Raw genomic sequence first — 57,671 nt, 5'->3', positions numbered from 1 at the left:
CACAGCAATTGCAGACGAGGATCGCGCTTCTGCGCTTTCGCGGAACGCGTCGCTTCGCCACTTTCACCGATATCGCCGATCCATCGCGCGAACTTCCTGTACAGACCGAGCCACAGCGCCCCCGCGTGCACAACCAACACGACCGCAAGCACAAGAACGATCCTGAGCAACGCAGAAATGCGCATTTCCAGCGACGTGAGACCGGTGATATCGGCACGTCCCCACCATGCGAGCGCGCCCAACAGCGCAGCGATCAGGAAAGCGCCCAGCGCGACGCCCCAAATGATAAGGAAACCAGACGATAGTGATGTGGAAGCTTTCGATTCAAGCGCTTTCAGGTTGTTGCCCGGCGTACTCGGTGTGGTCATGCAAAGGATTCGTGTTGACGTAGAGAATGGCAGACTGCAAGCGATCGACAATCAGGTGTGGGCCTGCCAAACGCGATTCGATCGCGGCTGCGATGGAAAGCCATGCGTTTGCTGCGCCTGCATTGCCCAATACGCGATCCAGACGGCCATGCGATTCGCGGGTGGCGATGCCGGTGAAAGAGGCTTGTTTGAGCGTATCGAGTAGCGTGCTGTCGTGATTGCGCTCGAGACGCGTGAGCCACGCACGTGTGATGGTCTGAGGTTCGGCCTTGCCCCATATCGTTGTGTTGCAAATGAGATCGCGCAGCGACTCGACGCCGGCCAGTTCCTCGACCGGGCGGTGTAAGGTCGCAAGCACACGTATCGGCTCGGGAAGTTGATAGAAGCCCGGACTCAGCAGCACCGCAACAGCCGCTTCGCTGCTGTTGGCGGGCGGATCGGCGTCATGCCAGGCGAAGGCCAGAATCAACAACGCGCGACGCTCGCGCGAGTCGAGCCAAGCGTCGGCCAGCATCAGATTGTGCGGTGCTGGTTCAGCCGCGCATTCGAGTGCGGGCGCGCCTGCGATGCGCAACGCATCGCGCGCTTGCTGTGTGCGCAGGTCCATTTCGTCGGGATGCGCCAGCACGCGCGCGAGCGGTGCGTATTGCGGACCATATTGCGCGAGCGCTTGCAGCGCCGGAATCAGCGGCGCGAGTGCATCGACGAGCTTCAGTACGACGGTGGCGATTTTAGGTACGGCTTCGCATGCTTGATCATGCTCTTCGTTCGCCTGGTCCTCATTGTCCTCGGGCTCGGGCTGCGGCTCTTCAGACCACGCTTCATCGTCGAAGCGGTTGTGAACGACGAGCCCCGCTCCGCTGCGTGGCATTTGCGATTTGAACAGCGGCGTCGTCATGGTGACGATTGCGCTCAACTTGGACGTCACGGATGGCACGCAGTAACCCACGCCCAATACCTGCAAGGGCTTTTGCGCGATGCGCAGACGCGCAGCGAGCTGCGCGGCGCGCGCTGTGTTGCAGTTGTGCGCGTAGTGCCACGTCGCTTCATATGCGATGCGCGCGAAGCACAACAGGCCGAGGAACACCGCGTGCGGGCCGCCGATCACGGCGACCCAGAACGCAGCGCCGCTCGCGGGCTCACTCGATGGCCATATCAGCAGGATAAGCGGCGCGCCCACCGCGCAACACGTAAGCCAGATACCGAGCCACGGCAGCAGGCGCGGGCCATGTGCCGGATACGGATAAGGCTCACCGATGTCGGACAGATCAACCGGCATGTTTTACGCGAAGTTCACGTTCTGCAAGGATGAGATAAGGCGACAGCCGCACGCGCAGCGATGATCCTGCATCGCGTAGGGCTTGCCGTCGCGATCGGGGAACCGTTCGTCGCCCTCGGCAATCGTGGTTTGACCGTGGAGGTCGCATTGGGCGCTGTCGTCGCGGCGCGCGAGTGCGCGGCCCATGAACGTGCTGAACGGCGAGCCGCTTGTGACTTCGCCGCCGTGCTCGAGTTTGTCGCCGTAGCGGATGGGGGATTTCATTTGCAAACCTTTTTATTTGCATGCCCATCTTGAGGACACGCATTACAGAAAGCTACCACTGACAACCCTTCTCAAGGCTAGGGGTGACGTTTGGATCAAGAATAAAGCTTGACTTTTTCCGTGTACCATAATTTGTATATACCATTGAATAAATGTTGGCTCCTTGACTTACCATTTCGTATTCACCGGTAATCTTTCCGCGATTAACTTCAAGCCACGTCGAGGTTAATTCGTCCGGCCTACCTGCACTCAACGTCTGTTCGTCAGCAGATTTCAGCACTAGCGGAATTACAGATTTCGAATTCTGGTATCGGACAAACCCGCTTGAAAATTTCGTTGACTGATCGAAGAACATGCGAAATTCGAAGTCTTCAATGCCGTTAATGTCTGATGAGAAGCAGTAAACATCTGCAAATGCATCGCAATGGGCTACCATGGGGATGAAAAGCGATAGAAGGGAAAGCACCTTCATCAGTTTTAATATCATAACTTATTTTTCATTCGGCTCGATCTGGAGGACCGAGGCCCCGTCTTTGCGTTTACGCAAATTAAACAGTTCCAACCCTGCCGTTCCTAGTCGATACGCAGTCATCTATACGCGTTTGAGCAACTAATATTTTGTCTCTTCCCACCTGATACTAAATAGCATTGCGATGGCTTATAAATGTGACTCGCTTGACTCCAAACATAGATTACGTGAGTTTCCGGATAGCCAGGTGATGCCTGCGTCGATGTTTTCCATCGTATCGGCTCTGCTGTCACACTACGTGGGCTCACCGGAGAGAGACTGGCAACAGGCGGTGACGTAAGTACGACGCACCAACTCCCACCAGCGCGTCCCTCAAAAATTGTCCGTGAGGAATTTGTACCCGAAGTACGATCACCCGTGAGAATTATCTGATCATTGCCATAAGTTACTTCTTGCTGGAAGATATTCTCATCTGCCTCATAGTCCACGCCGCGAACCGTTTTCATACCGTCTGAAATCGATTCAAAGCATGTGCCATAGTGCGATTCTTCCCGCGCGGCAGGAAGCTTAGGTTCGGCATTAGCGAGACCCGGCACGGAAATATATAGGGAGAGCAGGCTAAGGAATCTGCGGCACATAACCGATAGTTATTTGTGAAAGAACGGGACAGACGTCGGAGGAGACCCGCATCGGTGCCATCGGACTTCTTCTGCCCATCCGATACTGCATTCTGCGCCACGCGATACGCCATGACCTCGCCATCAGCAATCGCGCGCACCGGCTCTTTCTGGCCAAGTCCGCAATCAGGCACTAGGTGCATGCCGCAATGCCAGCGACGATCCGAGGCAATCGGAAAGACGCCGCTATAGGTCAGCTCGAACTTATCCACCACATCCATCATCGGATCGGTTTTCCACTTGTCAGCAGGCATGGTAAGGCCTTCGGCCGTAAGGAAGGGGGACAACGCATGATTCTTATCTACACTCTTTCAAGAGCAGCTTAAGTGTGGCTAGCTGTTGTTTTGCGAAATGTAAATCTAGCTCATCTTCCAACCAACCTGGTTGATCCGCTGCTTCCTTTTTCATACGTTCGGATGCTTGCGAAAATATACTCAGATAATCCTTCGCAACCGTTACGCATGAGGAACTGACATTATTTATCTGCAAAACAATTTTTTCGGAATTCCGATTCAATTCGGATACCCCCTCCTCGTAGCACTGATGCAAAATCATTCCGCATCCAGAACCACAGGTTAGCCTATCGTTACTTGTGCGAGCCATACATTGCGAAAAAGCATCGCCGCTACTGTTTGGGCTCGCTGAGAAAGCAGAAGCTGAGCAAGCAAGCAGAGCCGCAAAAAATAACGTGTCTTTAATTGTTTTTGGACGCGAGTCGCTCGTGACTTCGCCGCTGTGTTCGATTCTGTCGCCGTAGCGGATCGGGGATTTCATTGTGGGCTGAGCTTTTTAGACTTTGTTCGACACAGCACGGCTTCGTTTCTTTCGTAATACGTGCTAACCAATTCACGTCTGACGTTGTCAATTTGAAGGTTAACAAAGTCGTCCCCACAAGCGGGCCGAATTTCGACGAATCGATGTTGTTTCAATGAGAATAGAAACACCATTGAGATTGTGTCTTTACCCATTCCTTCGTCCAGATACCACACGGAAAAGCCCTTCGTCCCGTTAAAAGCATAGTCCGCTACAGCCAGATGCAGCGTGCTTTCGGTATCAAAAGTCAATACTTGATACCGTTCTTTTTTACCTACCTCCGAAATCTTAACTTTTACTGAGCTATCGACACGATAAATGGACGTCGTCACAGAAGGAGCCACACGAAAATTCTTGTACTGGTCCGCTGCGACAGTTGGTCCGGTCAGAAAAAACCATAGAACAAACATAAAAAGTTTTAATATTTTCAATTTAGTTCTCTATGCGAGTCAGATCCGGCTTTATTGCCGAGCGGTGAGCGGGCGTCAGCAACTCAGGGAAGAAGTCAGCCATCGCATCCCATAATTGGTTCAGCATAAACACTGTATAAGCCTGTCTTTCGTTGTAACCATTCGGGCCACCATTGACAAGTCGATTGACGAAACCTACGTTATCCGCTGAATAATCTCTATCAACTACGCGATTAATGTTTAATCCTAACGAGAAAGGTTTGGAAATCCAATAGAATCCGCCGGAGTCACAGGCAAGAGACGCGTCTTCTCCAATCGAATCTGGGTCGAATCGCGGAAACCAAGTTATCAACTGACCACGATCCGACGGATTGAAGTCATAGTGCTTTGAGGTCTCTGTAATTCTGGGCGACGCGTTCGGCAGACGTTCAATATAGGAGCCGACGTGGGGCGGAAGTGCCCGGAATTTCCCGTATTGGCTGTAATTACCAGCCCAAGTTAATTGCATGATGCCCCGCCCGTAAAACGGTCCATAAAATTTAGTTGCGGGGTTCGCCGCTGAATAGTTCCCAAAACCCCACTCATGTAGCAGTCTTCGCGTACCTCCCAAGTTTCGCCACTGTGCAGTTTCAAGCAAAACCTGAGAAAGAAACATCGCAATTCTCTTTGTGTCGAATCCAAGGTACTTCCGAATAGTTTGATTGAGAGCAACGACGTGATTCTCGATGCGAGATGATGCGACAGTTTGCTTAAGAGTAAATGTGTCGTTATCTGTCTTAATGGCGGAGATCGGAGAACCGCTTGACGTGTAAAATAAGTACCGTGGAAATGTACACGCGAGTTCTCGCTGACTCAACCACCCACACTTCCTAAAGTGCCGAATAAACGCAAGCGGATGGAAGAACCAAAGCTTGTTGTCCTCACCCGACTGCACCTGCACTTGCCCCATGAATTGCGACTGCTCCACAAACTCGATGAAACGCGTGTACCCGTCAGGATCGACATCCTTGGGCTTTCCAAAAAACCCCTCCGGCTCTTTTAAGCCGCCGTATCGAGCTTCATTGTTACTCGCGTCCCACTCGCTCTTCGCATGGCAAATAAAGCCCTTTAGCTTGGCACGCACCGCCGCCTGTCCCTGTACGTACGATTTCAGGCTTTCCTCTTTACTGAATTCCTGAAGCGTAGCCGCATCAGCCGACTGTAGATCGGTCACGCCGGTGATCCGGCATAGTTCGTCATATCCGCACAGACCAGCCTGATCAAAAGGCGTATTGCCGTCCTCGATCTTCTGCCAGTCCATAAAGAACGGGAAATCCGCATCCGACAGTTTCTTCACCGTCTGCTGATTCACATTGATATATCCGACCTTGCCCTGATCGAACGGCACAGCCAGCCACGTCGCCTGTGCTTCTGCCGACAGCGAGGGCGTATCCGTACTCAGAATCCGCCCGAAGCGCAGCATCTCGTAGCCATCGCTCGGACACGTTCCGTAAAGCTTCGTGGCACGTTCGTATAACTGATACTCGTATTCGTCGAACTTATCCTTGATCGGCTCATCCGGCGTAAGCGCGACCAGCGTACCATCGCCCCGATCGATCCACGCGCGCATGAACCGCTCGCCGCGACTGAAATACGTCTGGACATACAGCGTATTGCCATCGCCCAAGACGCCCTCATTCAGCGCCGGAAAAAATGGCTTTGGGGTGTGTCCTCCAGTGTTCAGGCTTGCCATTCCCGGAGGCACGCTGACGAATGCGGATTTCTCAGGGATGACGAAGTACGTATGCCCCCAATAGTCCTTTGACACTGGCGTCTCCGGGTGCGACTCTCCCAGTGCCACCTTATGACCATTCTGCTCAAACCACGCCGTGAAATCCGCCTCGGTCATGAAGATCTCGAAGTGCAGATGAGTCTCGTTGTGATACTTCCCGACATAGCCGAGCTGATCCTTGCGATACACCTTTTTGCTCCCGCCGGGTTGAACGCCTTCGGTCTCGGCGAGCAGCCACTTAGGCAGCGCGTTGGGTGAGCTGTTTTGCGGAGCCTGGCTTGGCTGCAGCTGCGGCACAAGCCCCTGCATGCCCACGATGTCGAGCAGGTGCATGTACAGCGAATAAAACGTGATCGTGCGACCTTCGCCCGTGTCGGTCGTATGTTTGAGTAGCACGAAGCCCGTATTGCTGTTCAGCGCATTGGTGCCATCGGACTTCTTCTGCCCATCCGATACTGCATTCTGCGCCACGCGATACGCCACGACCTCGCCATCAGCAATCGCGCGCACCGGCTCTTTCTGGCCAAGTCCGCAATCAGGCACCAGATGCATGCCGCAATGCCAGCGACGATCCGAGGCAATCGGAAAGACACCGCTATAGGTCAGCTCGAACTTATCCACCACATCCATCATCGGATCGGTTTTCCACTTCTCGGCGGGCACGGTGAGGCCTTCAGCCGGAAGGAACGGGGGGCTGATAATCATGTTTTAGCGAGATTGAATATAAGTTTCTGCGAGCTTGAAATCGCTCTTGGGTAAATTCGGCAGCGGCGGATTCAGGCTCTGCGGCCCCTCAAACGTGAACGACGCCGCCTTGATCTTGAAATCCCCCGGACAGACCAATTCGATGCTGCCGTTCTCGATCTTGATCGCCGCGCCGCCGCAGGCGAGGACGGCGCGGGTTTTGCCGTTGACGAGCACACCCGCGTTGGCGCTGGAGACGTGCAATTGCTGGTCGGCATAAAGGTTCAGCGTGCTGTCGTGAGCCTGAATATCCACCGGGCCTTTTGCGAACAGCTTCATGCCCAGCTTCTGCGCACACAGCGAAATCAATTCGCCCGCAGCGACCGTGAAGCGCCTCACCGCACTGATATCGACGTGCTTGCCCGCATTGACGATCACGTTGTCGCCCGCCGCCTGCTGCACCGAGCGCGGCGTCACGAAGGCCATGCCGCCCGGCGCGCTCGCGAGCAGGCCAGCGCTTTTGAGTTGATCGAGCGTGTCCATCAAGCTTGCCTGCGTATCACGATCAGCAGGCTTGGCCTTCGCCTGCGTCGTCGCCTGAACCAGCGACGTGACGCGCGTCAAAGCCGATTGCAGTTCCTTCAGCGCGGCGTTCATCTCCAGATGCGGCGCATTCGGACTCGACAACGCATCCGCAGAAAAGAACAGCCCCTTCGATCCGTGAATGGTCGCGTGGCCCTGCGTGTGAATTTCGACGCCTTCACCGCGAAGCTGCTTCTGGTTGTCCACCAGATAGCCCATGCTCACCGACGACTTCTGATAGATCGTCGCCAGCTTCACGCCTTCGCGGCCTTTGAAGTCCTCGAAGCGCACCTTGTTGGCGAGCAGCGCCGAGCGCCACACCGAACGCGAGTTCCAGCCCTCAAGCCCGTGAACGTGATTCGTGTGTGAATAGTCGAAGGCGGCGAATCCTATATAGGGCCTGTCGATATCAGAATTTGTGAAAAAAATTCTGACTTCCGTTTTGGGTAGCAAGGGCGCATGAAACCCGCCTTCGCGCGAGGCCGACGGCGTCATCAGCCGTAGCCGCATGCTGTTCGATCCCGACTTGCCCGCGCCACGATGGAAGTGAAACCTGACCAGATACCGGCCATGCGCGTCTAAATCCGCATAGGGGCTGCCCTCGGCGCTCGATTCGATCGTCGCGATGATCGAGCCGTTCATCCATTTCCAGTCGCGCTCGGGGACGTACTCGGGCCGCCATATCTTGTCCGCAGGCGTGGCTTCGAATTCGTTCAGAACCGGCTTGGAGAGCGAACCCGTCGTCTTGAGCTTGACGATCACCAGACCATAAGGCGCTTTCGGCAACTTGTGGTTGGTGGTCGTCAGCACCCAGCCCGGATACAGCCCGGCGATGTTCGTCGTGCCAGTGTGGATGACCTGCTTCGAAGCAATGTCCTGCGCACGAACTTTGGTGAGCGCCTGCGCCTCTTCCGGAGTATGGAAATGCTCGCTGCTCCGATCGATTTGGCCATGGAGCGTTTTGTCGCCTCGATCCACATACGCGATCGCGGACACCGGCGCATTGGGCGTCCGATAGTTGTGATCGCGCAACTCGACGCTTTCAGGCAGCAGCGTCTGGCTGCGCTTGATGCTCAGCAGCGCTTCGTGAAACTCGCCGTCCAGACCATTGGGACGGATGTAGGGCACGTCGATCGAACGCATGTAACCGTTCGCACGGTTATCCACCACGAGCGTATCGCGATGGGTTTTACTGTCGAGCGGAGCGTGCCTAAAGTACCAATACAGCCCATGCCGTAAGCACTGACGTCGGAAAAATTCAAGAACACTTTCCTCGTGCATCAGCAGTTGATCGTAGCGCTGATCGACGCCCTCAAAATTCAACTCGATATCATGCGGAAAGAGATGTTCACGATCGACCAATAGCTCGTAGAAAATGTCCTTGAGCGTCTTCTGTAAAAAGACGTTTGACGTCTTCGTCAGATCGAGTAAGGACACACGTGGCGCGATCTTCAGACGGAATTGCGCACCATCGTTGCTTGAACTCTGGTGCGTGAATTCACGGACTACGCCGTGCAAGGTCCGCGCGTGACGCGATGCGGTGTCGAGGTACTTCAGCGCCGCGCGCTCCTCGACGACGAAGGACACGTTCTTGCCGAGAAAGTGGACGCCATCGAGCGTCTGATCGTCGGAATAGATGAGGATATCGAGTTCGAACAACTCGTTCATCGCTTCCGTGATGGTGTATTCCAGCGGACGGACCGGGACCTTAAGTCCTGCGACAGTCAATGAGAGGTGCTGGGAAAGCCATGCGTTGCGATCTTTGATCGCCGTCAGAAAATCGGTTGCAGCCATGTCTTGCGTTGCCTCGTGTTCGAAAGGACGACGAAATTACTTTTTCGACCACGGGCCATTGTGACGCAATAAATTGCTGCCATTAGGCAATGAACTGAGCGGGATTCTGTAGGAACCGCTGAATATTCCGCAGATTCAAGAAGTTATATGCGTGTGTGCTGGAACGGTTCAGGTCAACATTCGGACTTGTCCGATGCGACATTCGATGCTTGGGCCACGCTTACCGATATTGGGCCGCACCACACCAGACCGGCGGCTTGCTGTTTGAACTCCGGGGAAAACGTACGTCGTTGCTTGCTCATCAGACACCTCTTCATGGCGACCATTCTCGCCTAAATCAGCGTCCGGATTCATTAGACCAATACACAGTGAAGTCAAAAACGCCGCATACCTAATAATTGATTAACCACAAGCGCGAACAATGGGAAGTGCTCAAAGGGTTTGTGGGAAATAGCGAGGAACCAGTTGTGCTTCAGAAGCCGGTTCCAAAGCTGCTTTCTTTGGTTACTTTCTTTGCAGCAGCAAAGAAAGTAACCCCTCCGCCGGGCAGGCGGCTACTGCAAAGAACCGCAAGAAACCAGAGCAACTTCCCCGAAGAAAAAAAGCGCCCCAACCAGATACAAAAATAAAGCCAGCCGAAACCCAAAAAAATCACTTACACAAAACCCGCGCATGATGCGCAACATGCTCCCCCACGAACGTGGAAATAAAAAAGTACCCATGATCGTACCCATCGTGCTTACGCAAGACGACCCCTCGATGCCCCGCCTCCCGAGCATTCCGCTCGAAAACATCCGGAAAAAGCTGCCCGTCGAGAAACTGATCCGCAAGTCCTTGATCGATCAAGATCCCGCCATCGAAACGCGAAGCCGCATCGCCGATAACGAGTTCGCTGGCATCGTATAGCTTCCACGCTTCGCGATTATCACCAAAATATCCGGAGAAAGCCTTAACGCCCCAGGGACACAAAGACGGCGCGGCAATTGGCGCAAACGCCGACACCGAGCGATAAAGATCAGGATTACGCAACGCGAGCACGAGCGCACCATGCCCACCCATCGAATGCCCGAAAATGCCAATCCGGTCCTCGCGCAACGGCAGCTCTCGCAAAACCAGCTCACGCAACTCCTGCGTCACATACGAATACATCCGATACCGCTCGGCCCATGGCGCCACCGTCGCATCGACATAAAAACCCGCGCCAACGCCAAAATCCCACGCATCGGATTCGCCCGGAATACCCGCTCCTCGCGGGCTCGTATCCGGCGAAATCAATGCAATGCCATGCTCGGCAGCGTAACGTTGCGCACCGCCCTTGATGGGAAACGTCTCTTCGGTACAAGTCAGGCCGGCAAGATAAAACAACGCCGGCACGCGCGAATGGGCAGCCTGCGCGGGCAGAAAAACCGAAAAGCGCATCGGCAGGCCAATCACGTCCGACTGATGCCGGTAAATACGCTGCACGCCATCGAAACAACGGTGTTCTTCGACGAGTTCGAGCATGGCTGCATCCTCTCTCAATAGATCACGACGGAACGAATGGACTCGCCCTTCTTCATCAGGTCGAAGCCTTCGTTAATACGTTCAAGCGGCAAATGGTGCGTAATCAGATCGTCGATATTGATCTTGCCTTCCATGTACCAATCGACGATCTTCGGCACATCCGTGCGTCCACGCGCGCCGCCGAATGCCGAGCCCTTCCACTCGCGCCCGGTCACGAGCTGGAACGGCCGCGTGCTGATCTCCTGCCCCGCCGCCGCCACGCCGATGATGAACGACTGTCCCCAGCCCTTGTGCGTGCATTCGAGCGCCTGACGCATCAGCTTCACATTGCCCACGCATTCGAAGGAATAGTCCGCGCCACCATCGGTGAGTTGCACGATATGGTCGACCACGTTCTCCACTTCGTTCGGGTTGATGAAGTGGGTCATGCCGAACTTCTTCGCAAGCTCCACGCGCCCCGGATTGATATCGACACCGATAATCTTGTCCGCGCCCACCATCTTCGCGCCCTGGATCACGTTCAGGCCGATGCCGCCCAGCCCGAACACGACGACGTTCGCGCCCGCTTCGACCTTCGCCGAATACACGACCGCGCCCACGCCCGTCGTCACGCCGCAGCCGATGTAGCAAATCTTGTCGAAAGGCGCGTCCTCACGCACCTTTGCGACGGCGATCTCCGGCACCACGATGTAGTTCGAAAACGTCGACGTGCCCATGTAGTGAAAGAGCGGCTTGCCGTCGATGGAAAAGCGCGAGGTCGCATCGGGCATCAAGCCCTTGCCCTGCGTCGCGCGAATTGCCTGACAGAGATTGGTCTTGCGCGAGAGGCAGAATTTGCACTGACGGCATTCCGGCGTATAGAGCGGAATGACGTGGTCGCCCTTCTTCAGCGTGCCGACGCCCGGCCCGACATCCACGATCACGCCTGCGCCTTCGTGGCCGAGAATCGCGGGGAACAGGCCCTCGGGGTCGGCGCCCGAGAGCGTGTAGTAGTCGGTGTGGCAAATGCCCGTCGCTTTCACTTCGATCAGCACTTCGCCCGCGCGCGGGCCTTCGAGATCGACTTCCTCGATGGTGAGCGGCTTGCCTGCTTCCCATGCGATTGCTGCTTTGGTCTTCATCGTTCAAGGCTCCTGATGTGGTTTGATAGGAATTAGCGGATCACGTTCAGCGCTTCGTAGCATGCGCCCATCGTGTGATAGTCGGTCTTGCCGGCGGGGCTTTTCTCGTCGTTGTACTGGCGGTTATCGCGCGTGAGGATGCGATACCACGCGCCGTACTTGTGATCGACGAAATGTGCCCAGCTATAGGTCCACAAACGGTCGTAATCGTTCCAGTAGCGCGTCGCGGCGGCGCTGTCGCCATCACGTTCGGCGCGATCCGCGAGCAAGGCCGCGGCCGCGAACGATTCCGCCTGCACCCAGAAGTACTTGTCCTCGTCGTAGAACTTGCCGTCGGGATCGAAGCCGTAGACCATGCCGCCGTGCTCGTCGTCCCATGACAGTTCCATCGCGCGATCGAAAAGCTCACGCGCACGCGCGACATGCCACGCTTCCGGACGATGCCGGTCGAGAATCATCAGCAGCTTCGCCCATTCGGTCTGATGTCCCGGCTGAAAACCCCAAGGCCTGAAGATGTTGCTGCGATCGCCCTTGTTGTAATCCCAGTCGACAGACCAGTCCGGCTTGTAGTGCTCCCACACGAGCCCGCCCGCAAGCGCTGCCTGACGGTTCACCATGTTGTCGGCGAGGAGCGCCGCGCGGTCGAGATAGCGCGCTTCGCCGGTCGCCTCGAAGGCGGCGAGAAACGCTTCGCACGTGTGCATGTTGGCGTTCTGGCCGCGATAGTCCGACACCTTCCAGTCGGCGCTCGCTTCGTCCTTGTACAAGCCGTGGGCGGCGTCCCAAAAGTGCGTCTCCATTAGTTGCCAGGTTTCGTCGAGATAGGCGCGTGCTTCGTCGAAACCCGCTTCGATCGCCTTCGCATACGCAAGCACGACGAACGCAAGGCCATAACAATGATTCGTCGCATCGGTGACGTCGCGGCCGGAGAGCGTCCACGCGTAGCCGCCCGTTTGCGGGTTGTAGTGAAACTCGCGCAGATAGTCGATGCCGTGCTTCACGCCGCCGCGATATTCGTCGAGGCCGAAGTGCTTGTGCGCCATCGCGTAGTTGAAGACGAAGCGCGTGCTCGACACGAGATGCCGCGACTTGCGGTCGTAGATCGTGCCGTTGTTCTTGTAGTAGTGATAGAACCCGCCGTTCGGATCGAGACAGTGCGGGTGATAGAAGATCATCGTGTGCAGCGCGTGATCGAGCAGGAATTCGCGCGAGCGGAAAGCGGGTTGCGACGGTGCGGATGCGGACATGGCTGATTTCGATGTGGTCAGGGGCAGCTCATATGAAGCGGTTCTTCATGAACCGGACGGCGCGAACTTCGGTCGAGCGCAAAGTTTAAGCGGTAAAAGAAAAACGCGGCGCGGGGTCGGCGTGGGTTCGCTCTAGACATGGCACTTTGCGTAGCCGATGCCCCGAGCGCCCACGCTCAAAACCAGTCATGCGCGCGCTGGTACAGATCGATGAAGCGCGCATACCGCGTATCGAGTGCGGGGTTCGTTTGCGGAATCGCGACCCGTGTCGCGGATGGCGCGAGCGCGTGAATCTCGTCGATACGAAAGTGCCCCGCCGCGATGCCGCCGAGCATCGCCGCACCGCGCGTTGCCGCGTTCGGGCAATCGACGGCGTGGAGTTCGGCTTGCAGGGAATCCGCGAGCAATTGACGCCAGCGTGCATCGATGGAACCGCCGCCCGCAAGCCGCAACGAAGTCAGCGGCGTGCCGTGCTGTCTGATGGCATCGAGTCCCGCACGCAATGCGAACGTCACGCCTTCGAAGGCGGCGCGCATCAACGTGCCGCGCGAATCGTTGAGACCGAGGCCGAGCCAGCCGCCGCGCGCTGCCGGGTTCATCCACGGCGAGCGCTCGCCGCTCAGGTACGGCAGGAACGTGACGGAGGCGCTCGGGTCGGCGGCGAAAGCGTCGTCGTAAGCGGCCGGCCACGATGCATAACCAAGCCAGCCGCGCACCGCTTCGAGCGCGACGCCCACGTTTTGCATGGCCGCCATGCGATACCACGCGCCGCTCGCCGCGCGATACGTATGCAGTCCGTGCACGGGTGCGGGCGCGGCGTCGCACATCACGATGATCTGACCGCCGGTGCCCGTGGTGAGAAGCGCGTCGCCGTCGGCGGTGAGGCCGCTGCCGAGCGCGGCGCATGGCGTATCGCCCGCGCCGACGGCGAGCGGAATGCCCGCGCGCAAGCCCAGTTCCGCCGCCGCTGCCGCCGACAACGTGCCCGCCGTTGCATGCGATGCCGCCAGCGGTGCGAACCACGCGCGCTGCAAACCCAGCTTGTCGATGAGCGCATCGTCCCATTCGCCCGATGGCGCGGCGAGCGCCGTGGCGCATGCATCCGATGCATCCGTCACGAACGCGCCGCCCAGACGCGCGCGCAGCCAGTCCTTCGGCTGCAATGCCCAGCGCATCTGCGTGACAAGCGTGCTTTCATGCGCGACGAGCCAGCGCAACAGCGGACCGGCCATGCCCGGCGCGACGGGGTTTTGCTGCGGCTCGGGCCACGCATCGAGCAGATGGCTCGCGCGCGTGTCCGGCCAGAGCATCGCGGGGCGCAACGCGCGGCCGTTGGCATCGGCGGGAACGACGCCATGCATCTGACCGGAAAAGCCGATCGCGCGCACCGCCTGACGTTCGTCGACGGGAAGATGCGCGGCGGCATCGGCGAGCGCGGCGTACCAGGTATCGACGGAAGTTTCGGCCCAGCCGGGATGCGCGCTCGTGACCGAATAAGCACGGCTCGTCATGGCGACCTCGTGGCCGCGTTCATCGATGATGGCCAGTTTCAGCGAACCCGTACCGAGATCGATGCCTAAGAAACGCATGGGATTTCGTGCTTCGGAAGGAGTAAGGGAAAACGCGTAAATCGCGGGTTAACCCCGCCAATACGCGACGAGCATGAAAAACGGACTATACGCGCGCCGCCATGAACATCATAACGAGCACACGAAGATGGCAGCCTTTCGTCACACGACGGTTCTGCTTCGATAACCGCCAAACCCCTTGTAGCAAGGACTTCCGCGAAACGCAAATGATCCGGGCGCGCTAAATATATATCGGCGTGCGAACGCGGCGTATAGCGTCCCATGGTCTTGTTCGCGCATTTTGATGCACTTACCGTGGAGGCCACACAAATGCCAAGGCATACAAGGAGAGAGACATGGCTTCGAACAAGGTGCATCCGGTGGACGAGCGTTTGCCGACAGGACAGTTACTGACACTTGGCATCCAGCACGTTCTCGTGATGTACGCGGGCGCGGTTGCGGTGCCGCTGATTCTCGGCGCCGCGATGAATCTGTCCAAGGATCAGATCGCGTTCCTCATCAGCGCCGATCTCTTTTCATGCGGCGTCGCCACGCTGATCCAGACGCTCGGTCTCTGGATCTTTGGCATCCGCTTGCCGGTCATCATGGGTTGTACTTTCGCCGCAGTCGGCCCGATGGTCGCCATCGGCACCAATCCTTCGCTCGGCATTCTCGATGTGTTCGGCTCGACCATCGCGGCCGGCGTGATCGGCATCGTGCTCGCGCCGATGATCGGCAAGCTCCTGCGTTTCTTCCCGCCAGTCGTGGTCGGCACGGTGATCGCGGTGATCGGCTTGTCGCTGATGGGCGTGGGCATCAACTGGGCGGCGGGCGGTGTGGGCAATCCCGACTACGGCAATCCCGTTTATCTGCTGCTGTCGCTCGTCGTGCTTTCGCTGATTCTGCTCATCAACAAGTTCGCGCGCGGCTTCATCGCCAATATTTCGGTGCTGCTCGGCATTGTCGCGGGCTTCGTGATCGCCGCCATGCTCGGCCGCGTCAACATGGACGGCGTCGCGCACGCCCCGTGGGTCGGCGTCGTGCTGCCGTTCCACTTCGGCTTGCCGCACTTCGACGCGCTGTCGGTGGCGACCATGGTCATTGTCATGTTCGTGACCTTCATCGAGTCGACCGGCATGTTTCTCGCGGTCGGCGATCTCGTCGATCGTCCGGTGGATCAGAAAGCGCTCGTGCGCGGCCTGCGTGTCGATGGCCTCGGCACGCTGATCGGCGGCGTCTTCAACTCGTTCCCGCATACGTCGTTCTCGCAAAACGTCGGGCTGATCGGCGTGACGGGCGTGAAGAGCCGCTTCGTCTGCGCGACCGGCGGCGTGATTCTCGTCGTGCTCGGCCTCTTTCCGAAGATGGCGCAAGTGGTCGCTTCGGTGCCGCCGTTCGTGCTTGGCGGCGCGGGCATCGTGATGTTCGGCATGGTCGCGGCGAACGGCATCAAGACGCTGTCGCGCGTGGACTTCTCGACGAACCATCACAACCTGTTCATCGTCGCGGTGAGCGTGGGTATGGGCATGGTGCCGGTGGTCGCACCGAAGTTCTTCACGCAACTGCCGCATGCGCTGGAGCCGATTCTTCACAGCGGCATCTTGCTGGCTTCGGTGTCGGCGGTGATTCTGAATATCGTGTTCAACGGCGTGCGCAAGGAGCGCGATGCGCGCCGCGAGATTCGCGAGGCCGCACACGAGTTCGACGGCGCGGCTCATGCGCGTGAAGCGCAGTAAGAGCAGATTCCTGTAGTGCTTGCGTTGAGCGCCGCGGTGTAAGCCGCGGCGCTTTTTTTACGTCGCGCAAGAACAGCAGGCGCTGTTTCGCACGATCTCAACCCGCCGATGCCGCAACCGGCGCATCTGCCTCGCGCGGCATGTCTCCCGTATGCTCGATCCATCCGCCGCCGAGCGCCTGATACAAGCTCACTAGTTTAGACAAACGCTCAGTGCGCGCCGTGATCAGCATCTGCTGTGTCGAATACAGATCCTGCTGCGCTTCGAGCACGCCGAGATAGCTATCGACGCCCTGCTTGTAGCGCAATGTCGAAAGATCGAGACGCCGCTGCTGTGCGCTCACTTCGCGCGTGAGCGCCGCGATTTGCTGATCGTAAGTGCCGCGGGCCGCGAGCCCATCGGCGACTTCGCGGAAGGCCGACTGAATGGCCCTCTCGTACTGCGCAATCTCGATCTTCTTCTGCACGTTCGCCAGATCGAGATTGGCCATGTTCTGACCGCCTTCGAAGATCGGCAGCGTGATGGTCGGCGCGAAACTCCATGCTGCCGAACCCGGCTTGAACAACCCGCCGAGCGACGGACTCAGCGTGCCGAAACTGCCGGTGAGCGAAATGCTCGGGAAGAACGCCGCGCGCGCCGCGCCGATGTTCGCGTTCGCCGCCAATAAATTCTGCTCGGCCTCCATGATGTCCGGACGGCGCGTCAGCAGATCCGACGGCACACCCGCCGGAATATCGGTCAACAGGTGCTGATCGTCGAGCGGCATGCCGCCCGCCATCTCGGCGGGCATCGGCTCGCCGAGCAACAGCACGAGCGCATTGACGGCTTGCGCGCGTGCGCGCTCCTGCGCCTGGAAATTGGCCGCCGCGCTTTCGACCACGGTCTGCGACTGACTCAGTTCCAGTTCCGATGCCGTACCGTTATCGAACTTGAGCTTGTTGATACCGTATGAATCGCGCGCGGTCTTGAGCGTCTGTTGCGTGACTTGAAGCAGGTCGTCAGCCTCCAGCACTTGCAGATACTGTGTCGCCACCTGGGACACGAGCGATAACTCCGCTGCCTTGCGTGCGTACGCCGTTGCAAGATACTTCGCGAGCGCCTGATTCCTGAGACTCTGCACGCGGCCGAACAGATCGATCTCCCATGCGCCGTTCAACCCGACCGAATACTGATTCGAGATCGTCTGATCGAGAAACGACAGATCTTTCGGCGTGCGCTGCTTCGACTGGCCCGCTTGCGCGCCGATAGTCGGAAACAGTTTCGAACGCACGACACGGTACTGCGCTTGCGCCGCCTGCACGTTGAGCACGGCGACGCGCAGATCGCGATTGTTCTTCAATGCGATATCGATAAGCTGCTGCAAACGCGCATCGACGAAGAAATTGCGCCAGCCAGTGTCGGCCGCGGACACGCCGTTTGCATTGTGCGCCCCCGGCGGTTGCGTCTCGTACACACCGCCTGTCGGAAAGCTCGCTGCGACTGGCGGCAAGGGGCGCTCGTATTTCGGCGCCATCGTACAGCCGGTCGCGATCACGGACACGGCTGCTGCAATCAAAGAAAATCTACGCATCTCAATGTCCCTGCTTGCCCGTGCCGTTGCCGTTGCTGTTGCTGTTGCCCTTTCCCTCGCCGTGCGAGGCATTGGCACGTTGCCGTTCGTAATGCGCGATCGCGGCGTCCGCGTCTTCCTTGTCGCCGCCGAAGCGCGCGCGCACGACGACGAAGAACATCGGGACCATGAAGATGGCGAGGAACGTCGCGGTCACCATGCCGCCGATCACACCGGTGCCAATGGCGTGCTGACTCGCCGAGCCCGCGCCATTGCTGATTGCGAGCGGCAAGGTACCGAGAATGAAGGCGAGCGAGGTCATCAGGATGGGACGCAGACGCAGACGCGCGGCTTCGAGCGCGGCCTCGATCGGTCCGATCTTTTCGGAGATCTGCAAGTCGCGCGCGAACTCGACGATCAGAATGGCGTTCTTCGCCGACAGGCCCACCGTGGTCAGAAGACCGACCTGGAAGTACACGTCGTTTTCGAGTCCACGCAAGGTGACGGCAAGCAACGCGCCGACCACGCCGAGCGGCACGACCATGATCACGGAGAACGGGATCGACCAGCTTTCATAGAGCGCCGCGAGACACAGGAACACCACGAGGATCGAAATGCCGTACAGAACCGGCGCCTGCGAACCGGATTGAATCTGCTGGAACGACAAACCCGTCCATTCGTAGCCAATGCCTGCCGGCAACTTCGCGGCGATGGCTTCGATGGCCTGCATGGCTTGGCCCGTGGAGCGGCCCGGCGCGGCCATGCCCTGAATTTCGACTGACGAATTGCCGTTGTAGCGTTCGAGCTTTGGCGAGCCGAAACTCCATCGGCCGGTCGCGAACGACGAAAACGGCACCATCGAACCGGCGTTGTTGCGCACGTACCAGCTATTGATGTTGTCGGGCGACATGCGGAACGGCGCGTCGCCTTGCAGATACACCTTCTTGATCCGGCTGTCGACATCAAGGAAGTTGTTGACGAACGAAGACGCCCAGGCGATCGAAAACGTCTGGTCGATATCGGAAGCCGACACGCCTTGCGCAAGCGCCTTCTCGCGGTCGATGTCGACCTTGAACTGCGGCGTGTCGTTCAAGCCGTTCGGGCGCACCTGCGCAAGCGACGGATCTTTCGCGGCCAGACCGAGCAGCATGCCGCGCGCTTCCATCAGCTTTTCGTGGCCCACGCCGCCGCGATCCTCCAGCTCGAAGTCGAAGCCCGACGCGGTGCCGAGTTCGGGAATCGACGGCGGATTCACCGGAAACACGAGCGCATTGCGATAGCCCGCAAACTGTCCGAAAGTTCGGCCGACGAGCGCCTGCACTTTTTCGTCCGCGCTCTGGCGCTTGGCGAAGTCCTTCATGCGCACGAACACGAGGCCGGAGTTCTGGCCACGGCCCGCGAAGCTGTAGCCGTTGACCGTGAAGACGGACTCGACGATCCCGCTTTCCTTCTTCAAAAGATAATTGGCCACGTCGTTCAGCGCGCGCTGGGTCATTTCCTGCGTGGAACCGGCGGGCGTGGACACGAGCACGAACATCGTGCCCTGATCTTCGTCGGGCAGGAACGCTTTCGGCAGCTTGGTGAACAGGAGGCCAACCACCGCGATGACCGCGAGGTATAACACGAGGAAGCGCCCCGAGCGCCGAATCACACGCGCAACGCCGACCTGATACTTGTCGCGGCCCTTGTTAAAGGTCCGATTGAACCAGCCGAAGAAACCCGTGGTCTTTTCCTCGTGACCTTGCGGCAAGGGCTTCAGGATGGTCGCGCACAAGGCCGGCGTGAGGATCATCGCGGTCAGCACGGAGAGCACCATTGCCGAGACGATGGTCAGCGAGAACTGGCGATAGATCGCCCCGACCGAGCCGCCCGAGAACGCCACCGGCACGAACACCGCCGACAGCACGAGCGCCACGCCCACCAGCGCGCCGGTGATCTGGCCCATGGCCTTGCGCGTGGCTTCCTTCGGCGAAAGCCCTTCCTCGCTCATCACGCGCTCGACGTTCTCGACGACCACGATCGCGTCGTCCACCAGCAAGCCGATGGCGAGCACGATGCCGAACATCGACAGCGTGTTGATGGAAAAACCCACCGCCGCCATCACGCCGAAAGTGCCGAGCAGCACCACCGGCACCGCGATGGTCGGAATGAGCGTGGCGCGGATGTTCTGCAAGAACAGATACATCACGAGGAACACCAGCACGATGGCCTCGATGAGCGTCTTCACCACGTCGGAGATCGACTGGCGCACGAACGGCGTCGTGTCGTACGGATACTTTACGACGAGACCGGGCGGGAAGTACTTCGACAGCTCCTGTACCTTCGCGCGCACCGCGTCCGCCGTCGCCAGCGCGTTCGCGCCCGTCGCCAGATTGATACCGAAGCCCGCCGCCGGAGAACCGTTGTACTGCGTCTCGAAGTTGTAGTTCTCGCCGCCGAGACCCACCTTCGCCACGTCCTTCACCCGCACCTGCGAGCCGTCCTGATTCACTTTCAGAAGCACGTTGCCGAACTGGTCGGGCGTGCGCAGCAAGGTGGCTTCGGTGATCGTGGCCTGCATCGATTGGCCGGGCACCGCGGGCGTGCCGCCTAGCTGGCCGCCCGAGACTTGCACGTTCTGCGCCTTGAGCGCGTTCTGCACGTCGACCGGTGTGAGCTGGAAGTTGCTGAGTTTGTTTGGATCTAGCCAGACGCGCATGGCGTACTGCGTGCCGAACAGGCTCACCGTGCCCACGCCGTTGACTCGGCTGATGGGGTCCTGCAAATGCGACGCGACGTAGTTGGAGAGATCGTTGCGGCTCATGCTGCCGTCTTCGGAGACGAACGCGAGCACGAGCAGGAAGCTGTTGCTCGACTTCGAAACCGACAACCCGAGTTGCTGCACGATCTGCGGCAAGTTCGGTGTCGCCAGTTGCAGCTTGTTTTGCACCTGCACCTGCGCGATGTCGGGGTTGGTGCCCGCCGCGAAGGTCAGCGTGATGGTGGCCGTGCCGAAGTCATCGGAGGTGGACGAAATGTAGAGCAGATGGTCGAGCCCGTTCATCTGCTGCTCGACCACCTGCGTGACTGTGTTCTCGACCGTCTGCGCCGATGCACCGGGATACGTCGCCGTAATCTGGATGCTGGGTGGCGCGACCGTCGGATATTGCGCGACCGGCAGCGTCGAGATCGACGCGAGGCCCGCGAGCATCAGGATGATGGCAAGCACCCACGCGAAAATCGGGCGATCGATAAAAAACTTGGCCATGTGGCGTACCCTCCGTCCCTACGCGCCAGCAACGGCTGAAGCAGCCTTCGCGGGAGCGGCGGCCTGATTGTCGGAAGAAGGCTGCGTGGAAGGCCCGGGCGACTGAACCGTCACCGCTTTCACCGGCATGCCGGGACGCACCTTCTCGATACCCTCGACGATCACCCGGTCGCCCGCCTTCACGCCGCTGTCGACGACCCAGTTCTGCCCGACCATGCCGGAGGTCACGAGCTCGCGTAGCGCGACCTTGCCGTCGGTATCGACGATCAGTGCGATCGGCGTGCCCTTCTGGTCATGCGTGACGCCCGTGACAGGCACGACCAGCGCCTGCGGATTCACGCCCTCTTCGATACGCGCTCGCACGAACATGCCGGGCAACAACACGCGATCCTTGTTCTCGAACACGGCGCGCACGGTTACCGAGCCGGTGGACGGGTCCACGGTTACATCGGAAAACTGCAGGCGGCCTTGTTCGGGATAGACGCGGCCGTCTTCGAGAATCAGCGAAACCTTCGCGGCGTTCGGACCCGACGCGGTAAGACGCCCTTCCTGAATCTGGCGGCGCAGCTTGAGCCCGTCGAGGCTGGATTGCGTGAGATCGACATACACCTGGTCGAGCTGCTGCACGGTTGCCATGAGCGTGGCCTGCGCCGCTTGCACGTAGGCGCCCGGCGTGACCTGCGAGATGCCGATCTGGCCGGTCACGGGCGAGGTGACATCGGTATAGCCGAGGTCGATTCGCGCGGTCTGCACGGAGGCGCGAGCCTGTGCCACGTCGGCGGCGGCCTGACCGGCCGACGCGACAGCGTTGTCATAGTCCTGCTTGCTCACCGCGTTCGCGGCGACCAATACCTTGTAGCGCTCGGCTTGCGCATTGGTCGATGCGAGATTCGCCTCGGCCTTCGCAAGCGACGCTTTCGCGCTGTCCAGCTTGGCGATGTACGGCGCCGGGTCGATCTTGTAGAGCCGCTGACCGGCCTTGACGAGACTGCCTTCGGTGAATTCACGGCGCAGCACGATGCCATCGACGCGCGCACGCACTTGTGCATCGATGAAAGCGCTGGTGCGGCCCGGCAGTTCGCTCGTGACGGGCACCGCGACCGGCGCAAGCATGACGACGCCGACTTCGGGCGCATGCGCCGGCATGTCCGGATGTTTTTCACCGCATGCGGCCGCTAGCGTGACGACCGACAAAGCGCAGATGAGGCGGTATGGAATCCGTTCGAAACGCATGGAGCGACGACCTCTGTGGTTACCGGGATAAATAGATGAATAGATACGCACGTCCTCGGTCGAGAACGGACGGAAAGAACGTCGATGCCAATCGTCTTTTCGGGATACCTAATCTTCCCCATTGCATGAAGCCTGTGACCAGGAAGCGCTTCGTCGATTGCAGCTGATTCACAGCAATCGCAACTGATTTGCGCGTCGATTAATGCCGATACGCACGCAGTTGCACAGGAAAGCTGACATGCCTTCAGCACGCAGGCACGTTGGAGGATGCCGATTATAGTTAGCGCGTCGCTCAGTAACGCTAAACAAAGGTAATAATTTGCTGAAATTTGGCACGACCTGTCATCGCGCGACGCGTTTTCCCGGTACATTCAGTGTCACGCCGCGACGTGGACCATGGACGAAAAAAAACCCGACACGAGGTCGGGCTCTTCACTGCATCATCCCACTATCAACCATCACGGACAGCTTGCGAAAGTGACTACCGAGCGCAACTTGCGAACCTCAACTCGCCGCATCGGATGCCGCCTTCGGCGGAGTAGCCGAGCCGAAATCCGTGGGAGTATCGGCCGGACGCGGGGCATCGCCGGAATGCTCGATCCATCCGCCGCCGAGATACTGATACAGATCGACGAGGTTGGTCAGGCGGTTCAAACGCGCGCTGATGAGCGTCTGCTGCGCGTCATACAACGAGGTCTGCGCGGTCAGAACAGCGAGATAGCTGTCCACGCCATTGCGATAGCGCAGGTCCGACAACTCCAGCCGCCGGCTCTGCGAACTCACGAAGCGTTGCAGGGAGCGAATCTGCTCGTCGTACGTGCCGCGCGCGGCGAGACCGTCGGCCACTTCGCGGAACGCCGTCTGAATGGCCTTCTCGTAGTTGGCAATCTCGATGCGCTTCTGCACGTTCGCCAGATCCAGATTGGCGACGTTCGTGCCGCCCTCGAAGATTGGCACGCTGATCTGCGGTGCGAACGACCACGCCGCCGAACCCGGCTTGAACAATCCGCCAAGCGTGGGCGAGAGCGTACCGAAACTGCCCGTCAACGAAATGCGCGGAAAGAACGCGGCCCGCGCCGCGCCGATGTTCGCATTGGCCGCAAGCAAGCTCTGCTCGGCCGCCGCGATATCGGGACGGCGCGTGAGGAGGTCGGAAGGCAGACCCGCCGGAATGTCGGCGAGCAAGTCCTGCGCATCCAGCGGCATGCCGCCCGGCAGATCGTCCGGCAACGGTTCGCCCACGAGAAGCACGAGACCGTTTTCCGCTTGCGCACGCAGACGCGCCTGCGACTGCAGATTCGCCTGCGCCTGTTGCACCACGCCCTCGGCCTGACGCAGATCGAGTTCCGAACCCGTACCGTTGTCGAACTGCAGCTTGGTGATGCGATACGACTCCTGCGCCGTCTTCAGCGTGTTCTGCGTGACGGTGAGCAGATCGTCGTAGGCGAGCATGGTCAGATACTGGTCCGCCACCGAAGACACCAGCGAGATTTCCGCCGCCTTGCGCGTTTCCGCGAGCGAGAAATACTGCGCGAGCGCCTGATCCTTCAGGCTGCGAATCCGTCCGAAGAAGTCGATTTCCCACGACGCATTCACGCCCACCGAATACGTGTTCGAGATGGTCTGATCGAAGAACGACAGGTTGCGCGGCGTGCGCTGCTTGCTTTGCGAGCCAACCGCATCGAGCGTCGGGAAAAGGCCCGCGCGCGTGATCTGATACTGCGCGCGCGCCGCATCGACGTTGAGCATCGACACGCGCAGATCGCGATTGTTCTTGAGCGCGAGTTCGACAATACGCTGCAGACGCGCATCGGCGAAGAAATCGCGCCAGCCGATATCCGGCGCGGTCTGCCCGCTCGCGCTGCGGCTCTTGTCTGCCGCGCGTTCGGCAGTCGGCTGCGTGGCGTACACGCCGCCTTCCGGGAACGTCTGCGTGACGGGCGCGGCCGGCCGGTCGTACTTCGGCTCGAAGGTGCAGCCCGTGGCCACGAAAGCCACGGCGGCTGCGATCAACGAAAGTTTTAGCATTTCAATGTCCTTCCTTGCCAGAGCCCGCGGGCGCGCCGCCATGCGGACCTTCGATATCGCCGCCGGACGAACCCGGTGCCGGCATGTCCTTTCTCTTGCTGAACTTGCTGATCACGACGAAGAACATCGGGATCATGAAGATCGCAAGGAAGGTCGCGGTCAGCATCCCGCCGATCACGCCGGTGCCGATTGCGTGCTGGCTCGCCGAACCCGCGCCGTTACTGATGGCAAGCGGCATCACGCCGAGAATGAACGCGAGCGACGTCATCAGAATCGGACGCAGCCGCAGACGCGCCGCTTCCATCGCGGCTTCCACCGTCGACATGCCCTGCATGCGCAATTCACGCGCAAACTCGACGATCAGAATGGCGTTTTTCGCGGACAAACCCACCGTAGTCAACAGGCCGACCTGGAAGAACACGTCGTTTTCCAGACCGCGCAGCGTCGCCGCGAGCAGCGCGCCGAGCACGCCGAGCGGCACGACCATGATGACCGAGAACGGAATCGACCAGCTTTCGTACAGCGCCGCGAGACACAGGAACACGACGAGAATCGAGATGCCGTACAGAATAGGCGCCTGCGAACCCGACTGACGTTCCTGATACGACAGCCCCGTCCATTCGTAGCCAATACCCGCCGGCAACTTTGCCGCGATGGCTTCGATGGCCGTCATGGCCTGACCGGTCGATTTGCCAGGCGCGGCCGCACCCTGGATTTCCACCGCCGAGATACCGTTGTAGCGCTCGAGCTTCGGCGAACCGTAGATCCAGTCGGTGGTCGCAAAGGCCGAGAACGGCACCATCGTGCCCGAGGTGTTACGCACATACCACTTGCCGATGTCTTCCGGCGACATACGGAAGCGCGGCTCGGACTGCACGTACACCTTCTTGATCCGGTTATCCACGTCGAGGAAGTTGTTCACGTACTGCGACGCCCACGCGATCGAGAAAGTCTGGTCGATATCGGAGATGGAGACGCCGAGCGCATTCGCCTTCTCGCGGTCGATGTTCACCTTGAACTGCGGCGTGTCGTTCAGGCCGTTCGGACGCACCTGCGCGAGCACCGGGTCTTTCGACGCCATGCCGAGCAGCATGTTGCGCGCTTCCATCAGCTTCGCGTGCCCCACGCCGGCGCGATCCTCCAGCTCGAAGTCGAAGCCCGACGCGGTGCCGAGTTCCGGAATCGACGGTGGATTGACCGGGAAGATCATCGCGTTCTTGTAGGGCGCGAAGTGCATGAACATCCGGCCGACCAGCGCCTGCACCTTGTCGTTGCTCGCCTGACGCTGCGCGTAGTCCTTCATCCGCACGAACACGAGACCGGAGTTCTGGCCGCGACCCGCGAACGAAAAGCCGTTCACCGTGAAGACGGATTCGACGATCGCCTTCTCGTCGTTCAGCAGGTAGTTCTGCACGTCGGCGAGCACACCGGCCGTGTATTCCTGCGTCGAGCCGGACGGCGCCTGCACGAGCACGAACATCGTGCCCTGGTCTTCATCGGGAAGGAACGACTTCGGCAGGCGCAGGAACAGCATGCCCACTGCCACGATCACGACCAGATAGATGATGAGCCAGCGCCCCGAGCGCCGGATCACGTGCTGCACGCCCTTGTGGTACTTGTCCTGGCTCTTGTTGAAGTTGCGGTTGAACCAGCCGAAGAAACCCTTCTTCTCGGGCTGATGCCCTTCCGGATGCGGCTTCAGAATGGTCGCGCACAGCGCGGGCGTGAGCACCAGCGCGACCATCACGGACAGCACCATGGCCGCCACGATGGTGAGCGAGAACTGCCGGTAAATGGCGCCGACCGAACCGCCCGAAAACGCCACCGGCACGAACACCGCCGACAGCACGAGCGCCACGCCCACCAGCGCGCCCGTGATCTGGTCCATCGCCTTGCGGGTTGCGTCCCGTGGAGACAAGTGCTCCTCGGACATCACCCGCTCGACGTTTTCCACCACCACGATGGCATCGTCCACCAACAAGCCGATGGCAAGCACGAGGCCGAACATCGACAGCACGTTGATGGAGAACCCGACCGCCGACATGATCGCGAACGTGCCGAGCAACACGACCGGCACGGCGATCGTCGGGATGAGCGTTGCCCGCAAGTTCTGCAGGAACAGATACATCACGAGGAACACCAGCACGATACCTTCGATCAGGGTCTTGACCACTTCCTCGATAGAAAGCCGCACGAACGGCGTGGTGTCGTACGGATACTTCACGACCAGCCCGTTCGGGAAGTACTTCGACAGTTCGTCGACCTTCTGGCGCACGAGCTTCGCGGTGTTGAGCGCGTTCGCGCCCGTTGCGAGCTGGATACCGAAACCGGCCGTCGGCGCACCGTTGTACTTGGTGTCGAAGTTATAGTTTTCGCCACCCAGATCGATACGCGCCACGTCCTTCAGGCGCACCTGCGAGCCATCCTGATTCACCTTCAGCAGAATGTTGCCGAACTGCTCGGGTGTTTGCAGAAGCGTCGCTTGCGTGATGGTCGCCTGCAGCATCTGCCCCGGAACCGCCGGCGTGCCGCCGAGCGAGCCCGCCGCCACCTGCACGTTCTGCGCGGTGATGGCGGTCTGCACGTCGACCGGCGTCAGACTGTAGTTGGTGAGCTTGGTCGCATCGAGCCAGATACGCATGGCGTACTGCGAGCCGAACAGCGTGACCGTACCCACACCATCGATACGCGAAAGCGGGTCCTGAATTTTCGACGCCACGTAATTCGCGAGGTCGTACTTGTTCATGCTTCCGTCCTGCGACACGAACGCAAGCACCAGCAAGAAGCTGCTGCTCGACTTCGTGACCTTCGTACCGAGCTGCTGCACGACCTGCGGCAGCAATGGCGTCGCGAGCTGCAGCTTGTTCTGCACCTGCACCTGCGCGATGTCCGGATTCGTGCCCGCCGCGAACGTCAGCGTGATGGTGGCCGTACCCGAGTCGTCACTGGTCGAGGACAGATACAACAAGTGATCGAGGCCGCTCATCTGCTGCTCGATCACCTGCGTCACCGTGTTTTCGACCGTGCTCGCGGATGCGCCCGGATACGTCGCGCTGATCTGGATGGCAGGCGGCGCGATCGTCGGATACTGCGCAATAGGCAGCGTGAAGATCGACGCCATGCCCGCCAGCATCAAGATAATCGCGATCACCCACGCAAAAATCGGGCGATCGATAAAAAACTTTGCCATGAAACAGGCTCCCTGTTATTACGCGCCCGATGCGGCAGATGCCGGCGCCGCTTGCGCGCCGGATGCGTTGCCCGAAGCTGCGCCCGGCGCGGCTGCGCTCGGGCCCGTGGCGCCGCTCGCGCTGTTGGCGTTGTCGGGTGTCGCGCCCGCGCCGGATGCCGCCGGCGCCTGACCGGCCGCCGCGCCCGAGGCCGGCTGTGCGGGCAGTTGCGCCGCGACCGGCTTCACTTGCATACCGGGCTTCGCCTTTTCCACGCCGTTCACGATCACGCGGTCGCCCGGATTCAGGCCACTGTCGACCACCCAGTTGTTGCCGAACGTGCCACCGGTGACGAGTTGACGCAGTTCGACCTTGTCGTCCTTGTTGACGACGAGCGCGGTCGGCTGGCCCTTCTGGTCATGCGTGATGCCGATTTGCGGCACGACGAGCGCCTTGTCGTTCGTGCCTTCCTCGATACGCGCCCGCACGAACATGCCCGGCAGCAGCACGCGATCCTTGTTGTCGAAGATCGCGCGCACGGTGACCGAACCCGTGCTTTGGTCGACGCTCACATCGGAAAACTGCAGCTTGCCCTGCTCCGGATAGACGCGGCCGTCTTCCAGCACCAGCGACACCTTCGCCGCGTGGATGCCCTGAGTCTGCAAACGCCCGTCCTGAATCTGACGACGCAGCTTGAGGCCGTCGACGCTCGATTGCGTCAGATCGACGTAGATCGGGTCGAGCTGCTGCACGGTGGTGAGCAGCGTCGCCGCGCTCGCCTGTACATACGCGCCCGGCGTGACTTGCGACAGACCCGTGCGGCCGGTGATCGGCGAGACCACGTCGGTGTAGCCGAGGTTGATCTGCGCGGTATCGACGGCGGCCTTGCCCGCGGCGACATCGGCGACGGCCTGGCCTTGCGCGGCCACGGCGTTGTCGTAGTCCTGCTTGCTCACCGCGTTGGCCGCGACCAGCACCTTGTAGCGCCCGGTCAAGGCGTTCTGCGACGCGACATTCGCCTGCGCCTTGGCGAGCGTCGCCTTGGCGTTGTTCAGTGCGGCGATATACGGCGCCGGGTCGATCTTGTACAGACGCTGACCTTGCTTGACTTCCGCGCCTTCGACGAACTCACGGCGCAGGACGATTCCATCCACCCGCGCGCGCACTTGCGCGACCAGGAACGCGTTCGTGCGGCCCGGCAATTCGGCGATGACCGGCACGCTGGTCGGCTGCACGGTGACGATGCCCACTTCGGGCGTTTGCGGCGGAGGTGCTGACTGTTTTTGTCCGCAGGCAGCCAGGAAAACGGCAGCCGTCGCGGCGGTGATTAAGCGGAATGGAACCCGTTCGACGCGCATGGAGCGACCTCTGTCTAAGACTGAGAGTGAAGTTGGGTGCGCGACGGCCTTCCCCGGGCGATGCCGCGCACAAGCGTCGCAAGACGCTGACCAATAACCAAGCAGTGAGACCAGTGAGCGCAACGACCGGCCAGTGGCCGGCTCGCTTGCCTGTATTCCTGCCCGTGCGCGGCGCTGTGCAAGCGCCGCCGATGGCAAAGAGGACGGCCAGAACGGGCAATCGAAATGAAAGCTTGGTCGGATAGTACTCGCCCTCTCCAGCTTGGGCTATCGGTCGACGGGTGGTATTGTATATACATTCACGAATGAATGTAAAAAACTGAGACAGCGATCCGTCGGCAAGGCGTAGCGAAATCGCCTCGACGGAATCGATTACGTTCGACGAACCTTCGACAACCGGCCTTCGCCCGGTCGAACAGCAAGGCAGGAGCAGACGGCCAACGGCCGCAGAATATGGTCAGACGAACCAAGGAAGAAGCACAGGAGACACGCAACCGCATCCTCGACGCGGCGGAGCGCGTCTTTTACGAAAAAGGCGTGTCGCGAACGACGCTCGCGGATATCGCGCACGCCGCGGGCGTCACGCGCGGCGCGATTTACTGGCATTTCGCCAACAAGGGCGACCTTTTCAACGCCATGTTCGACCGAAGTCTTCTTCCGCTCGACGAACTCGTGGAAGCGACGCTTGACGGCAAGGAGCCCGACCCGCTTGCGCGCATCCGCGAAATCTTCATCTGGTGCATGCGCAGCATCACGGCCGATGAACAGCGCCGCCGCGTCTTCGACATTCTGTTTTTGAAGTGCGAATTCGTCGAGGAAATGGGACCGGTGCGCGAGCGCCATCAGAACAACATGCGCGACGGCATGGAGCGTATCGAGCGTGCGCTGCGTAATGCCATCGAAAAGAAGCAACTGCCGGCGGCGCTCGACACGCGACGTGCCACCACGCTGTTGCACGGGCTTTTCACCGGCATCCTGCACGATTCGCTGATGCTGCCTGGAAGCGTCGATCCGGAACACGACTCCGAAGCCGTCATCGATGCCTGCTTCGACGCCTTGCGGTGCAGTCCGGCCTTGCTCAAGAACGCCGGATACCCCGAGCGTTCGATGCCCGCCTCATTGCAGGCCAACGTACTCTGCGAAGAACACAAAGAGTCCGACGCAAACTAGCATCGCGAGCCACGCCCAGGCGGGCAGACCGAACACGCGCGGTGCGCCCGCGCCATCGCGACTACGGCGCACGAGGCCATGCGCGGCCAGACGATGACGCAGCACATTGGTCGCGGCGCCATCGACGGAGGTTCCGCCCATCGCGCGAGCGGTCGCGCCGCCGCGACGCGAGAACGCCGCCGACATCGAACCCGGTCGCAAGAAGAGATGCCGGCGCGGCACGGCTTCCTGTTCCGCACGCGCCGATGGCAAACCGTATTTCGCCCGCACGACTTCGCAGAATTCGGCGAAAAAGTCGTCGGCTGCTTCGTGCAGCGCGTTTTCGATCTGCCGTGGCGGCAATGCGGCGAGCGGCCCCGAAACCGTCGCCCAGACCGTATATTCGATCCACGTGTCCGCGCCACCGTCCTCCGCGTTCACCGCGACGGCTATCTGACCGCGCAACGAACCCACGCCTTCGCCGCGTGCCTTGAAACTGAGCGTGCTGGTGTCGTCGTCGATTTCTTGGCTTTCGTCGGCCTGCGCCAGACGCCTGCGACGAGCAATGTGCGCGCGAATTTCGTAACGCGCGCGCAAGGCGCCGATCGGCATGACGAGCGTCAACACGTATTCGCCGCTTGGCGTGAGCGTAAAGGACTCGCAATTATCGAGACTCGCGCGCAACAGCGTGAGATCGCTCAACGCCGCCTTCACATGCGCCGGATCGAGCGGAACGCGCAACGCTTCGGTGACTTCCATCCGCTTCTCCGGGCAAGGACCGCGTTCTGGCTATTGCGTTTCGGCTCGCGCGCCTCGAGTTCGGCGCTTTTTATTCGACGCCCTGCCTAGGAAGTCACGTCGATACGATCGACGCGCGATGGATAAAACGCGAGGTATCCGCCGATCTGCCGCGCGCTTTCGAGCGGCGCCTCGTAACTCCAGGCGGCGTTTTCGACCGGGCCTTCCTCGGTCATCAGATGGTAGTGCGTGGCCTGCCCCTTGAACGGACAGTCCGATGTATGGATGGAGCGTTGCAGGCGCGCCATGTTGACGTCGGCGCGCGGGAAATAGTGCACGTCGTCGGCGCCCGTTTCGGAAAGCGTCACGGCTTCGTGCGTGTCGGCGTAAGTGACGCCCTGGTGAATCACGCGGCAGCGCCGTCCGTTCGGCGCGATCTCGATCCGATGCGCCGCTTCATGCCCGTCGTTCAGATCCGTGCTCATCGTGGGCCCTCCGGCCTCTGCCGAATTTGCGAGGCGCGTTGGACGCCTCGTCACCAAAAAAAGCCACGAGCGTGCTGCCCGTGGCTTCATTATGAGACAAACTCTGGTCGCCGGGTGGACGGGATTTCGCCCGGACCGGCGGGAATTATCGTTACTGGATGCTCCAGTGAAACGCCGCCTTTGCCTTGCCCGGTCCGGAGACATTGACCGACTGCTTCTTCTCCTGATCCTTGTACTTGGCGTAGACCGTGTAGCTGCCCGCCGGCAGCTTGACAAGCATGTAAGGTCCCATGGAATCGGTGCTCAGCACTTCGCCGCCTTTGCCGCCGACGATCCGCACGTGCACGCCCGACAAGTAATCCGCGGTCGGACCCGTAAAGCGCAGCGATAGCGGCCAATGCGCTTGTTCGCGCTGCAAGGCGTGCGATTCGTCGAGGCCGACGCCGCCCGACGTGTAGGACACATCGCCTTGCTGTTCGATTTGCGGCAGTCCGCCGCCGTTTTCGTTGCCCGCACTCGACGTATCGCTCGTGCCGGCGCTCGATGCCTGCGCCCATGCGCCGCCTGCCATTCCAGCCGAAAGCGCCGTCACCAGCAGCGCGGTCGCCAGTTTTCCCGTGGTCTTGCTCATCATTATGTTGGCTCCTTTATTCGATGCCGCGGCATGCGAACACGCCGACGACGCCACGCCCGATGCGTCTTTTCCACGCGATGGGGCACCGAGTGGGGTGTAGAGCATGCTCTGTGCCTGCGCGTTCGGGCGGGGTGTTGTTGATCGTGCGGTGGGGCGCGCTTGATGGAGTGATCCGAAAGCCATTGCAGAACGTGCTATCCATTGCGAGTTCGGAAACGCACGCCGGACGACTCAGCGACGCTACGCGCCATTCATGCCGCATGCGCAAGCGCGTTTCGGAGCGACGCGAACGCGCCACTCCGAACCGCACGACGCGCATCGACGTACACCATCAGCCAAGATCGACCGGCACGAAAATCTGCGCATTGTCCCGCTGGATCAGCAGCGCGATGCTGTCGCCCGCGTGCGAGATCATCGTCTTCAACTGCTGCGCCGTCGTGACGGGCTGGCCGTTGACCGCGAGAATCACGTCGCCTGCCTGGATACCCGCATTCGCCGCCGCGCCGTTCGATTGCTGCACGAGCAAACCGCGCGACACCGAGCTTTCCTGCTTCTCTTCCGGCGTGAGCGGGCGCACCGCGACGCCGAGGCGCGCGTCCTGTGCGGCGGCGCCGCCATCGTCGTCGCCCTTCACGTCAGCGCTTGCGGTCTTGGCGTCCTTCAGCGCGCCGATCGTCACGGTCAGATCCTTCGCGCTCTTGTCGCGCCACACCTGCACCTTCGCCGATGTGCCCGGCGAAAGACCCGCGACTTGCGACGGCAACGAGGTCGAATCCGTCACCTGCGTGCCGTTCAGCGAAAGAATCACGTCGCCGGGTTGCAAGCCAGCCTTCGCGGCCGGTCCGCCCGGCTCGACCGAACTCACGAGCGCACCTTGCGGCGACTTCATGCCGAACGAATTGGCGAGCGTCTGATTCAGCCCTTGCACCGTTACGCCGAGCCGGCCGCGATCGACGTGACCCGTTTTGATGAGCGCGTCCTTTACCTTGATCGCCTCGTTGATCGGGATGGCGAACGAAAGCCCCTGGAAACCGCCCGTCTGCGAATAGATCATCGAGTTGATGCCGATCACTTCGCCTTGCAGATTGAAGAGCGGCCCGCCCGAATTGCCCGGATTCACCGGCACATCGGTCTGGATGAACGGCGTGTAATTCTCGTTGGGCAGCGCGCGCGACTTCGCGCTGATGATGCCGGAGGTCACCGTGTTGTCGAAGCCATACGGCGAACCGATGGCAACCACCCACTGCCCGACCTTGCTGCCGTTGGGATCGCCTATTTTCACCGTGGGCAAATCTTTCGCGTCGATCTTCAGCACCGCGACGTCCGATTGCTTGTCCGCGCCAACCACCTTCGCCCGATATTCGCGCTTGTCCGTGAGCTTGACGGTGACGACATTCGCGCCATCGACCACGTGCGCGTTGGTGAGAATGTAGCCGTCATTGCTGACGATGAAACCCGAACCCAGCCCTTCGCTCGGACGGTCCGCGCCGGGACCCGCGCCATCGCCGCCGCCCATGCCGGGCACGCCGCCATAAAAGCGCTTGAAGAACTGATAGAACGGATCGTCGGGGTCCATCGGCACTTGATTCGCGTTGCCGCGTCGGGCGGATGTTTGCTTCACGACATGCTTCGCGCTGATATTCACCACGGCCGGACCATAGGTTTCGACGAGGCCGGAGAAATCGGGAACGCCGGTCTTCGCCGCGGCTTCGGCAGGCATCAGCGCGGCTTGCGCGGGCGCGATGACCTGCGGCGCGGGCACGTTGTTATGGCCGGCCAGGTAGCCCGCCGACAAGGCAACGGCGACCGCTGCTGCGACGGCGCTGCGTGTGAGAATCTTCGCTTTCATCGTGTGTGCTCCTGACGGGTTGCGCTTGAGAAGGCGCCATTGGATGAACGAAGATTACGGGGTGTCGCTTAAAGCTTTCTTAAGGTGCGTAAAAATGCAAAAAAGGCGGCTACCCTTTCGGATAGCCGCCCTGCTTACTGCCTTATCGATGCTTCGTGCTTCTGGTTTGGTCTCGCTCGCGAACCGCGCGCTTAGAACTCGTAGCCGACTTGACCGCGCACGCCTGCGTCGCCGTGCGGCGTGATCGAGGCTGCAGCGTTGACGAGCCAGCGGCTGTCACGCGAACGGTAGGTGCCGCCAATGCCCATGGCCGTGTAGCCCTTGTAGTTCGCGACACCGGCTGCGACCACGGTCTTGCCCGGCTGACTCGGCGTCAGGTTCGGCATGGCCATCGCGGCGGCGACGCCGGAAAATGCCTGACGAGCTACCGTATCGACGTTGCTTTGAACTGCGTTCAACTGGTTCATGTTGACACCGTCGGTACCGTTGATGCCCGGCGCGACGTTCGTCAGGCGACGTTCGTTGCCCTTCGAGCCGATCGAGACGGTGTTGTCTTCGTCCGCGACAGAACCGCTACCCAGCGCGACGGAGTTGTTACCCGTAGCCTTCGAGCCATTTCCGAGAGCGGTCGAGTCGGTGCCGGACGCAACAGCGGGGGTGTCGGTCTTTTGCGAAGCGACCGTTGAAGCAGCGCCTTCGACGTTGCTCAATTGCTGCGCCAGACTCGAAACGTTCTGGTTCGTTTGATAAAGCTGCGAGCCGTTGACTGCGTCGGTACTGTCGGCGCTCAAGGCGCCAGCGGATACGCCGGTCACCGTACGCGTGCCATCGGTGCCCGTCATGTCGACGACCGTGCCGCCCGTGTCCTTCGCAACGGTGATGTTTTGCGTCGTTGCGTCTTGCTTGACGAGGCCAAGGCCGCCGCTTGCCAGTTGCGTGTTGATATTGTTGATATCGGTGGTGTTCTTCGCGATATCCGAGGTGTTCTGAGCGACGTTCGTGTTCAGCGAAGCAATATCCGACGTGTTCTGAGCGACGTTCGTGTTCAGCGCCGCAATGTCGGACGTGTTTTGCGCAATGTTGGACGTGTTTTGTGCCACGTTCTGGTTCGTAGCGTAGAGCTGCGAGCCGTTGATTGCATCTAGACTCGATGTGGAAATGGCGCCAGGAGCAACGCCCGTGACCGTGCGAGCGCCCTGCGAGCCCGTCATATCGACAACGGTACCGTCCGTGGACTTTGCCACGGTGATAGTGCGTGTCGTCGGGTCTTGCTGAACCAAGCCGAGTGTGCCGTTTGTGAGTCCGGTGTTGAGGTTCGCGATGTCGGCTGTGTTTTGCGTCACGTTCGAGTTGAGCTTGCCCAACGCTGCATCGACCGTACCGAAAGCCGTGCCGACGTCGGTAGCGGCGCCAGACGTGCCATTGATCGAGTTTGCGTTCGTCAGCGCGTAACTCGGCGCAACGACGTTCCCGCTCGCGTCCACTGTTGACCCGCCGCCGAGCGCCGCTGTCACACCGTTTAACTGTGTCACGTTCACGGCGTCTTTGGCTGCCGTACCTGCACCGACATTCTTAATTTGCCCAGCACTGTTGATGTTGACGACTTGGCCGGTACTCGTCGCGCGGAATCCAACCAAACCATTCGTACCGTCGGCATAGACTACCGTCGAACCGGCCTCAAGCTCGGCGAGGTCGTTACTGCCAGCGGGCTTGTACAGATTGGAACCACAGTAGTTTAGGACTCCGCCCTGGGCAATACTGGAAGTACCACTTACGTCGGTGGAACACACCTCTGCGGCATGAACATTGTTCATGGCGCCTGCCCCGACAAACGCAACACCGAACGCAGCGGCCGCAGCTGAGGCTTTTGCTGTCTTTCCGCGCTTCTTTGAGCCAACAACGCGTTCTGACGCGGGAACGAAGTTTTTTGCTGCGGCATTCCGGACAATACGATGTGACTTGTTCATAATAGCTAAACCCAAAAAAATGAATAACCTTTCGCGGTTGATTAGATGTAAGCCGTAAAAGTTATTTGAACCGAGTGCACAGGTGCGCACCAATTACGTGATAAGAGAATAATAAATCTAATTTACTTCTGTTTCGAATCGTTAGATACGAGATAAAGGAAATTGTCTTTTTACAGACCTGGTTAATATGCGAACGATGTGGTTGGAAACAGAGAAACGTTAAGATAACCGCCGAGGCGAAATTGCACGATAAGAGCGATCCGAAAGCCGTCAAGACAATATTTGTAGCAGCTTCGGAATGCAGCGCTTTGACAGCGGCAAAGCGGCTTATAACGTACGATGGGCCAGAGCGAGAAACCCATTTGATTGTGGATAACTTAGTCGCAGGTTCTTGACAAGAAACTTACGAGAATAAGATTTGGCGTGCGTAAATCAAAGAAACGCCGTCCAATCAAGGAAAACAACCAAATCAGAATCGAATTGACGCCTTCAGTCCGCCCATTTGTGATCTGTCGAGTCCGACGATCAAACCATGCTGCGCGGCGATACGTCGAACAATTGCCAAGCCAAGTCCGCTTCCGGCGACGTCAGCACGAGAACGGTTCACGCTTTCGCCCACGCGATAAAACCGGTCGAATACTCTTTCTCGTTCGTCCTCTGGAATGCCCGGCCCGGAATCCGCGATTTCGACTACTGGATGTCCATCTTTTATTTTTAAGCAGACATCCACGCGGCCGCCGCGCGGCGTGTATTTCGTCGCGTTATCGATGAGATTGTTGAACATCACGCGCAATGAATCCGCGTCGCCCGTCACGGTGGCGGGCTCGCTTGCCTCGATGCCGAGGTCCACGCCGCGCTCCTGCGCCACGAGCACGTAACCGCGCACGCACGTTTCGAGCAGCGCGGCCAGATCGACTTTCGTCGCCACGCCCTTGCCGTCCGGCTCCGAGCGCGCGAGCGCAAGCAACTGCTCCGCGAGCCGCGTGGCGCGCGCGATGCCTTCGTGCAAATCGAGCAACGCCTCGCGCCGCGATGCATCGTCCTGCGCGCGCGCCACGAGTTGCGCCTGAATCTGCACGGCGGCAAGCGGCGTGCGCAACTCGTGCGCGGCATCGGCGACGAAGGCTTTTTGCGTATCGAGCGCCGTCGACAAACGCACCAGCAGCGCGTTCAGCGCCCGCACGACCGGCTGCACTTCCTGCGGCAAGCGTTGATTGGGAAGCGGATCGAGTGCTTCGGGATGCCGTGTATCGAGCGCGCTCGTCACACGCTGCAAGGGCGCAAGCCCGCGTCCGACGATCACCCAGATCGCAAGCCCGAGCAGCGGCAGCAACAGGACCAGCGGCCACAACGTGCGCCACGCGACGCCCGCCGCGACGCGGTTGCGTATCGAAAGCGGCTGCGCGAGTTGCACGACGTTGTCGCCGACGATCGCGCTATACACGCGCCACTCGCCGCGCGCCGTCATTTCCGTCGAGAAGCCGAGTTCGGCGTGCGGCGCGAGCGGCACGCGCGGATGCGAGTAGTACATCAGCACGCCGTTGCGATTCCAGATCTGGATGACGACGCCCTCGTCGCTTTCGCTGCGCGACGTGAGCACCGACGAAAACGGCTCCGAAGGCAGCGCCGCCGCGATCTGCTGCAATTGATAATCGAAGAGTTCGTTGGCTTCGGCGAGCGCCTGCCGGTAGATGAGCCATCCGGCAAAGCCCACGCCGACAATCACGAGCGCGAGCAGCCAGATGAGCAATTGCCGGCGGATGGACCGCATCAGGCGTCCTTCGCGACCATGTAACCCAAGCCGCGCACGTTGCGAATGAGGTCCGCGCCGAGCTTCTTGCGCAGCGAGTGGATGTAGACCTCGACCGTATTGCTGCCGATTTCCTCACCCCAGCCGTAGATTTTCTCTTCGAGCTGACTCTTCGAGAGCACGGCGCCCGGACGCGCCATCAACGCTTCGAGCAACGCGAATTCGCGCGCCGAGAGCGCGACGGGCGCGCCCGCGAGCGTCACCTGATGACCGACCGGGTCGAGCGTGAGTTGACCATGACGCACGAGCGATTCGCCGCGTCCCGCGTGACGACGGATGAGCGCCCGCATGCGTGCGCCGAGTTCGTCGAGATCGAAGGGCTTGACGAGGTAATCGTCGGCGCCGGCATCGAGTCCTTTCACGCGATCGGCGATGGCGTCGCGCGCCGTCACGATCAGCACCGGCAATGCGTTCGCACGTGCGCGCAGCGTCCTGAGGACGTCGATGCCATCGCGCTTGGGCAAGCCGAGGTCTAGCAGCATCAGGTCGTAGGGCTCGCCGCCGACGGCCGTCAGCGCGGCCTCGCCGTCCTGCACCCAGTCGACCGCGAAGCCGTCCGCGCGCAGCGCCTTGCGCACACCTTCGGCGATCATCCGGTCATCTTCGACTAGCAGGATTCGCATGGCATCTCGTCTTCGTGGTTGGGGAGACCGGCTTTGAAAGTCCTAGCCATTCTAGCTTCGCCGCGCGCGGGCAGGCTTAAGCAAGGCTTAATGGGTGGATGTGATGGAACTTGCAGGGTGCTGGAATCTATGACGCTTGATCACGCGATGTGACGAGGGGCGCGCTTGCTCGCCGCCCTTGGCCAGCCCACAAACCCCTATTCGTACGATTTTCGCAAGCCAGCTTGTCTACAATGAGCCTTTCGCCCGTGTGGGCTTCGCCTAACAACACCAAAAGCACGCCCATGCCGCTTGTCTCGCTCGTTTCTCGCTGTTCGTCGTTTGCACTCGCCGCCGCAATCGGCTTTGCCGTCATCGCTCACATGCCCGAAGCACAAGCGCGTGGCGGCTCGAAGTCCGAATCGCAAGCGCAGGCGCCCGAGCGCGCGGCGCATGGCGGCGCGAAGGCAAAACGCGCAGGCAAGGCGTCCAGGGCCGAGAAAGCCCTCGCCGCACGAGAACGCGTGCCCGCCGGGCCACTGCCCGCGCCGGTCATGGCGGCGCTCGCTCACGCGCACATCCCGCTTTCGTCGATGAGCGTAGTCGTGCAACGTATCGGCGCGCCCGTGCCGCTCGTCACGATCAACGCGGACCGGCCGATGCTCCCCGCATCGACGATGAAGCTCGTCACGACTTACTCGGGCCTCTCGCTGCTCGGCCCCGACTATCGCTGGAAAACCACCGCCTACGCCGATGGCGATGTCGACGCACAAGGCGTGCTGCACGGCAATCTCTACATTCAGGGCACGGGCGACCCGAAGCTCGTGCCGGAAGAACTGATCGATCTCGTCGATCAGATACGCAAGAACGGCATCACGGGAATCGATGGCGCGCTCGTGCTCGACAAGCGCTATTTCGACGCCTCCACGCGCGATCTGCCCGCGTTCGATAACGACGATGCCGCGCCCTACAACGTCGGTCCCGATCCGTTGCTCTACGCGTTCAAGTCGCTTACCTTCACGCTCACGCCGAATCCGGACGGGCAGGTATCCATCGACGTATTGCCGCAACTGGCGCAACTGCAGATCGACAACGAATTGCGCGTGACGCGCGGCGCGTGTGCGGGCACGTTGCCGTCCGCATCGCCGAGCGTGGCGCAGACGCAGGGCGGCTTCGTGCAGGCGTCGTTCATCGGCGACTATCCGTTGCGCTGCGGCTCGCGCACCATCAACGTCGCCGCGCTCGACCATTCGACGTTCTTCGCAGGCGGCTTCCTCGCGCTGTGGAAGCAGGCGGGCGGCACGTTTCAGGGCGCCACGCGCGAAGGCCCGACGCCTTCGTCGGCGCGGCTCGTCGGCACGCATCGCAGCCCGGTGCTGTCGGATATCGTGCGCGACATCAACAAGTTCAGTAACAACGTGATGGCGCGAAATCTGTTTCTGACCATCGGCGCGGCGCAACTGAAACCGCCCGCTACGACCGCCAAATCCTCGCAGGCCATCCAGACGTTTCTCAAGAAAAGCGCCCTGCCAATGGCCGGTCTCGTGCTCGACAACGGCTCCGGACTCTCGCGCGACGAAACCATCTCCGCGCTCTCGCTCGCCGACCTTCTGCAAGCGGCGAACGCGAGTCCGGTCGCGCAGGTGTTCGTCGAATCGCTGCCCATTGCCGGCGTGGACGGCACCATGCGCAACCGCCTGACCAACGCGGGCGCGTTCGGCAATGCGCACATCAAGACCGGCACCTTGCGCGATGTCCGGGCGATCGCGGGCTACGTCGGCGCGGCCAATGGAGAGAGTTATGTCGTGGTGAGCTTCATCAACGATCCGCGCGCCGAGGCAGCACGCGCCGCGCACGACGCGCTCCTCGAATGGGTGTACGAAGGCGCGCGCAAGCCGGGCATCGAAGACTGAACGCGCGTTGCGCCAAGCATAGGAGGCAGGCGCGACGCAATTGAGCCAAACCCGCGCCCGGCAAGGCGGACCGAAGATTTCTTCTACGAAGACCGCCCGCGCTTGCACGCGCGCCGTGTACGCTGTCGGGCACGCATGACGGAAGGATGACTCGACCACCTTCGTGATGCACAATTCGTTCGAGCGCACGCGCGTATCGAGGCGCACGCCGGACGAAACGCAGACAGACACGCGGGCCAACACAAGGCACACGCGCTGCGGATTCAAACAGATAACACCGAAAATTGGAGACGAGGTCCATGAAGAAGCAACTCTCGACGCGCGCCGCCCTGGTGCGCTACGCCCGAATCGCCACGGCGAGCGCCGCTTTCGCCCTGATTGCCGCGTGCGGCGGCGGTGGCGACGACAACAACGATTCGTTGCCGCCGGGCGGTGTCAAACTGCAAGTCGTCTCTTTCGGCGATAGCCTCTCCGACGTCGGTACCTACGCGCCGGTGGCGGCGGCGAACTTCGGCGGCGGCCGCTTCACGACGAATCCCGGTCAGGTGTGGGTTCAGGATGTCGCGCAATACTACGGCGACACGCTCACGCCCGCGATGACCGGTGGCTTCGGCACGCCGCCCCAGGCGCAATCGGGGCTCGGCTACGCGCAGGGCGGATCGCGCGTGACCAATCCTATCGGCGTGAGTCATGCGACGACCGATCCGGCCAATTACACGGGCGCGCTGACGGTGCCGGTGGCGCAACAGGTGACGAACTATCTGGCGTCGCACGGTAGCTTCAATTCGAATCAGCTCGTCATCGTCAATGGCGGCGCGAACGATATTCTGTACAACCTCACGGCCGTGCAGGCAGGACAGATGACGCCAGCGCAGGCGACCACCGCGATCGTGCAATCGGCGATCGATCTGGCGGGCGTCATCGGCTCGGTGCTGCAGCATGGCGCGACGCACGTGCTGGTGTCGAACGTACCGGATATCGGCACCACGCCGCAGGGCATGATGAGCAACGCGGCCGTCAAGGCGCTGCTGACGCAGGCATCGCTTGGCTTCAATCAGGCGCTTGCCGCCGCGTTGACGCAATCGGGCCTGATGTCGAAGGTGATTTATCTGGATATCGTGCCGGCGCTCGCCAATATCACGGCCAACTTCGGGCAGTTCGGATTCACGGTGTCGAATACCGGCACGGCGTGCAATCTGCAGGCGATGGCCGCGGCAGCAGCGGCTTTCGGCGAGCCGAATCCGCAAGCATTCGCCACCTCGCTTTTCTGCTCGCCGCAGAACTACACGGTGGCCAACGCGGATCAACTTTATATGTACGCGGACACCGTGCACCCGACGACGCATCTGCATGCGCTGTATGCGCAGACAGCCGAGCAAAAGGTCGCGGCGGCGGGGTTGGGTAAGTAGTCCGGTTTATTGGAAGTCGGCGAGCCGCCCGGAGATGGTCTTCCGGGCGGTTTCTTTTTGCCGTGGACAATCCTTCGCGTCGCTGTCGAAGCGAACATGAGCGAGCTAAGCGCCTTCCCCTTCGAATGCCGCCGCCGCTCTTCCCAGCCGGTCATTCACCGCGATCCACTCGATCGATTCCGGCAGCTTCTCGATGAGAATGCGTTCGACATTCGCCCGATCCAGCGCCCGCAGCAAGCCATACAACTCCCGCGCGTAACTCTGCGGGTCTTCAGGTGCAGCCACGAAGTGCACGCCGGAATCGCGCGCCCAATCGCCTGCGCTCGACGCACGCGCCACCAGCGCGATTTTCTTGTCGCGCGCATTGGCACGGGCCGCAACGAGGATCGGTTCGATCGCCGCGAAAGGCAGCAACGCGAGCGGCGTCCTCGGCGCGTAATGCGCCTTCAGCGTGCCCGAGGCACGCGGCGCGGTGGCATCCGTTCCATCCGGCAATCTCGGCGCGACGCCGATCACATCCGCGATCTGCCGCGGACTCACGTGTCCCGGCCGCAACAAAGCGGGAAAGCCGCGCGACAAATCCAGAATCGTCGATTCGATTCCCACTTGCGCCGTCCCGCCATCGAGCACATGAACGCTCGCGCCGAATTCATCGCGAACATGTTGTGCGCTCGTTGGACTCACGTGTCCGAAGCGATTCGCCGAAGGCCCCGCCACGCCGCCTTGCTTGCCCGTTCCGCTGCGTAAAGCGTGAAACGCCGACAACAGCCGCTGCGCCACCGGATGCGAAGGGCAACGAATGCCCACCGAATCCTGCCCGCCGCTCACCGCCGCCGGAATATGCTCCGCGCGCTTGAGGATGAGCGTCAAGGGTCCGGGCCAGAAGGCGTCGATGAGCTTTTGTGCATCCGCCGGCAACGCGCTTACCCAATAGCCTGGATCGGCTTCGGGCGCGAGATGCACGATCACCGGATGATTTGCCGGCCTGCCCTTCGCGGCATAGATGCGCGCGATGGCTTCGGGATTCTCGGCATCGCCGCCGAGGCCGTAGACCGTTTCAGTCGGAAACGCGACGAGTTCGCCTGCGTCGAGCAGGGCCGCTGCTTCGTCGATCTGCGCGGCGCTCGGATGGATGATGGTCATTGCCGTACTGCTTCAAGTCTTTCAATCGAGCGCGATATGCAGCATGCGCGCACAGTCGCGCGCCGCCGTGCGCGCCTCTTCCAGCGTCGCCGCCGTGAAGTTGATGTGGCCCATCTTGCGGCCATGGCGCGCTTCTTCCTTGCCGTACAGATGCAGGCGCGCAGCCGGCATTGCCACGACGTCGGTCCAGGCGGGAGCGCGTTGCTTGTCGCCGTTGAACCAGATATCGCCGAGCAGATTCAGCATTGCGGCTGGTGAATGCTGGCGCGTATCGCCGAGCGGCATGCCGGTCATCGCGCGGACTTGCTGTTCGAACTGGCTCGTGGCGCAGGCATCGACCGTGTAATGGCCGGAATTGTGCGGACGCGGCGCCATTTCATTGGCGATGAGGGTTCCGTCTTCCAGCACGAAGAATTCGACGCACAACACGCCGACATAGCCCAGCTTTGCCGCGATGGTCAACGCCGAATCCTGCGCCTGCGCGACGAGCGCGGCGGGCGCATCGGGCGCGGGCACGACGGTCTTTGCCAGAATGCCGCCGACATGCGAATTCTGCGCAAGCGGGAACACGGCCGACTTGCCGTCGCCGCCACGCGCGATCAGCACGGACACTTCGTACTTCAACGGCATGCGTTTTTCGAGCACGCACGGCACGCCCGAAAGCGAGCCATACGCGTTCCGCACTTCCTGCACGTTGCGCACGCTCACCTGTCCCTTGCCGTCATAGCCAAGGCGCGCGGTCTTGAGAATGCCGGGCAGCACCGCCGCGATCTTCTCGTCCGACAACGCTGCAAGCGCTTCCGGCGATTCGATCACCACGTGCGGCGCGACCGGCACGCCCGCCTCGGCGATAAACCGCTTCTCCGCGACGCGATCCTGCGCAATTGCCACGCAACTCGCCGCCGGGCTCACGAACGTGCACGAAGCGAGGAATTCGAGACTTGCCGACGGCACGTTCTCGAACTCCGTGGAAACCGCCGCGCACAAGCGGCCGAGTTCGGTGAGCGCGGCCTTGTCTTCGTAACCGGCGCGGATGTGCCGATCAGCGACCGCGCCCGCCGGACTCGTCTGGTCAGGATCGAGCACGGCGACGCGGTAACCCATCGACTGCGCGGCAAAGCAGAACATGCGGCCGAGCTGGCCGCCGCCGACCATGCCGAGCCACGCGCCGGGCAGGATGGGTGAGTTCGGGGATTTGTTTGGGTTCATCGTGGGCTGGGGCTTGCCGGGACTGATTTGCTGGTTTGATTTCCAGACGCCGCGCAACTGGGCGCGCGGCATCGCACTTCAAAGCTTCGACGTTTCAACGCTTCAGAGCGGAGGCAGCGCCATATCGCGCGCGGCCTGGTTCTGCTTCACACGGAACGCGGCCAGCGCTTCGGCGTAACGCGCATTGGTCACGCTCAGAATGGACACCGCGAAGAGCGCCGCGTTCGCCGCGCCCGCCTCGCCGATGGCGAAGGTCGCGACCGGCACGCCCTTGGGCATCTGCACGATGGAATGCAGCGAATCCACGCCCTTCAGATACTTGCTCGCCACCGGCACGCCGAGCACCGGCACCGTGGTCTTGGCGGCCAGCATGCCCGGCAGATGCGCCGCGCCGCCCGCGCCCGCGATGATCGCCTGCACGCCGCGCGCGCGCGCGCTTTCGGCATAACCGAACATCTCGTCCGGCATGCGATGCGCGGACACCACCTTCGCTTCATAAGGCACGCCGAATTCCTGCAAGATCGCGACGGCGTGCTTCATGACGTCCCAGTCGGAGCTGGAACCCATCAACACGCCGACGAGCGGCGCATCGTGCGAATGCGCTCCGGTCTGTACTTCGCTCATTTAGCTGCTTTCCTTGGGCGTTGGTTCGGGCGCGCCGTCATCTCTTCCAAATGACCGCGCGCGATACGGGTGTTACGCGAGCGTCTGCCCGGTCAGGCGCTGCAACGCTTCCTGATACTTCTCGGCGGTCTTGGCGACGACTTCGTCGGGCAGCTTCGGCGCGGGCGGTTCCTTCTTCCACGGCTGCGTTTCGAGCCAGTCGCGCACGAACTGCTTGTCGAACGACGGGGGGTTCGTGCCGACCTGATAGCCGTCGGCCGGCCAGAAGCGCGAGGAGTCGGCGGTGAGCACTTCGTCCATCAGAAACAGCTCGCCCTTGTTGTCGAGGCCGAACTCGAACTTGGTATCCGCGATGATGATGCCGCGCGTCGCCGCATACTCGGCGGCTTCCTTGTACAACTGAATGGAAATGCGGCGGATGGTGGCCGACAGTTCGGTGCCGATGCGCCGTTCCATGTCGTCGTACGTGATGTTCTCGTCGTGATGGCCCATTTCGGCCTTCGCGGCGGGCGTGAAAATGGGCTCGGGCAACTTCTGCGCGTTTTGCAGGCCGGGCGGCAATTCCACGCCGCAGACCGCGCCCGTCGCTTGATAGTCCTTCCAGCCGCTGCCCGCGAGATAGCCGCGCACGACCGCTTCCACCAAAATCGGTTCGAGACGCTTCACCACGACCGCGCGGCCGGTCACCTGCGCCACCTCGTCCGGCGCGACGACGCTCGCCGGATCGATACCCGTATTGTGATTCGGCACGATATGACCGAGCTTCTCGAACCAGAAGTCGGCCATCTGATTGAGCACTCGGCCCTTGTTCGGAATCGGCTCGCCCATGACGACGTCGAATGCGGAGAGGCGGTCGGTCGTAACGATCAGGAGCTTGTCCTGACCGACGGCATAGTTGTCGCGAACCTTGCCGCGGCCGAGCAGCGGCAGCGATTTGATCGTGGATTCGTATAGCGTGGACATCGTCATGGTCCGAAGAGGTACGGAGAAATGTTGACCGCCGCTCAAGTTGCCGTGAGCGGCGAAAAGAAATGGGAACGGGTCCCGTCGCCGGAACCCGTTGATTTTACTTTACAAATAACGCCTGGCTCGGATCAGGCTGAATTCGCGCTCATCCGAGAGCGTTTTTTTGCTTGCGCGCGCTCAGAAATGATCGCCGACGCGCACGATCTTCAGCGTGTTGGTGCCGCCCGCCGCGCCCATCGGCTCACCGACGGTGAGCACGACCATGTCGCCGCGCGCCGCGTATCCCTTCGACACGACCACTTCCAGCGCCTGATTGAGCGCGTCGTCGCGGTCCATGTTGGTATCGAGATGCAACGGCGTGACATTGCGATACAGCGACATCGTGCGCTCGCTCGCCACGCGTGGCGTTAGCGCGAAGATCGGCACATGCGTCCAGTGACGCGACATCCACAGCGCGGTCGAACCGGATTCGGTCAGCGCCACGACCGCCTTCGCGCCGAGATGGAACGCCGTGAACAGCGCGCCCATGGCGATGGACTGGTCGATGCGCGTGAACGTGCGGTCGAGGAAATCGCGGTCTAGTTGCGACTCTTCCGACTTCTCGGCTTCGACGCAAACGGCCGCCATCGTCTCGATGGTCGTCACCGGATACTTGCCCGCCGCGGTTTCGGCCGAAAGCATCACGGCGTCGGTGCCGTCGAGCACGGCGTTGGCCACGTCCGACACTTCCGCGCGGGTCGGCACGGGCGCGTGGATCATGGATTCCATCATCTGCGTGGCGGTGATGACGAGCTTGTTCGACTCGCGCCCCATGCGGATCATGCGCTTTTGCAGCGCGGGCACGGCCGCGTTGCCCACCTCCACCGCGAGATCGCCGCGCGCGACCATGATGCCGTCCGACGCATCGAGAATGCCTTGCAGCGCCGGAATGGCTTCGGCGCGCTCGATCTTCGCGATCATCTTCGGCTTGATGCCGTAAGGCGCGCCCGCGATGTTCGCGAGTTGACGCGCCATTTCCATGTCCGTCGCGTTTTTCGGGAACGACACCGCGACGAAATCCGCGCCGAGCGACATCGCCGTCTTGATGTCCTCCATGTCCTTCTCGGTCAGCGCCGGCGCCGTGAGTCCGCCGCCCTGCCGGTTGATGCCCTTGTTGTTCGACAACTCGCCGCCGACCTTCACGACCGTGTGAATCTCTTCGCCGATCACGCGCGTGACGTCGAGGACAATCAGGCCGTCGTTCAGCAGGAGCACGTCGCCGGCGCGCAAATCGCGCGGCAGGTCTTTGTAGTCGAGTCCGCAGCGCTCGTTGTTGCCGAGTTCGCAATTGGCGTCGAGCACGAAACTGTTGCCCGCGACGAGCATCGTCTTGTTGTTCTCGAACTTGCCGACGCGGATTTTCGGGCCTTGCAGGTCGGCCATGATGGCGACTTCGCGGCCCGTCTGGCGCGCGGCCTCGCGCACCCATTCGGCGCGCTGGCGATGATCGTCGGCGGTGCCGTGCGAAAAGTTGAAGCGAACGACGTCGAGCCCCGCTTGCATCATCTGCAGCAGGATCTCGGGACTGCTCGATGCCGGACCGATGGTGGCAACAATTTTGGTAGCGCGATGCATGGAATTCCTCGTCTCTGTAGGACCGCCCGTGACGCTGCGAGCACGTTGCGCCGACGGTGAGGTGTTGCTCACCGGTTGCGCGCGCGCGCCGGATCGTGCCGGCGTCGCTTTATCGATTTGCTTGATTGCATGAGCGGGCAAGCCGCCGATGATGACGGGCGCCGCCGTTGGTGCCGGCGATGCCGCGTCTTCGTTCTGCCTCGGTTGCTGATTCTGCGCGCGGGCTTCGCCGGACGACGGCTCGGTGTTCTGAGCCGCTTCGGCAATGGCCCGCGCCGCGAGCGCGGCGGCGTCGAGCTCGTCGCCCGATGCCCCGCCCGCCACTACGTTTCTGATTCCGTCTTTTTGCGCGCCGCCGGCTTCCTGCGCGCCCTTCTTGCCTGCCTTCGCCGGATCTCCTCGGGTCGTCAAGACCTTAAGCCCGCGACTCGAGCACTTCGACCGCGGGCAGCGTCTTGCCTTCCAGGAATTCGAGGAACGCGCCGCCGCCGGTCGAGATGTAGCTCACCTTGTCGTGAATGTTGTACTTCGCGATGGCCGCGAGCGTGTCGCCGCCGCCCGCGATGGAGAATGCCGACGAACTGGCAATGGCCTGCGCCAGCGTCTTCGTGCCGTTGCCGAACTGGTCGAACTCGAATACGCCGACGGGGCCGTTCCACACGATCGTGCCCGCCGTTTCCAGTTGCGCGGCGAGCGCCTTCGCGGTGTCCGGACCAATATCGAGGATCAGGTCGTCGTCGGACACATCCGCGACGGGCTTGGTTTCGGCTTTCGCGGTCGCGGCGAATTCCTTCGCGGTGACGACATCGCTCGGAATAGGCACCGATGCGCCGCGCGTGCGCGCCTGATCGATGATTTCCTTCGCTTCGTCGACGAGATCGGCTTCGGCGAGCGACTTGCCGATTTTCAGGCCCGAGGCCAGCATGAACGTGTTGGCGATACCGCCGCCGACGATCAGTTGATCCACCTTCTCCGCCAGCGACTTCAGGATGGTCAGCTTGGTCGAAACCTTCGACCCGGCGACGATGGCGACGAGCGGACGCTTCGGGTTGCCGAGCGCCTTGCCGAGCGCATCGAGTTCGGCGGCGAGCAGCGGGCCCGCGCACGCGACCGGCGCGTACTTCGCGATGCCGTGCGTGGTTGCTTCCGCGCGATGCGCGGTGCCGAAGGCGTCGTTCACATAGATGTCGCAGAGTTTCGCGAGCTTTTGCGCGAGGCCATCGTCGTTCTTCTTCTCGCCCTTGTTGCAGCGGCAATTTTCGAGCAGCACGACGTTGCCCGGCTGAACCTCGACGCCATCGACCCAGTTCGCGACGAGCGGCACGTCGCGGCCGAGCAATTCGGACAGACGCTTCGCGACGGGCGCGAGCGAGTCTTCCGGCTTGAACTGGCCTTCGGTCGGGCGGCCCAGATGGGACGTGACCATTACGGCAGCGCCTGCATCGAGCGCGGCTTTGATGGCCGGCACCGAGGCGCGCACGCGCGTGTCTTCGGTGATGTTGCCGGCATCGTCTTGCGGCACGTTCAGATCCGCGCGGATGAACACACGCTTGCCGGAGACTTTGCCTTCGGAGATGAGGTCGGTGAAACGCAATACTTTCGTCATGGGAGTCAACGTAGGTAGAAAAGCGGTTCGGGCGAGGAAGACCGGCTTGTGCCGGCCGGTTCGTGGGGTGGCCGCGTGACTTCGAGGACTTCTTTTAGCCGTGGCAACGACACGCGGATCATGCCGGAGGCGAAGGCCGCGCGAGCGGGCCGAACGCGCGGGCAAAACAGGCAATACGAGGAACCGGGAAAGCAGGAGATCGAAGGAACAGACAGGCGGCGGCGCTCAAGTACAAGCACATGCCGGGCGCGCTCCGTTGAGGCGGTGAGCTTGGGAACCGTTGCGCGGTGACTGCCGGACACACTCTCGACCTCGCTTGATGCAACAGGAAAGACCAGCATTTTAACCGATAGCACCGGATGCTTTTAGCGGCCAATCCATGATGACGCGTATTTGGCCGCTTCCAACCGATGCGCCGGGCGCTGGCTCCACGCTGGTTTCGATCCCGCGCGTAATCCGCGCGCAATACCGCGACGAAAGGAAACTTTGCCGGCAACTTGGCGGCGAAAGGGAAATTATAGCGTCGTGAAAGCCGCTTCGAGATCGGTTCCGTCGCGAAATCACGCTAAAATAACGGTCTTTCGCCGCCTTTCGGCCAGCGCCGCACTCATGCCGAACTAAGGCGCCAAGCCCCGCATTCACTGAACGAGACAGCTAGGAGAACCGTATGTCAATGGCCGACCGCGACGGCAAGATCTGGATGGATGGCAAGCTGGTCGACTGGCGTGACGCCAATATCCACGTTCTGACCCATACCTTGCACTACGGCATGGGCGTGTTCGAAGGCGTGCGCGCATACAAGACGTCACAAGGCACGGCCATTTTCCGCCTGAAGGAACACACCAAGCGTCTCTTCAATTCGGCCAAGATCTTCCAGATGGAAGTGCCGTTCGACCAGGCCACCATCGAAGCCGCGCAGCTCGAAGTCGTGCGCGAGAACAAGCTCGAATCCTGCTATATCCGCCCGATCATCTGGGTCGGCTCGGAAAAGCTCGGCGTGTCGGCCAAGGGCAACACCATTCACGTGGCCATTGCTGCGTGGCCGTGGGGCGCGTATTTGGGCGAAGACGGCATCGCGAAGGGTATCCGCGTCAAGACTTCGTCGTTCACGCGCCATCACGTCAACGTGTCGATGGTGCGCGCCAAGGCCTCCGGCTGGTACGTGAACTCCATCCTCGCGAATCAGGAAGCCATCACCGACGGCTACGACGAAGCCCTTCTGCTCGACGTGGACGGCTATGTCTCCGAAGGCTCCGGCGAGAACTTCTTCCTCGTCAACAACGGCAAGCTGTACACGCCGGACCTGGCTTCGTGCCTCGACGGCATCACGCGCGACACGGTCATCACGCTGGCGCGCGACTTCGGCATTCCGGTGATCGAAAAGCGCATCACGCGCGACGAGGTCTACACCTGCGACGAAGCGTTCTTCACCGGCACGGCCGCCGAAGTCACGCCCATTCGCGAACTCGACAACCGCACCATTGGCTCGGGCGCGCGCGGTCCCGTCACGGAGAAGCTGCAAAGCGCATTCTTCGACGTGGTCGGCGGCAAGAACGAGAAGTACGCAAGCTGGCTCGCCAAGGTTTAATGCAAGCTGCGGCGGGCGAGGTTTCAAGCGTCCCGCCGTGTCCCCGCACGCAACACAAGTCATTCAAAAGAGATTGCAATGAGCGACCTGAAGGAAATGCCGCTGGTTGAACTGTCGGCCAAGGACCTGCCCGCGTTCTGTCCGAATCCGAAGATGCAGCGCTGGAGCACGCATCCGCGCGTGTTTATCGACATCACGCACGGCGAAGCGCGTTGCCCGTATTGCGGCACGCGCTACAAGCTGAAAGACGGCGAAGTCATCAAGGGGCATTGAGCAGCAGCCCTCTTACGGAAGGCCGAAGCCACGCCTCGTGCCCCGCTTCGGCCTTCGTCCAATGCGCGAAATCGCAATCACACATTGCGCGCTCAAGCCTCTCACCCACATCAACCGACGACTCGCCATAAGCCGCGAGCCGCGTATATTTTGAGATCGGAAAACGACTGATGCGCCGCGCGCTGGTAATAGCACCGAACTGGATCGGTGACGCACTCATGGCGCAGCCGCTTTTCACGCTGTTGAGAAAGCTGCATCCGCGCATCGTGATCGATGCCGTCGCGCCCTCGTGGGTCGCGCCCGTGCTCGAACGCATGCCGGAAATTCACGACGTCTACGCCACCGACCTCGCCCACGGCAAGCTGCAACTGCTGCGCCGCTGGCAACTGGCGAGCGACCTGCGCGATGTCGGCTACGACGCCGCCTACGTGCTGCCCAATTCCGCGAAATCCGCGCTGCTGCCCTGGATGGCGGGCATCCGGCTGCGCATCGGTTACAAGGGCGAAAGCCGTTACGGTCTGCTCAACGTGCGGCATGCCAATCCGCCAAAGACCGAGCGTCCGCCGATGACCGTGCACTACGCCGCGCTCGCTTATGCGCCGGGCGCGAAGCTGCCGTTCGTCGACAAGTTCGCGCAACCGCAGCCCGAAGGCATCGAAAATCCCGCGCCAACGCTGCCCGTGCCGCGCCTGGAAAACGATCCGAACGAGTCCGCGCGCGTGTCGGCGCGCTTCAATCTCGATACGCGCACGCCGCTCGTCGTGTTTTGTCCCGGCGCGGAGTATGGTCCCGCCAAGCGCTGGCCGCCGGAGCATTTTGCGTCGCTGGCGCAGTTCGTCGCGCAGTCGTTTCCGTATGCGCGGATCATCGCGCTGGGATCGAATAAAGATTCCGCCGTCGCCGATGCCATCGCCGCCCGCGCACCGAATGTGCGCAACCTGTGCGGCCAGACATCGCTCGGCGAAGCATGCGCGTTGATCGCGCGAGCGAGCGCGGTGGTCACCAACGATTCCGGCCTCATGCACGTCGCGGCGGCCATGCGACGGCCGCTCGTCGCGGTGTACGGCTCGACCGACCCGCGCCACACGCCGCCCTTGTCCGATCTCGCAAAGGTACAATGGCTGCATCTTGAATGCAGTCCGTGCTTTGCCCGCGAGTGTCCGCTCGGCCATCTGAACTGCCTTCGCGAACTTTCCGCCGAACAGGTTTTCGGCGACTTGCGCGGCATGCTGCTCGCGCATCGTTGATATCTCGAAGATTGATCCGCTGCGACATCCGCTAGCGGTCCTCCGACGGCATCGACCCAAGTGTGCGGGCGCTCACACGCGAATGCCTCCGAACGGGGGCATGCTTTGACCAATGACCGATGCGGCGCTAGTCCGGCACTACGGGCGCGCGCCGTAACGAAAGCCTGAGACCCACGAGCCATGCCACGTTTTGCCCGCCTCTTCGAAGCCGCAGCCGACACCCTCAACGCTTATTACCAGGCTGTCGCGGACGCCAGCATCGACAGCGTGATGTCGTTGTGGATCGACGAGGAATTCGCCACGTGCATCTGCGCGGACGGCACGCATCTGCATGGTCTGCCGAGCATCCGCGCCGGGATCGGCAAGCAGTTCGAAGCGCAGGCGGTGACCATCGAGCCGCTCGATATCCGCGTGTACGACAGTCTCGGCACCGTCGTGTATGCGATCGCGGAGGCGCATCAGCCAGCGGGAACGGTGGCGCCGCGCATGGTGTTCACGACTTACGTGATGGTCCACGAACGCGGCGAATGGAAAATCGCGCACATTCACGCGAGCGAGATGCCGATGGAAACAGCCGGCCAGTTCGCGGTCAAGATGCGCCACGGTCAGGGGCCGCTGCACTAAAAAATGCGGCCCGGTTGCAGAGCAGCACTAAGAAGACGTATGTCGGGGAGTGGCCATGAAGCGCGATCCTTTGTTGAAACACGATTCGTCATTCGTGGATACGGGGCCCGCAGCGGCGCTTAAGGAAAGCGTGCAGGCAGCCGGGCGAACGCTCGGCGCGCCGGTTGCGGACTGGCTCTACAACGCGCCGCGCTGGCTGCCGACGAGCCACGCGCAGACCATCGTGCCGGCGCTCTTCGGGCGCAAGCCGGCGGTGCAATACCGGCGCGAACGCTGGACCACGCCGGATGGCGACTTCATCGATCTCGACTGGGTAGCCGACGAAGCACCCGCCGACGCCCCGCTCTTCGTGCTGTTTCACGGCCTCGAAGGCAGTTCGGACTCCCACTACGCCCGCACGATGATGGCCGCCGCTCAAGCGCGCGGCTGGCACGGCGTCGTTCCGCACTTTCGCACGTGTAGCGGAGCGCTCAATCTGCTGCCGCGTTTTTACCATCTCGCCGACAGCGCCGAAGTCGACTGGATTCTGCGACGCCTGCGCGCCAATCACGCGGGGCCGATCGTGGCGGCGGGCGTCTCGCTGGGCGGCAATGTGCTGCTGCACTGGCTGTGCGACCGCGGCGCCGAGGCTTCGTCGATCATCAGCGCGGCGGCCGCCATCTCCGCTCCGCTCGATGTTCACGCGGGCGGCGCAGCGATCTCGCAAGGCTTCGGCATGATCTACACACGCAGCTTTTTGAAGTCGCTCAAGCGCAAGGCGCTTGCGAAGCTCGGACAGTTTCCCGGCCTTTACGACCGCGACGCCGTGCTCGCCGCGCGCACGCTGTACGAGTTCGACAACGTCGTGACCGCGCCGCTGCACGGCTTTCGCGATACCAACCACTATTGGTCGACCGCGACCACGCGCGCGCATCTGAACCGCATCGCGGCGCCCGCGCTTATCCTGAACGCGCGTAACGATCCGTTCCTGCCCGAGTTCGCGTTGCCGTCGCAGGCGGAAGTGTCGTCGCGCGTCACGCTCGATCAGCCGAACCACGGCGGACATGTTGGCTTCATGACGGGGCCGTTTCCAGGGCGGATCGACTGGTTGTCGCAGCGTGTGTTCGGCTATTTGGAGAACTTCGTCGCTCATGGATGACATCGTCAGGCAGGCGCTTGCCAAATGGCCGAACGTGCCGCATTGCACGGGCTGGCTTCTGCTCGACCGACGCGGCCAGTGGCGCATGCGCGACGATGCCGCGCAAGCCGCGGGCGAACTCGGCAGTCCCATCCGGCATGAGGCGCTGATCGGCTTCATCAACCGCAATTACGAGCGCGACGACGAGGGTCAGTGGTTCTTCCAGAACGGTCCGCAGCGCGTGTATGTGGAGTTGGCTTATACGCCGTGGATCGTGCGGCTCGATGTATCGGCGGATGGTTCGTTGCAACTGACCGATCAGGCGGGCGCGGCGTTCGAGCCGGAACAGGCGTGGATCGACGATGAAGGCGGTGTGTTGTTCGCCGATGCTTCCTCGCCGGCTCGCGTGGCCGCTTTGCACGATCATGATCTGGAGGTGCTGGCGGATCATGCTTCGCTGGATGAGGCTGCTTCGCCCGAGCACGGTGGCGTGTTTCATTGGCGCGACAGCATTGATCTTCCCTTGCAGACGATCAGACGGTCGGATGTCGCGGCGCGTTTTGGCTTTGTCGCGAGTCCGGCTGCGCGGGCTATTGGCGTGCGGGGTTAGAGGTTATCGGCGCACGGATCGTGTACGGTCGTGGCAGGGTCGAGCGCTCGCTCAGAGCTAACCGCGGCGCGCCGCCGTTCAGCTGTTTTTCTCCTCCTCGCGCTCCTCCTTGTAGCGCGTTTCGAAATCGCGCAAACGCGCGGAGATCGTCGAGAGATCGTAGAAACTCGCGGTTTTCAGGTCGCGCGCTTCCTTTAGCTGCCGAATCGCGGATGGCCATGCGCCGTCGAGCGCGAATTTCTCGGCCATCGCCTGATGCTGGCTCAGCGGGTCGTTGAGGCCCGCGCTCGCCTGCGCGAGATAGAGCCACCAGTCGGGGCGTAACGGGTCGGCGCGCGTTTCCTGGCGCGCGAGCGATTGGGCATCGGCGTAGCGGTGCGCCGACAGCAAGGCTTGCAGATGGATATCGATTGCCGCGTGCGAGTCCGGCCAGCGCTTCTGCGCTATTTCCGCGAGGCGGATGGCGTCGTCGTTACGGCCGGCGCGACGGGCGATATCGGCGGCTAGTACGTCGAGGCTAGGTGTGCTGCGGGGTGTTGCGGGCGCTGGCGGCTGCGGTGGCGCGGCGGGTTGTGGGCTCTGGCGCGGGATCGAGGTGCTCGTGACGTGGACCGGCGGAAGCGGGATCGTGTTCTTCAAGGTCGGGGTGTTGGATGCGGTCGTGTGGCGGGAGTTGCTGTTCGCGTCGGTGGTTGTCGCAGCGCCCGCGCGCTTCGTCTCGGATGGGTTGTTTTGGTGGCTCGACGAATCTTTCTCTGCGGTTGAGACGTTTGCGGTTTTCGGGCTTTTTGCGTTTGGGTTGTTTGCGTTGTTTGTGTTGTTCGTGCTGCTCGTGCCGTTCGCCAGCGTCGCGCCGCCTGTGCTGACCGCGTTCTTGACGTTAAGCGAATTGTTCGTGCCGTGCCCGCCGTTCGCGCCGTTCGCGCCGTTCGCGCTGTTTGCGTTGTTTGCGTTGTTTGCGTTGTTTGCGTTGTTTGCGTTGTTTGCGTTGTTTGCGTTGTTTGCGTTGTTTGCGCTGTTTGCGTTGTTTGCGCTGTTTGCGTTGTTCGTGCTGCTCGTGCCGTTCGCCAGCGTCGCGCCGCCTGTGCTGACCGCGTTCTTGACGTTGAGCGACTTGTTCGCGCTGTTCGCGCTGTTTGCGCTGTTTGCGCTGTTTGCGTTGTTTGCGTTGTTAGTGCTGCTCGTGCCGTTCGCCAGCGTCGCGCCGCCTGTGTTGACCGCGTTCTTGACGTTGAGCGAATTGTTCCCGCCGTTCCCGCCGTTCCCGCCGTTCCCGCCGTTCCCGCCGTTCCCGCCGTTCCCGCCGTTCCCGCCGTTCCCGCCGTTCGTGCCCTTCCCGCCGTTCGCCAGCGTTGCGCTGCCTGTGTTGGCCGCGCTCTTGACGTTGAGCGGATTGTTCGGATTACTCGCGCGATTGCCGCTCCCCGAAAAGCTCAGCACATCGTGCGCACTACTGCCGAGCAGCGAAGACATACCTTCCGATAACGCGACGCCATTCGTCCTTGCATCGGTGACGGCAGGCATATGCCTCGTCTGTGCGGATCTCACGCCGTTGGCAGCGAGATTCAACCCGGCATCGACGGAAGCAGCCGCCTTCGCCGACGATGCCGCCCCACGCTGCGCTTTCGAACCCCGTGCGCCGCTAGCCGCATCCGCGCCGCCGATACTCTTCAACTCCTGCCGCGCCTGCGCCGATGCCACCGCCGCATTCGCCTCCTCGCCTTCGAACAGACGGCGCGACTTCGCGAGCGCATCGTTGGCGGCGTCGTAATCGCCGAGCAGCGACTGCGCGAGCGCGACGCCATACCAGTTCGCCGCCGGATTGAGCGCGGTCTGATCGTTGATCTCGGTCTTCAGCCGGCTCGCGACCTCGCGATAATCACTCGCATAATTGACCTGCAACACCCGCGCGCGCGCCCGCACGAACGCGTATTCGGGCGACTGACGCGGCTGCCGATACGGCACGCGCCGCGCACGATCCTCCATATCGGCGATGCGCTCGACGGTCAGCGGATGCGTGCGCGCATAAGGCGGCACGCCGTTGTCGGACATCGTCAGGCGGTCCAGACGCGCGAAAAACGCGGTCATCGCGTAGGGGTCGTAGCCGGCGGCGGCGAGCATCTGAAAGCCGACGCGGTCCGCTTCGTGTTCCGCCGCGCGCGAAAATTTGAGCTGATTGTCGACGGCGAACGCCTGCCCGCCCATCGCGATACCCATGCCGAGATCGCCGCTGCGCGCCATCACGCCAGCGAGCAAGCCGGCGAGCATGGCAGCGAGCGCGGCATAGCCGCTCTTTTTCTGCGCGCCGATCATGCGCGCGATGTGCCGCTGCAGCACGTGCCCCATCTCGTGACCGATGACCGACGCCAGTTCCGACTCGGTCTGCGTCGCGGAAATCAGCCCCGTGTTCACGCCGATGAAACCGCCGGGCATCGAGAACGCGTTGATTTGCGGATCGCGCACGGCGAACAGGTCGAAGTCCGGCCGATAGCCACCGAGGTACTGCGTCGCGGCGGCGGCGGAGAGCTTGGTGGCGATGGAATCGAGGTAATCGCGCATCAGCCAGTCGTCGAGATAGTCGGGGTCGGCGCGGACTTCGCGCATCATCCGTTCGCCGAGCGTGCGTTCGGCTTGCGGTGAAAGCGTGCCGCCGGAGCCATCGCCGAGATCGGGAAGCTGCACCGAGGACAAGGGCGCACGCAGGCCGCTCATTTCGCCAGGCCGATTGGCGAAGCGGCTTTCGGCGCCGCCGTAGACGCCGAAGACGCCGTCGGCCAGGTTGGCGGGGGGTGAGGCGGGGACGGTGGTGGTCGCGGTTGCCTTGGGCGCGGTTGCGGTTGCGGTTGCGGTTGCGGTTGCGGTTGCGGTTGCGGTTGCGGTTGCGGTTGCGGTGGCGGTGGCGGTGGCGGTGGGCGCGTTTGTGGTGGGCGCGTTTGTGGTGGGCGCGTTTGCGGTGGGCGCGGTTGCGGTGGGCGCGTTTGTGGTGGCAGAGTTTGCGGTGGTCGCGTTTAAGGCGATCGCGTTTGCAGTGGGCGCGGTTGCGGTGGGCGCGTTTGTGGTGGCAGAGTTTGCGGTGGTCGCGTTTAAGGCGATCGTATTTGCGGTGGTCGCATTTGCGGTGGTCGCATTTGCGGCGGTCGCATTTGCGGCGGTCGCATTTGCGGTGGTCGCATTTGCGGTGGTCGCATTTGCGGTGATCGCATTTGCGGTGATCGCATTGGCGGCGGTCGCATTTGCGGCGGTCACGTTCGCGGCGGTCGCGTTTGCGGCGGTCGCGGTCACGTTCGCGGCGGTCGCGGTCACGTTCGCGGCGGTCGCCTTTGCAGCGCCCCTTGCGCCCGCCTTCGCCGAATCATCCGCGCGAGCCACGGACGCGCCGACCTGCGCCAACGCAACGGGCGGCATGGCGAGACTCAGGCACAGCACGAAAATGAGCGCACGGCTCGAACGTGTCAGATTCATGGCGCGAAACCGGCGTCGGCGAGCCGGTCAGCTTGATGACGAAAACGGGCTTATCGTATCAAGTGTTGTAGGTCCCAAGTTCAAATGTCGTGTTTCTGCCAAGTAGAGATGTCGCCTTTTGGCTTAAGTTCATTGCCGGACAAGCGTGTCAGGAGCGCGGG

General features: G+C 61.5%; 43 protein-coding genes and 4 pseudogenes (1 of these 47 running past the window's edge). 12 read left to right on the top strand and 35 right to left on the bottom strand.

Translation table 11 applies throughout. The annotated features are described in order from the left end of the window. From NCT03_RS02645 to NCT03_RS02605, 9 genes are all read right to left on the bottom strand, one after another. Positions 1-368 carry the beginning of an ImcF-related family protein gene (locus NCT03_RS02645; RefSeq protein ID WP_250491862.1) on the bottom strand. 3,190 nt of this gene lie to the left of the window's left edge, so the window shows 368 of its 3,558 coding nt (coding positions 1-368); it begins with the start codon at positions 366-368; its stop codon lies off the left edge, out of view. Then, the gene (locus NCT03_RS02640) at positions 325-1,647 is read right to left on the bottom strand and encodes a KPHS_23130 family T6SS system protein (protein ID WP_250491861.1); all 1,323 of its coding nucleotides are present in this window, start codon (positions 1,645-1,647) and stop codon (positions 325-327) included. The genes NCT03_RS02645 and NCT03_RS02640 overlap by 44 nt, the downstream gene beginning before the upstream one ends. A 3-nt stretch (positions 1,648-1,650) precedes the next feature. Further along, positions 1,651-1,911, bottom strand: a complete 261-nt coding sequence (locus NCT03_RS02635) for a PAAR domain-containing protein (RefSeq protein ID WP_250463372.1) — start codon at positions 1,909-1,911, stop codon at positions 1,651-1,653. A 52-nt stretch (positions 1,912-1,963) separates the two neighbouring features. After that, a complete protein-coding gene (locus NCT03_RS02630; RefSeq protein ID WP_250491860.1) occupies positions 1,964-2,383 on the bottom strand; it encodes a hypothetical protein in 420 nt (139 codons plus the stop codon). Positions 2,384-2,882: 499 nt separating this feature from the next. Continuing rightward, complete coding sequence (locus tag NCT03_RS34015) at positions 2,883-3,311, bottom strand: hypothetical protein (RefSeq protein WP_350030132.1); 429 nt, start codon at positions 3,309-3,311, stop codon at positions 2,883-2,885. Between the two features lie 43 nt (positions 3,312-3,354). Further along, the gene (locus tag NCT03_RS02620) at positions 3,355-3,831 is read right to left on the bottom strand and encodes a hypothetical protein (protein ID WP_250491859.1); all 477 of its coding nucleotides are present in this window, start codon (positions 3,829-3,831) and stop codon (positions 3,355-3,357) included. Next, positions 3,828-4,301, bottom strand: coding sequence for a hypothetical protein (locus tag NCT03_RS02615; RefSeq protein WP_250491858.1), 474 nt, complete (start codon positions 4,299-4,301; stop codon positions 3,828-3,830). The genes NCT03_RS02620 and NCT03_RS02615 overlap by 4 nt, the downstream gene beginning before the upstream one ends. Position 4,302: 1 nt before the next feature. After that, entirely contained in the window at positions 4,303-6,756 is a 2,454-nt protein-coding gene (locus NCT03_RS02610) for a M23 family metallopeptidase (protein ID WP_250491857.1), read from the bottom strand. Positions 6,757-6,759: 3 nt separating this feature from the next. Beyond that, complete coding sequence (locus NCT03_RS02605; RefSeq protein ID WP_250491856.1) at positions 6,760-9,111, bottom strand: type VI secretion system Vgr family protein; 2,352 nt, start codon at positions 9,109-9,111, stop codon at positions 6,760-6,762. A gap of 398 nt (positions 9,112-9,509) precedes the next feature. Here NCT03_RS02605 and NCT03_RS02600 point away from each other — a divergent pair, with 398 nt between their 5' ends. Next, positions 9,510-9,740: a hypothetical protein gene (locus tag NCT03_RS02600; protein WP_250491855.1), complete on the top strand. Its 231-nt coding sequence runs from the start codon at positions 9,510-9,512 to the stop codon at positions 9,738-9,740. 22 nt (positions 9,741-9,762) lie between these two features. Here NCT03_RS02600 and fghA read toward each other — a convergent pair whose 3' ends face one another. The 4 genes from fghA to NCT03_RS02580 all read right to left on the bottom strand — a co-directional run bounded on the left by fghA (position 9,763) and on the right by NCT03_RS02580 (position 14,571). Beyond that, positions 9,763-10,614, bottom strand: a complete 852-nt coding sequence (fghA, locus tag NCT03_RS02595; RefSeq protein ID WP_250491854.1) for an S-formylglutathione hydrolase — start codon at positions 10,612-10,614, stop codon at positions 9,763-9,765. 14 nt (positions 10,615-10,628) lie between these two features. Then, complete coding sequence (locus NCT03_RS02590; RefSeq protein WP_244827166.1) at positions 10,629-11,735, bottom strand: S-(hydroxymethyl)glutathione dehydrogenase/class III alcohol dehydrogenase; 1,107 nt, start codon at positions 11,733-11,735, stop codon at positions 10,629-10,631. A 32-nt stretch (positions 11,736-11,767) separates the two neighbouring features. Further along, on the bottom strand, positions 11,768-12,982 hold the full coding sequence (locus tag NCT03_RS02585; RefSeq protein WP_250491853.1) for an AGE family epimerase/isomerase: 1,215 nt from the start codon (positions 12,980-12,982) through the stop codon (positions 11,768-11,770). 176 nt (positions 12,983-13,158) lie between these two features. Next, positions 13,159-14,571 (bottom strand): xylulokinase, encoded by a 1,413-nt coding sequence (locus tag NCT03_RS02580; RefSeq protein WP_250491852.1) that lies wholly within the window; start codon positions 14,569-14,571, stop codon positions 13,159-13,161. 335 nt (positions 14,572-14,906) lie between these two features. On the opposite strand from NCT03_RS02580, the gene NCT03_RS02575 reads away from it, so the two are divergent. Then, positions 14,907-16,286, top strand: a complete 1,380-nt coding sequence (locus NCT03_RS02575; RefSeq protein ID WP_250463355.1) for a nucleobase:cation symporter-2 family protein — start codon at positions 14,907-14,909, stop codon at positions 16,284-16,286. A gap of 97 nt (positions 16,287-16,383) precedes the next feature. Here the strand turns inward: NCT03_RS02575 and NCT03_RS02570 are convergent, their stop codons facing one another. The 6 genes from NCT03_RS02570 to NCT03_RS02545 form a co-directional block, all read right to left on the bottom strand. Further along, a complete protein-coding gene (locus NCT03_RS02570) occupies positions 16,384-17,856 on the bottom strand; it encodes an efflux transporter outer membrane subunit (protein ID WP_250491851.1) in 1,473 nt (490 codons plus the stop codon). Between the two features lies 1 nt (position 17,857). Next, a complete protein-coding gene (locus tag NCT03_RS02565) occupies positions 17,858-21,082 on the bottom strand; it encodes an efflux RND transporter permease subunit (protein WP_250491850.1) in 3,225 nt (1,074 codons plus the stop codon). 18 nt (positions 21,083-21,100) lie between these two features. Further along, on the bottom strand, positions 21,101-22,315 hold the full coding sequence (locus NCT03_RS02560; protein ID WP_250491849.1) for an efflux RND transporter periplasmic adaptor subunit: 1,215 nt from the start codon (positions 22,313-22,315) through the stop codon (positions 21,101-21,103). Positions 22,316-22,819: 504 nt separating this feature from the next. Next, entirely contained in the window at positions 22,820-24,343 is a 1,524-nt protein-coding gene (locus NCT03_RS02555) for an efflux transporter outer membrane subunit (protein WP_250491848.1), read from the bottom strand. Position 24,344: 1 nt separating this feature from the next. Beyond that, a complete protein-coding gene (locus NCT03_RS02550) occupies positions 24,345-27,533 on the bottom strand; it encodes an efflux RND transporter permease subunit (RefSeq protein WP_250491847.1) in 3,189 nt (1,062 codons plus the stop codon). 18 nt (positions 27,534-27,551) lie between these two features. After that, a complete protein-coding gene (locus tag NCT03_RS02545; RefSeq protein ID WP_244827160.1) occupies positions 27,552-28,871 on the bottom strand; it encodes an efflux RND transporter periplasmic adaptor subunit in 1,320 nt (439 codons plus the stop codon). Between the two features lie 453 nt (positions 28,872-29,324). Here NCT03_RS02545 and NCT03_RS02540 point away from each other — a divergent pair, with 453 nt between their 5' ends. Next, positions 29,325-30,041, top strand: a complete 717-nt coding sequence (locus tag NCT03_RS02540) for a TetR family transcriptional regulator (protein WP_244827159.1) — start codon at positions 29,325-29,327, stop codon at positions 30,039-30,041. Here NCT03_RS02540 and NCT03_RS02535 read toward each other — a convergent pair. The 9 genes and pseudogenes from NCT03_RS02535 to NCT03_RS02505 all read right to left on the bottom strand — a co-directional run bounded on the left by NCT03_RS02535 (position 29,988) and on the right by NCT03_RS02505 (position 38,126). Beyond that, positions 29,988-30,779, bottom strand: coding sequence for an SRPBCC family protein (locus NCT03_RS02535; RefSeq protein ID WP_244827158.1), 792 nt, complete (start codon positions 30,777-30,779; stop codon positions 29,988-29,990). The two genes, NCT03_RS02540 and NCT03_RS02535, sit on opposite strands and share 54 nt — an antisense overlap. A gap of 86 nt (positions 30,780-30,865) precedes the next feature. Next, complete coding sequence (locus tag NCT03_RS02530; protein ID WP_250491846.1) at positions 30,866-31,243, bottom strand: DUF427 domain-containing protein; 378 nt, start codon at positions 31,241-31,243, stop codon at positions 30,866-30,868. Between the two features lie 151 nt (positions 31,244-31,394). Beyond that, positions 31,395-31,877: a carboxypeptidase regulatory-like domain-containing protein gene (locus NCT03_RS02525; protein WP_244827156.1), complete on the bottom strand. Its 483-nt coding sequence runs from the start codon at positions 31,875-31,877 to the stop codon at positions 31,395-31,397. 331 nt (positions 31,878-32,208) lie between these two features. Continuing rightward, positions 32,209-33,726, bottom strand: coding sequence for a DegQ family serine endoprotease (locus NCT03_RS02520; protein ID WP_250491845.1), 1,518 nt, complete (start codon positions 33,724-33,726; stop codon positions 32,209-32,211). A gap of 191 nt (positions 33,727-33,917) precedes the next feature. Beyond that, positions 33,918-34,337 (bottom strand): annotated as a pseudogene (locus NCT03_RS34350) (YadA family autotransporter adhesin); the annotation flags it as partial. A 116-nt stretch (positions 34,338-34,453) separates the two neighbouring features. Next, positions 34,454-34,538: pseudogene (locus tag NCT03_RS34345) on the bottom strand (hypothetical protein); the annotation flags it as partial. Between the two features lie 252 nt (positions 34,539-34,790). Further along, a pseudogene (locus NCT03_RS34340) lies at positions 34,791-35,540 on the bottom strand (hypothetical protein); the annotation flags it as partial. Positions 35,541-36,162: 622 nt separating this feature from the next. Then, positions 36,163-37,464 carry an ATP-binding protein gene (locus NCT03_RS02510; RefSeq protein ID WP_250491843.1) on the bottom strand — a complete coding sequence of 434 codons (1,302 nt, stop codon included), beginning with the start codon at positions 37,462-37,464 and terminating at the stop codon, positions 36,163-36,165. Next, entirely contained in the window at positions 37,464-38,126 is a 663-nt protein-coding gene (locus NCT03_RS02505) for a response regulator (protein WP_244827152.1), read from the bottom strand. The genes NCT03_RS02510 and NCT03_RS02505 overlap by 1 nt, the downstream gene beginning before the upstream one ends. 284 nt (positions 38,127-38,410) lie before the next feature. Between NCT03_RS02505 and dacB the strand changes: the two genes are divergently transcribed. After that, positions 38,411-40,018: a D-alanyl-D-alanine carboxypeptidase/D-alanyl-D-alanine endopeptidase gene (dacB, locus tag NCT03_RS02500; RefSeq protein ID WP_250491866.1), complete on the top strand. Its 1,608-nt coding sequence runs from the start codon at positions 38,411-38,413 to the stop codon at positions 40,016-40,018. A 299-nt stretch (positions 40,019-40,317) separates the two neighbouring features. Next, positions 40,318-41,427: an SGNH/GDSL hydrolase family protein gene (locus tag NCT03_RS02495; RefSeq protein WP_250491842.1), complete on the top strand. Its 1,110-nt coding sequence runs from the start codon at positions 40,318-40,320 to the stop codon at positions 41,425-41,427. Positions 41,428-41,532: 105 nt separating this feature from the next. On the opposite strand, the gene NCT03_RS02490 is transcribed toward NCT03_RS02495, so the two are convergent. The 6 genes from NCT03_RS02490 to NCT03_RS02465 form a co-directional block, all read right to left on the bottom strand. Beyond that, the gene (locus NCT03_RS02490) at positions 41,533-42,570 is read right to left on the bottom strand and encodes an L-threonylcarbamoyladenylate synthase (RefSeq protein WP_250491841.1); all 1,038 of its coding nucleotides are present in this window, start codon (positions 42,568-42,570) and stop codon (positions 41,533-41,535) included. 21 nt (positions 42,571-42,591) lie between these two features. Beyond that, positions 42,592-43,779: a 5-(carboxyamino)imidazole ribonucleotide synthase gene (locus tag NCT03_RS02485; protein WP_244827149.1), complete on the bottom strand. Its 1,188-nt coding sequence runs from the start codon at positions 43,777-43,779 to the stop codon at positions 42,592-42,594. Positions 43,780-43,881: 102 nt separating this feature from the next. Then, positions 43,882-44,403 (bottom strand): 5-(carboxyamino)imidazole ribonucleotide mutase, encoded by a 522-nt coding sequence (gene purE, locus NCT03_RS02480; protein ID WP_244827148.1) that lies wholly within the window; start codon positions 44,401-44,403, stop codon positions 43,882-43,884. 72 nt (positions 44,404-44,475) lie between these two features. After that, on the bottom strand, positions 44,476-45,366 hold the full coding sequence (locus NCT03_RS02475) for a phosphoribosylaminoimidazolesuccinocarboxamide synthase (protein ID WP_244827147.1): 891 nt from the start codon (positions 45,364-45,366) through the stop codon (positions 44,476-44,478). Positions 45,367-45,546: 180 nt separating this feature from the next. Beyond that, a complete protein-coding gene (pyk, locus tag NCT03_RS02470; RefSeq protein ID WP_502800343.1) occupies positions 45,547-47,055 on the bottom strand; it encodes a pyruvate kinase in 1,509 nt (502 codons plus the stop codon). A 343-nt stretch (positions 47,056-47,398) separates the two neighbouring features. Beyond that, positions 47,399-48,589, bottom strand: coding sequence for a phosphoglycerate kinase (locus NCT03_RS02465; RefSeq protein WP_250491840.1), 1,191 nt, complete (start codon positions 48,587-48,589; stop codon positions 47,399-47,401). A 667-nt stretch (positions 48,590-49,256) separates the two neighbouring features. On the opposite strand from NCT03_RS02465, the gene NCT03_RS02460 reads away from it, so the two are divergent. The 6 genes from NCT03_RS02460 to NCT03_RS02435 all read left to right on the top strand — a co-directional run bounded on the left by NCT03_RS02460 (position 49,257) and on the right by NCT03_RS02435 (position 54,048). Further along, positions 49,257-50,177 (top strand): branched-chain amino acid transaminase, encoded by a 921-nt coding sequence (locus NCT03_RS02460; protein ID WP_244827145.1) that lies wholly within the window; start codon positions 49,257-49,259, stop codon positions 50,175-50,177. 78 nt (positions 50,178-50,255) lie between these two features. Beyond that, entirely contained in the window at positions 50,256-50,450 is a 195-nt protein-coding gene (locus tag NCT03_RS02455) for a zinc-finger domain-containing protein (protein WP_244827144.1), read from the top strand. Positions 50,451-50,620: 170 nt separating this feature from the next. Continuing rightward, entirely contained in the window at positions 50,621-51,697 is a 1,077-nt protein-coding gene (waaF, locus tag NCT03_RS02450) for a lipopolysaccharide heptosyltransferase II (RefSeq protein ID WP_244827143.1), read from the top strand. Between the two features lie 180 nt (positions 51,698-51,877). After that, complete coding sequence (locus NCT03_RS02445; RefSeq protein WP_244827142.1) at positions 51,878-52,321, top strand: nuclear transport factor 2 family protein; 444 nt, start codon at positions 51,878-51,880, stop codon at positions 52,319-52,321. A 55-nt stretch (positions 52,322-52,376) separates the two neighbouring features. Further along, positions 52,377-53,459, top strand: a complete 1,083-nt coding sequence (locus tag NCT03_RS02440; protein WP_244827141.1) for a YheT family hydrolase — start codon at positions 52,377-52,379, stop codon at positions 53,457-53,459. Continuing rightward, positions 53,452-54,048, top strand: coding sequence for a DUF2946 family protein (locus NCT03_RS02435; RefSeq protein WP_250491839.1), 597 nt, complete (start codon positions 53,452-53,454; stop codon positions 54,046-54,048). The genes NCT03_RS02440 and NCT03_RS02435 overlap by 8 nt, the downstream gene beginning before the upstream one ends. Positions 54,049-54,126: 78 nt before the next feature. Here the strand turns inward: NCT03_RS02435 and NCT03_RS02430 are convergent. After that, positions 54,127-56,766, bottom strand: a pseudogene (locus NCT03_RS02430) (M48 family metalloprotease); the annotation flags it as partial. Between NCT03_RS02430 and NCT03_RS34010 the strand changes: the two are divergent. Further along, positions 56,685-57,245 (top strand): pentapeptide repeat-containing protein, encoded by a 561-nt coding sequence (locus NCT03_RS34010; protein WP_502800342.1) that lies wholly within the window; start codon positions 56,685-56,687, stop codon positions 57,243-57,245. The pseudogene NCT03_RS02430 and the gene NCT03_RS34010 overlap by 82 nt on opposite strands. Positions 57,246-57,671 lie beyond the last annotated feature (426 nt).

This window comes from Caballeronia sp. GAWG1-1, from assembly GCF_023631465.1.
Taxonomy (GTDB): domain Bacteria; phylum Pseudomonadota; class Gammaproteobacteria; order Burkholderiales; family Burkholderiaceae; genus Caballeronia.
The sequence above is the reverse complement of the archived record's forward strand: the minus strand, read 5'-3'. Positions and strand labels throughout refer to the sequence as shown.

Excerpts from the sequence above, each read along its gene's own strand:
- NCT03_RS02640 (WP_250491861.1), bottom strand. The coding sequence starts at position 1,647 with ATGCCGGTTGATCTGTCCGACATCGGTGAGCCTTATCCGTATCCGGCA.
- NCT03_RS02635 (WP_250463372.1), bottom strand. The coding sequence starts at position 1,911 with ATGAAATCCCCCATCCGCTACGGCGACAAACTCGAGCACGGCGGCGAA.
- NCT03_RS02630 (WP_250491860.1), bottom strand. The coding sequence starts at position 2,383 with ATGAAGGTGCTTTCCCTTCTATCGCTTTTCATCCCCATGGTAGCCCAT.
- NCT03_RS34015 (WP_350030132.1), bottom strand. The coding sequence starts at position 3,311 with ATGCCTGCTGACAAGTGGAAAACCGATCCGATGATGGATGTGGTGGAT.
- NCT03_RS02620 (WP_250491859.1), bottom strand. The coding sequence starts at position 3,831 with ATGAAATCCCCGATCCGCTACGGCGACAGAATCGAACACAGCGGCGAA.
- NCT03_RS02610 (WP_250491857.1), bottom strand. The coding sequence starts at position 6,756 with ATGATTATCAGCCCCCCGTTCCTTCCGGCTGAAGGCCTCACCGTGCCC.
- NCT03_RS02605 (WP_250491856.1), bottom strand. The coding sequence starts at position 9,111 with ATGGCTGCAACCGATTTTCTGACGGCGATCAAAGATCGCAACGCATGG.
- fghA (WP_250491854.1), bottom strand. The coding sequence starts at position 10,614 with ATGCTCGAACTCGTCGAAGAACACCGTTGTTTCGATGGCGTGCAGCGT.
- NCT03_RS02590 (WP_244827166.1), bottom strand. The coding sequence starts at position 11,735 with ATGAAGACCAAAGCAGCAATCGCATGGGAAGCAGGCAAGCCGCTCACC.
- NCT03_RS02585 (WP_250491853.1), bottom strand. The coding sequence starts at position 12,982 with ATGTCCGCATCCGCACCGTCGCAACCCGCTTTCCGCTCGCGCGAATTC.
- NCT03_RS02580 (WP_250491852.1), bottom strand. The coding sequence starts at position 14,571 with ATGCGTTTCTTAGGCATCGATCTCGGTACGGGTTCGCTGAAACTGGCC.
- NCT03_RS02575 (WP_250463355.1), top strand. The coding sequence starts at position 14,907 with ATGGCTTCGAACAAGGTGCATCCGGTGGACGAGCGTTTGCCGACAGGA.
- NCT03_RS02570 (WP_250491851.1), bottom strand. The coding sequence starts at position 17,856 with ATGCGTAGATTTTCTTTGATTGCAGCAGCCGTGTCCGTGATCGCGACC.
- NCT03_RS02565 (WP_250491850.1), bottom strand. The coding sequence starts at position 21,082 with ATGGCCAAGTTTTTTATCGATCGCCCGATTTTCGCGTGGGTGCTTGCC.
- NCT03_RS02560 (WP_250491849.1), bottom strand. The coding sequence starts at position 22,315 with ATGCGTTTCGAACGGATTCCATACCGCCTCATCTGCGCTTTGTCGGTC.
- NCT03_RS02555 (WP_250491848.1), bottom strand. The coding sequence starts at position 24,343 with ATGCTAAAACTTTCGTTGATCGCAGCCGCCGTGGCTTTCGTGGCCACG.
- NCT03_RS02550 (WP_250491847.1), bottom strand. The coding sequence starts at position 27,533 with ATGGCAAAGTTTTTTATCGATCGCCCGATTTTTGCGTGGGTGATCGCG.
- NCT03_RS02545 (WP_244827160.1), bottom strand. The coding sequence starts at position 28,871 with ATGCGCGTCGAACGGGTTCCATTCCGCTTAATCACCGCCGCGACGGCT.
- NCT03_RS02540 (WP_244827159.1), top strand. The coding sequence starts at position 29,325 with ATGGTCAGACGAACCAAGGAAGAAGCACAGGAGACACGCAACCGCATC.
- NCT03_RS02535 (WP_244827158.1), bottom strand. The coding sequence starts at position 30,779 with ATGGAAGTCACCGAAGCGTTGCGCGTTCCGCTCGATCCGGCGCATGTG.
- NCT03_RS02530 (WP_250491846.1), bottom strand. The coding sequence starts at position 31,243 with ATGAGCACGGATCTGAACGACGGGCATGAAGCGGCGCATCGGATCGAG.
- NCT03_RS02525 (WP_244827156.1), bottom strand. The coding sequence starts at position 31,877 with ATGATGAGCAAGACCACGGGAAAACTGGCGACCGCGCTGCTGGTGACG.
- NCT03_RS02520 (WP_250491845.1), bottom strand. The coding sequence starts at position 33,726 with ATGAAAGCGAAGATTCTCACACGCAGCGCCGTCGCAGCAGCGGTCGCC.
- NCT03_RS02510 (WP_250491843.1), bottom strand. The coding sequence starts at position 37,464 with ATGCGGTCCATCCGCCGGCAATTGCTCATCTGGCTGCTCGCGCTCGTG.
- NCT03_RS02505 (WP_244827152.1), bottom strand. The coding sequence starts at position 38,126 with ATGCGAATCCTGCTAGTCGAAGATGACCGGATGATCGCCGAAGGTGTG.
- dacB (WP_250491866.1), top strand. The coding sequence starts at position 38,411 with ATGCCGCTTGTCTCGCTCGTTTCTCGCTGTTCGTCGTTTGCACTCGCC.
- NCT03_RS02495 (WP_250491842.1), top strand. The coding sequence starts at position 40,318 with ATGAAGAAGCAACTCTCGACGCGCGCCGCCCTGGTGCGCTACGCCCGA.
- NCT03_RS02490 (WP_250491841.1), bottom strand. The coding sequence starts at position 42,570 with ATGACCATCATCCATCCGAGCGCCGCGCAGATCGACGAAGCAGCGGCC.
- NCT03_RS02485 (WP_244827149.1), bottom strand. The coding sequence starts at position 43,779 with ATGAACCCAAACAAATCCCCGAACTCACCCATCCTGCCCGGCGCGTGG.
- purE (WP_244827148.1), bottom strand. The coding sequence starts at position 44,403 with ATGAGCGAAGTACAGACCGGAGCGCATTCGCACGATGCGCCGCTCGTC.
- NCT03_RS02475 (WP_244827147.1), bottom strand. The coding sequence starts at position 45,366 with ATGTCCACGCTATACGAATCCACGATCAAATCGCTGCCGCTGCTCGGC.
- NCT03_RS02465 (WP_250491840.1), bottom strand. The coding sequence starts at position 48,589 with ATGACGAAAGTATTGCGTTTCACCGACCTCATCTCCGAAGGCAAAGTC.
- NCT03_RS02460 (WP_244827145.1), top strand. The coding sequence starts at position 49,257 with ATGTCAATGGCCGACCGCGACGGCAAGATCTGGATGGATGGCAAGCTG.
- NCT03_RS02455 (WP_244827144.1), top strand. The coding sequence starts at position 50,256 with ATGAGCGACCTGAAGGAAATGCCGCTGGTTGAACTGTCGGCCAAGGAC.
- waaF (WP_244827143.1), top strand. The coding sequence starts at position 50,621 with ATGCGCCGCGCGCTGGTAATAGCACCGAACTGGATCGGTGACGCACTC.
- NCT03_RS02445 (WP_244827142.1), top strand. The coding sequence starts at position 51,878 with ATGCCACGTTTTGCCCGCCTCTTCGAAGCCGCAGCCGACACCCTCAAC.
- NCT03_RS02440 (WP_244827141.1), top strand. The coding sequence starts at position 52,377 with ATGAAGCGCGATCCTTTGTTGAAACACGATTCGTCATTCGTGGATACG.
- NCT03_RS02435 (WP_250491839.1), top strand. The coding sequence starts at position 53,452 with ATGGATGACATCGTCAGGCAGGCGCTTGCCAAATGGCCGAACGTGCCG.